This is a genomic window from Calidifontibacter terrae (assembly GCF_054778835.1).
The window spans coordinates 731297-787309 of record NZ_BAAGZF010000002.1; the positions used below are offsets into that span (position 1 = coordinate 731297).

Genomic DNA, 56013 nt, shown 5'->3' on the forward strand with positions numbered 1-56013 from the left:
GCGTTCGTCAACAAGATGGACAAGATGGGCGCCGACTTCTACTTCACCGTGCAGACGGTCAAGGACCGCCTGGGCGCGGAGCCGCTGGTGCTCCAGCTGCCGATCGGCTCCGAGAACGACTTCGTCGGCGTCGTCGACCTGGTCGAGATGCGTGCGCTGGTTTGGCCGGGTGACTCCAAGGGTGACGTCACCATGGGCGCGAAGTACGAAGTCCAGGAGATCCCGGCCGACCTCCAGGCCAAGGCCGACGAATACCGCCAGGCTCTGGTCGAGCGGGTCGCCGAAGCTGACGACGCGCTGATGGAGAAGTACCTCGACGGTGGCGAGCTGACGGTCGCCGAGATCAAGGGCGCGATCCGCAAGCTCACGGTCACCTCCGAGCTCTACCCGATGCTCTGTGGCTCCGCGTTCAAGAACCGCGGTGTGCAGCCGATGCTCGACGCCGTTGTCGACTACCTGCCCAGCCCGCTGGACGTTCCCCCGATGATCGGCCACAAGCCGAACCACGAGGACCAGGAGATCACCCGCGAGCCCAGCAAGGACGCTCCGTTCTCCGCGCTGGCCTTCAAGATCGCCAGCCACCCGTTCTTCGGTTCGCTGACCTTCATCCGCGTCTACTCCGGCCGCATCGCGGCGGGCTCGGCGGTCGTCAACTCGACCAAGGGTCGCAAGGAGCGCGTTGGCAAGCTCTTCCAGATGCACGCCAACAAGGAGAACCCGGTCGAAGAGGCCGTGGCGGGTCACATCTACGCCGCGATCGGTCTGAAGGACACCACCACCGGTGACACGCTCTGCGACCCCAACGACCAGATCGTTCTGGAGTCGATGACGTTCCCGGAGCCGGTCATCCACGTGGCCATCGAGCCGAAGACTAAGAGCGACCAGGAGAAGCTGGGAACAGCCATCCAGAAGCTCGCGCAGGAAGACCCGACGTTCACGGTCAGCCTGAACGAGGAAACTGGCCAGACCGTCATCGGCGGTATGGGCGAGCTCCACCTCGACATCCTGGTTGACCGGATGAAGCGTGAGTTCAAGGTTGAGGCCAACGTGGGCGCGCCCCAGGTTGCCTACCGCGAAACCATTCGCCGCGCGGTCGAGAAGTTCGACTACACCCACAAGAAGCAGACCGGTGGTTCGGGTCAGTTCGCGAAGATCCAGATCGCGCTGGCTCCGCTGGACACTTCCGAGGGCGAGCTCTACGAGTTCGAGAACGCCGTCACCGGTGGTCGCGTCCCGCGCGAATACATCCCGTCGGTCGACCACGGTATCCAGGAAGCGATGCAGCTCGGCATCCTCGCCGGCTACCCGCTGGTCGGCGTGAAGGCCACCCTGCTCGATGGTGCCTACCACGACGTCGACTCCTCGGAGATGGCGTTCAAGATCGCCGGTTCGATGGCATTCAAGGAGGCCGCTCGCAAGGCGGACCCCGCGCTGCTCGAACCGATGATGGCCGTTGAGGTGCGCACGCCCGAGGACTACATGGGCGACGTCATCGGCGACCTCAACAGCCGCCGTGGCCAGATTCAGGCCATGGAGGACATCAGTGGTGCGAAGGTCGTCAAGGCCCTGGTTCCGCTGAGCGAGATGTTCGGGTATGTCGGCGACCTGCGGTCCAAGACCCAGGGTCGTGCGAACTACACGATGCAGTTCGACTCCTACGCCGAGGTTCCCCGGAACGTCGCGGAAGAGATCATCAAGAAGGTCCGGGGCGAGTGATTCAGGGATTTGTTCCCTGATCGGTTGACCCGCTAGTTTCCACCAATAACCAACCGACGCCGCCCCGGCGTCAGCAAATCAAGTCCAACAGGAGGACTCGCAGTGGCTAAGGCCAAGTTTGAGCGGACCAAGCCGCACGTCAACATCGGCACCATTGGTCACATTGACCACGGTAAGACGACGCTGACGGCTGCGATCTCGAAGGTGCTGCACGACAAGTTCCCGGACGTGAACCCCGCTTTCGCGTTCGACGAGATCGACAAGGCTCCCGAAGAAAAGCAGCGCGGTATCACCATCTCGATCGCGCACATCGAGTACCAGACCGAGAAGCGTCACTACGCTCACGTCGACTGCCCCGGTCACGCTGACTACGTGAAGAACATGATCACCGGTGCGGCTCAGATGGACGGTGCGATCCTGGTCGTCGCCGCCACTGACGGCCCGATGCCGCAGACGAAGGAGCACGTCCTCCTGGCCCGCCAGGTCGGCGTTCCCTACATCGTCGTGGCGCTCAACAAGGCCGACATGGTCGACGACGAGGAAATCCTCGAACTCGTCGAGATGGAGGTCCGCGAGCTGCTGTCGGCTTACGAGTTCCCCGGCGACGACCTCCCGGTCGTCAAGGTCTCGGCGCTGAAGGCGCTCGAGGGCGACGAGGAGTGGGGCAAGACCGTTCTCGAGCTCATGGATGCGGTCGACGAGGCCATTCCGGAGCCGGAGCGCGACACCGACAAGCCGTTCCTGATGCCCGTTGAGGACGTCTTCACGATCACCGGTCGTGGAACCGTCGTCACCGGTCGTATCGAGCGCGGCGTCCTGAACATCAACGAAGAGGTCGAGATCGTTGGTCTGAAGCCGGGCGTTGCCCCGAAGACCACCGTGACCTCCATCGAGATGTTCAACAAGATGCTGGACAGCGGCCAGGCCGGCGACAACGCCGCCCTCCTGCTGCGCGGCATCAAGCGTGAGGACGTTGAGCGCGGTCAGGTCATTGCCAAGCCCGGCACGACCACCCCGCACACCAACTTCGAGGCTTCGGTCTACATCCTCTCGAAGGACGAAGGTGGCCGTCACACGCCGTTCTACGACAACTACCGTCCGCAGTTCTACTTCCGTACGACGGACGTCACGGGTGTCGTGAAGCTGCCGGAAGGCACCGAGATGGTCATGCCCGGTGACAACACCGAAATGTCGGTCGAGCTCATTGCTCCGATCGCCATGGACGAGGGTCTGCGTTTCGCGATCCGCGAGGGTGGCCGCACCGTCGGCGCCGGTCGCGTCGTCACCATCACGAAGTGATCGTTGCCCGCTAGGGCACTGAAGTAACCGAAGCCTCCCGCCTGATTTTCAGGTGGGAGGCTTCGTTCGTTCAGGAACTTCCTCTTGAGTTAGGATCCCGTCGACTCAGGGGGTTTTTTTATGCGTGCAATGCAACGGTTGCGTTCGCCTCAGGTTCTGGCCGTTGTGGCGATCGTGGGGACGATCATTCTGGCCAATGCGATCTATCTCTTCGGGATTCGCAGCAACGATCCACTGCTCTACGACTCCGGCCTCGGTTCGCCGGCCCGTGGTGTCACGAACCTGGCCTTCCAATACGGCCACGCACCACACACCATCGACGCCAACGAGGGCTGGACCGCGCAGGCATTGGGCCGCGCCGCCGCGCAGATGTGGGCGCATGGGAACGTTCCGCTCTGGAACCCGTACGAAGGGCTCGGCCAGCCCCTGGCCGGTGAGATGCAGTCGGCGGCGTTCTTCCTGCCGTTCGCGCTCCTGCAACTGCTGCCCAACGGCATCTTCGCGATGCATCTCGCGCTCGAACTGGTCGCCGGCATCGGCACCCTGCTCTTCCTGCGCTCCCTGCGTCTCAGCTGGGCAGCCGCCGCAGCTGGCGGCTGCCTGTTCGCGGTCAACGGCGCGTTCTCGGTGATGACCAACGCCCCGTTCAACCCGATCGCGTTTCTGCCGGTCGCGCTCTGGGGCGTCGAACTGGTGGCGCGCTCAACCCGTTCACGAGCCGGCCTCTGGGTGATCGCGTTGGCCATCGCCGCCATGCTGTTTGCCGGCTTTCCCGAGACTGCCTATCTCGAGGCGCTGTTCGTCGGCGTCTGGAGTTTGGTGCGTCTGGGGATGCTCCGCCGAACGGCTCGACTTCGGTTCGTCCTGCAGGTGGCTGCCGGGGGAGTGGCCGGTGTTCTGATCGCCGCTCCGGTTCTGGTCGCGTTCCTGCACTTCCTGAACTTCGGCGTGGTTTCGTATCACAACACGGCCGTGAACAACCTGTCCTACGACGTCAGGTTCAGCTACACCCTCGGCCTGAAATACATCACCGGCGCGCTCTACCTGAGCCCGATCGGCTCGGGCCAAGCCGGCTACGTGACGCTGTCGGCGTTGCTCGTCGCGTTCGTCGGCGCGCTTTGCGGCCGCCGCCACCGTGCGCTGCGGATCACCGCGGTCGTGGTGTTCTTCGTCTTCGTTCTGAATATGTACGGCTTCGGCCCCATCAAGGTCTTGTTGAACCTCATCCCGGGAATGAGCGGCATCCTCGGTTACAAATACGCGCTCGTCCTGATCGAGTTCAGCGTCGCGGTGCTGGCGGCCTATGGCATCGACGACCTGCGCCGGGCCGACGTACGAGGTCGCCGGGTGGCGCTGGCCGCGCTGGCCGCGGCGGCGTATGTCATCAGCGGTTTGATCTATCTGCACGGCAAGGGCGACCTAAAGCATGTGCACTGGACGATCGTGTTCGTCGCCTGGAGCGTGTTGATCTGCGCGCTGCTGGTTGCGGCGATGCTGCTCGTACGGGCCAAACCAGCGCGCGCCGGCCTGGTCGCAGTCTTTGCGGTCGGGTTGCTGGCCGTGGATGCCGGCGCGACCTACGCCGTCCCGCAGCTGTCGGCCAGCCCGCAGCGACCGGTCGACCTCGCCCCGGTGCACTACCTGCAAACCCACCTCGGCACCTCCCGCTTCTACTCGCTCGGCCCGATCCAGCCCAACTATGGGTCGTACTTCGGCATCGCCCAGATCAACGCCAACGACCTGCCGGTGCCCCGGCGCTACAGCAGTTATCTGCTGAGCCGCCTCAAACCCCACCAGGTGCGGCCGGGGGGCAACGGAGTCGGGCGAGCCTTCATTTCCTACGAACTCGCCCCGCTGAATTTCCCGGTCGCGACCCAGAAACGCCTGCTGGCGGCCTACGGCCAGCAACAGCGCTACTTCCGTGAGGCGTCGGTGCAATATCTGGTGATGTCCCCTGGTGTCGCGCAGCCCACAGACGGCGCGCGCTACGGACTAGTGCGGGTGTTCGCCGACCACAAGGCGGAGATCTGGCGCGACGCGCGGGCGACGCCGTATTACACAACCGCCGGCAATGCCTGCCGGGTCGAGCAGCAGAGCTACACCGCGGTGACCCTCAACTGCACCAAAGCCACTGTCCTGCAGCGCACTTCGCTGTCGACGCCGGGTTGGAGCGCAACGATCAACAACCGGACGGTCAAGATCCCCAGCGGAACTGACTACTTTCAGAGCCTGGTCGTCCCGGCCGGCCACTCGCGGATCAGCTTCGACTACCGGCCGCGGATGTTCGCTGAGGCCGTCGCGGTCTCGGTGGGGGTGCTGTTGCTCATGGTCGCGGACTGTTGCTGGCTGCTGGTGCGTCGTCGCCGGGGAAACCAGGGTTCGCTGTTAGGGTTCCGCTCGTGACTGATGCACCTGTCGGAGCTGCCTTTCCCGGACTGAAAATCGCGGCCATCGTTCCCTGCTACAACGAGGAAGTCGCCGTCGGCACGGTCGTCAAGGACCTGCTCGCAGCAGTGCCCGGAATGGTCGTCTACGTCTACGACAACAACTCCTCCGACAACACCGCGCAGGTCGCCGCTGAGGCGGGCGCGGTGGTGCGTCACGAGCCGCGCAAGGGCAAGGGCAACGTGGTCCGCCGCGCCTTCTCCGACATCGAGGCCGACGTCTATCTGATGATCGACGGCGACGACACCTACGACGCCGCCGCGGCGCCGAAGATGATCGAGACGCTGTTGTCCGGACCGTACGACCACGTCCTCGGCGTTCGCACCGAAGACTCCGACACCTCCGCCTACCGCCCGGGCCACGCGGCCGGCAACCGGATGTTCAACCGGCTGATCGGCAAGCTGTTCGGTGAAGAAGTCAACGACATGCTGTCGGGCTACCGAGTGTTCTCGCACCGCTTCGTGAAGTCGTTCCCCGCTCTGTCGCGCGAGTTCGAGATCGAAACCGAGCTGACCGTTCACGCGGTGAACCTGCGCATCCCGCAGGTCGAAGTCCCCGTCGGATTCAAGGACCGCCCCGCGGGCAGTGAGTCCAAGCTGCGCACCTATCACGACGGATTCCGCATCCTGCGCCTGATCGCTCAGCTGGTGCAGTACGAACGGCCGCTGGCGTTCTTCTCGATCATCGGGGCCTTCTTCTGGCTGATCGCGATCATCCTCGGCTTCCCGCTGTTCCTGACCTACCTCGACACCAATCAGGTGCCGCGATTCCCGACCGCGATTCTGGCCACCGGCCTGGTGCTCATCGGCATGCTGAGCATCATCGTCGGACTGGTGCTGAACGGCATCATGCGGTTGCGGCAGGAGACGGCTCGACTGTCCTACCTGCGCTTACCTTCCGTTACGTGGTCGGGCCGCTCGGCACGATGAGTTCGACGCGCGTCGCGGCCGCCCGGGCGAGGGTCGCGCGAACACCGGCCGGCATTGCCTCGGGCGTGGTGTTCTTGGTGGTTCTGCTGGCCAACGCGAGCTACCTGCTCGGCATCCGCAGCAACGACCCGCTGCTCTACCACTCGGGCCTCGGCTCGCCGGTTCGCGGTGTCTCCGGCGCTGCCATCGGCATCGGCCACGGCCCACACACCCTCGACGCGAACGACGGCTGGACCGCTCAGGCGCTCGGCCACCTCGCGGCCCAGATGTGGAGCCACGGAAACGTGCCGCTCTGGAACGTCTACGAAGGCCTCGGGCAACCACTGGCCGGCGAGATGCAATCGGCCGCGCTCTTCCTGCCGCTGGTCCTGTTGCAGCTGCTGCCCAACGGCATCTTCTGGCTTCACCTCGGCCTCGAACTGATCGCCGGCTTCAGCACCCTCCTGCTGCTGCGCCGCCTGAACATCGGCTGGATCGGCGCCACCACCGGTGCCTGCCTGTTCGCGCTGAACGGGTCGTTCTCGGTGATGACCAACGCGCCGTTCAACCCGATCGCGTTCCTGCCGCTCGCGCTGCTGGGCGTCGAACTGATCTTCACCGCGGGTGGGAAACGTTCGCGGCTCGGCTTCTGGGTCACCGCCTGGGCGATGGCGCTGATGCTCTTCTCCGGCTTCCCGGAGACCGCCTACGTGCAGGGTCTGTTCATCGGCGCCTGGGCGCTGGTCCGCACCTTCATGCTGCCGCAGCGGCGCCGGGCCTTCCTCGGCCACGTGGCGCTGGCCACCCTCGCCGGGGTGCTCATCGCGCTGCCCGTTCTGGTGGCGTTCCTGCACTTCCTCGGCTTCGGCTACGTCGGCTATCACAGCGGCCCGGTCAACAACGCGTCCTATGCAAAGAGCTTCATCCCGACCCTCGCGCTCAAATACATCGCGGCCCCGATGGGTCTGCCGGGGATCGGCGGCACCCAAGCCGGCTACGTCACCCTCCCGGCAGTCATCCTGGCGATCGTCGGGTTGATGGGTGCGCGGCACCGCGCGCTGAAGGTCCTCACCGGGCTCGCGTTCCTGCTCTTCGTTTTGAACATGTACGGCTTCGGCCCCGCCAAGACGGTGCTCAATCACGTTCCCGGGTTCTCCGGGATGCTCGGCCTCAAATACGCGCTGCCCGTGGTGATGTTCGCGGTCGCCCTGCTGGCGGCGTACGGGCTGGATGAGTTGGTCGGCGGGCGCTTGCGCGGCCGATGGGTCGCGCTGGCCACCGCGGTCGGTGGGGTCTATGGCATCGCCGCCGTTGCCTATTGCTATCGCAACGGGCTGTTCACCCACAGCCGTTGGTCGAAGGTCTACCTCACCTGGACTGTGCTGGCCTGCCTGGTGGTCGTCGTGGCCCTGCTGCTGACCCGGTTCGGGGGGCGGCGGATCGCGGCCGTGGGACTGATCGCCGCGGCGTTCGTGGTCGTGGACTCCAGCGGCACCTACGCGGTGCCACAGCTGTCGGCCAGCCCGGAGCGGCCGGTGAACCTGGGCCCGGTGCGCTTCCTGCAGCAGCATCTCGGCACCTCCCGCTTCTACACGCTCGGTCCGATCCAGGCGAATTACGGGTCCTACTTCGGGATCGCCCAACTGAACGCCAATGACCTGCCGGTGCCGAAGAAGTACAGCGATTTCGTCAGCCAGCAGCTGACTCCGAAGAAGGGCACCCCGGGCGCGCAGGGAACGGCTCGCGCGTTCTGGCCGTACGAGATCGTGCCGTTCAACTTCCCGAAGAAGATCCAGCAGACGCTGCTGGTCGCCTACGGCCAACAGCAGCAGCACTTCCGCGACGCGAGCGTCGAATATGTGGTGATGACCCGCGGCGTCGGCGACCCCGCCACGACCTCGAAGCTCGGTCTGTCGCTTGCCTATAGCGACTCGAAGGTCGAGATCTGGAAGGACGCGGCCGCCAAGCCCTACTACAGCAGCGCCGGAGGTCACTGCGCAGTGCAGCAGCAGACCTACTTCGCGGTGACCGTGAACTGCAGCGCCGCCGACACCCTGACCCGCCGCGCGGTGGCGACCCCCGGCTGGACCGCCGACTTCGGCAACCGCTCGGTCACCGTGGGCGACAACTCGGGCCTGTTCCAGACGGTGCCCGTTCCGGCCGGACGGTCCACCATCGAGTTCTCCTACCTGCCGAAGTTCTTCGTGGCAGCGACCGTCGGGTCGTTCCTCGTCATCGCCTGGATGCTCGCCGACATGGTGCTCTTCTGGCGCCGGCGCAAGCGTCCGGCTGCAGCCGGTTCCCGAGATGCGACCAGCGTCGCCGACGACGACGCGGCTCTGCGAAAATAGGCGCGGCAACCGCACCCTTTCCCTCAGGAGCCCACCCGTGTCCATCGCCGACATGCCCGCCGACGAACTTGCTGCTTTCATGCTCACGCAGAAGACCGCGTACGACGAACTCAAGGCGCGCGGGCTGAAGCTGGACGTCACTCGTGGCAAGCCGTCCTCGGCGCAGCTGGATCTGTCCGATGGCCTGCTGGCGTTGCCGACCACCACGAAGGCGGCTGACGGCACCGACACCCGCAATTACGGCGGCCTGATGGGTCTGCTGGAGCTGCGCGAGATCTTCGCCGAACTGCTCGGCGTTGACGTGAAGCAGCTGACGGCGCAAGGCAATTCGAGCCTGACCCTCATGCATCAGGTGCTCGTCGACGCGCTGCTGCACGGCGCTGTCGACAGCGAGCGCCCCTGGAGCCAGGAGGAGACGATCAAGTTCGTCTGCCCCGTTCCCGGCTATGACCGGCACTTCGCCCTGCTGGCGTCTTTCGGCATCGAGATGGTGACCGTTCCGATGCTCGATGACGGTCCCGACGCCGACGCGGTGGCTGCGCTGGTCAAGGACGATGCGTCCATCAAGGGCATCTGGATCGTGCCGACCTATGCCAACCCGAGCGGCCAGACGGTGAGCCAGGAGGTCGCCGCGAAGCTGGTGGCGATGCCGACTGCGGCGCCGGACTTCAAGATCTTCTGGGACAACGCCTACGCGCTGCACCACCTGACCGACGTCGAAACCAAGAGCGTCGACATCATTTCGCTGGCCTCGGCCTCGGGACACCCGAACCGCCCGGTGCTGTTCGCTTCGACGTCGAAGATCACCTATGCCGGCGCGGGCGTTGCCTTCCTGGCGGCCTCCACCGAGAACCTCGACTGGTATCTGAAGCACCTCGCCATCGGATCGATCGGCCCCGACAAGGTCAACCAGCTGCGCCACGCGCAGTTCTTCGGTGACGCCGACGGGGTGCGCGCCCACATGCGCAAGCACGCCGCGATCATCGGCCCCAAGTTCGCTGCGGTCGAGCGCATCCTCACCGGCCGGCTGGCCGAACACGACGTGGCCCACTGGAGCAAGCCGATCGGTGGCTACTTCGTGAACCTCGACGTGTTGCCCGGAACCGCCTCGCGGGTTGTCGAGCTGGCTAAAGAGGCCGGCATTGCGTTGACCCCGGCCGGCGCCAGCTTCCCGCTCGGCAACGACCCGCACGACGAGAACATCCGCCTCGCCCCGACCATGCCGCCGCTGGAAGAGGTCGAGGTCGCGATGGACGGCGTCGCCACCTGTGTGTTGCTGGCGGCGGGGGAGTACCTCTCGAAGCACTGACGACGCTCGGCTGGTGGGCTCGCGGCGGACCGCGACGCGAGCCCACCCAAGCTCCCGAATTGTGACGCTGGGTAAGACATCGCATGTATTGACAAACAGGGTTGGTGACGCGGCTCACCGCGGGTGTGGGATTGTTACGGTCATGACGGACCTGACCGCCGAGGCTGTGCCGGCGTTCTTTTTGGCCGGGGGCACCGGAATTTCCGCTGAAACTCTGGGCAACCTGATCTTGGCCCAGTTTCCCGACGTCGCCGTCGTGCGGCAAAAGGTTCCGTTCATCACCTCCGTCTCCGGGGCCCAGCAGGTTGTCGAGATGCTCGAAGCAGCCAAGACCGACACCATCACCCCGCTGGTCTTCTCGACCGTCGCCGACGAGGCGATCCGCGCCGAGCTGATGAAGACCACCTGCGCCTTCATCGACCTCTTCGGTTCGCAGCTTTCCGAGGTCGAGCAGGTGCTCCACCGCAACGCCGCCCACAGTGCAGTTTCCGCCCACGCCGTCACCGACCAGGTGCGTTACGACTCCCGGATGAAGGCCGTCGAATACGCGCTGGAGCATGACGACGGAGCCAGCCTGCGGGCGATCGACAAGGCCCAGGTGATCCTGCTCGCCCCCTCGCGCTGCGGCAAGACGCCGACCACGATGTATCTAGCGTTGCAACACAGTCTTTTTGTCGCGAACTACCCGCTGGTCGACGAGGACTACGACTCCGGCGACCTCCCCGGGCCCGTACGCGACCATGCCGACAAATGCTTCGGCATCGTCTCCACCCCGAGCAGGCTGAGTCAGGTGCGCGGCGAACGCCGCCCCAACTCGCGCTACTCATCCCAGGCGCAATGCCTCTACGAACTGCGGCGCGCGGAATCCATGTTCCGTACGCACCGGATCCCGTTCATCAACTCCGCCTCGATGTCGATCGAGGAGATGGCCGCGATCATCATGCAGACCCTGAAACTCAACACCGCTCACTGATTCGCATTACGCCCGGAAGGACGCCATGAGCAGCAACATTGAATGGTTCGAGGACCTCGGCATCAACGATGTCGAGAAAGTCGGCGGAAAGAACGCCTCACTGGGCGAGATGGTGCAGCACCTCTCGAAGGCCGGCGTGCGAGTTCCCACCGGCTTCGCCACCACCGCCGACGCCTACCGTCGCTTCTTGATCGAGTCCGGTCTGGCCAAGCGGATCGACGGCATGCTGACCACGCTCGACGTCGACGACGTACGCGAACTGGCGAAGGTCGGCGCCGAGATCCGCCAGGCGGTCGAGGACCAGCCGTTCCCGGCCGACCTCGAGCAGGAGATCCGCGACGCCTACATCAAGTTGGTCGGCGACCACGGCGACGACGTGAGCTGGGCCGTACGCTCCAGCGCCACCGCCGAGGACCTGCCCGACGCCTCGTTCGCCGGGCAGCAGGAGACCTTCCTGAACATCCACGGCATCGAGAACATCCTCCACGCGATCAAGCTCGTGTTCGCCTCGCTCTACAACGACCGCGCGATCGCCTACCGCGTTCACAACAACTTCGACCACGCGGTCGTCGCGCTATCGGCCGGCGTTCAGCGGATGGTCCGTTCCGACATCGGCTCGGCCGGTGTGATGTTCACCATCGACACCGAGTCCGGCTTCAAGGACACCGTCTTCATCACCTCGTCGTACGGCCTGGGCGAAGCAGTCGTGCAGGGCGCGGTCAACCCCGATGAGTTCTACGTCTACAAGCCGGCGCTCGCCGCCGGCAAGCCGGCAATCCTCAAGCGCGGGGTCGGCAGCAAGGCCATCAAGATGGTCTACACCGCCGACAAGTCGGTCGGCCGCACCATCGAGACCGTTGAGGTCGACCCGGCCGATTCGGCGAAGTTCTCGATCACCGACGCCGACGTCGAGGAACTGGCTCGCCACGCGGTCAAGATCGCCGAACACTACGGCCGTCCGATGGACATCGAGTGGGTCAAGGACGGCGACGACGGTCTGATCTACGTCGTTCAGGCTCGCCCCGAGACGGTCAAGTCGCGCGAATCCGGCTCCAAGCTGGAGCGCTACCGGATGAAGGGCAGCGGCCCCGTGGCGATCGAAGGCCGCGCGATCGGACAGAAGATCGGTGCCGGCGCCGTACGCAGCCTGAAGTCGATCGACGACATGGCGCAGTTCAAGGCCGGTGAGGTGCTCGTCGCCGACATGACCGACCCCGACTGGGAACCGATCATGAAGAAGGCCAGCGCGATCGTCACCAACCGTGGCGGCCGCACCTGCCACGCGGCGATCATCGCCCGCGAGCTGGGCATCCCGGCCGTCGTCGGAACCGGCAAGGCCACCTCGGTTCTCGAGGAGGGCCAGGAGGTCACCGTCTCCTGCGCCGAGGGTGACACCGGGTTCGTCTACGACGGCAAGGTCGACTTCGAGGTCAGCACCACCGCGCTCGATGAGATGCCCGAGCTCCCGGTCAAGATCATGATGAACGTCGGCACCCCCGACCAGGCCTTCGAGTTCTCCCGGCTGCCGAACAAGGGCATCGGTCTGGCGCGGCTGGAGTTCATCATCAACCGCCAGATCGGGATCCACCCCAAGGCGCTGCTTCACCTGGAGGACCAGGAGCCGGCCGTCAAGGAGCAGGTCACCGAGCTGATCGCGGCTTATGACAGCCCGCGCGAGTTCTTCGTCAAGCGCGTTGCCGAGGGTGTCTCGATGCTGGCCGCGGCGTTCGCGCCCGAACCGGTGATCGTGCGCATGTCGGACTTCAAGTCCAACGAGTACGCCGGTCTGCTCGGTGGCGAGAAGTACGAGCCGCACGAAGAGAACCCGATGATCGGCTACCGCGGCGCGGCCCGATACCTGTCGGAGGACTTCCGTGAGTGCTTCGAAATGGAGTGCGAGGCGCTGCGCTACGTCCGCGAGGACATGGGTCTGACCAACCTCAAGGTGATGATCCCGTTCGTCCGTACGGTCGAAGAGGCCAAGGGTGTCATCGACCTGCTCGCGGCCAACGGCCTCAAGCGCGGCGAGAACGGCCTGCAGGTCGTGATGATGTGTGAGGTTCCCTCGAACGCCGTCATCGCCGACCAGTTCCTGGAGCACTTCGACGGGTTCTCGATCGGCTCGAACGACATGACCCAGCTGACCCTCGGCCTCGACCGCGACTCCTCGCTGGTCGCCGGCTCTTTCGACGAGCGTGATCCCGCGGTCAAGGCGATGCTGTCGATGGCGATCAAGGCCTGCCGCGACGCGGGCAAATACGTCGGCATCTGTGGCCAGGGCCCCTCGGACCACCCGGATCTGGCGCAGTGGTTGCTCGACCAGGGCATCGAGTCGATGTCGCTGAACCCCGACACGGTCGTGGAGACCTGGTTGGCGTTGGCGAAGAAGGACTGACCTCCGTACGAAATTCGCGCGGGTTATCGACATCTGCTCGTCTTATAGGGCGCGCAAATGTAGATAACCCGCGCGGATCCTTTTCCACAGATGTCCGTACGCCGGTCCACGCCCCCCGCGGCGCCGCCATGGTGGGCGGATGGAACCGATCACCCGTCGCCAGGCCGAGCTGCGTGGCCTGAGCGAGCGAGACATCGAACGACTGGTCGCCGATGAGTCGTGGGTGCGGCTGCGTCGCGGCTGGTTCCTGACCCGGCCAGTCGCCGGCGAGCAGGACCGACACCTCCGACTGCTCGACACCTTCCTGGCTGACTACGACGGTCGAGCGGTGGCCGGCTACGGCTCCGCTGCGCTGCGCCACGGGTTGGCGCTGCACAACGAGGATCTCTCCACGGTCCACCTCTGCCGGCTCGGGAGGGGTCGATCGAAACGGGCCCTGGGCTTCCATCTGCACGCCGCGGCGAGGCGACTAGATCCGGTCGATGGCGTCGAACACCTCGCAACGACCGTGGTGCAGCTGGCGTCCGGTGACCTCGAGGCCGGGTTGGTGGCCGGCGATGACGCCTTGCACCGCCAGCTCATCAACCGGGAGCAGTTGGAGCGGGCCGCTCTGGCAAGTCGGTCCGCCACCGGCGCAGCCAAGGTCGCGCAACTTCTTCAGCGGGCCGACGGGCGCCACGAATCAGCGGGGGAGACCCTCGCAGCGATGCGCCTGCGCGAAGCCGGGATTGATCTCGAGGCGCAGTTCGCAGTACCCGGCAGCGCCAAGTGGACGCAGAGCGGGCAGGGCTATCGCACCGACTTCCGGGTGAGCGGCAGCCGACTGTTGATCGAGTTCGACGGCAAGCTCAAATACGCCAAACCCGAGGCTCTGTGGGAGGAGAAGAAACGGGAGGACCGTATCCGCTCGCTGGGCTGGATGGTCGTACGCCTGACTTGGGCTGACCTGTTCAATGGCCGGGCAGCGGCGAAGGTTCGGGCCGCGTTGGCGATGGCCGCATAAATCCGCGCGGGTTATCGACATCTGCTCGGCCTATAGGACGGGCGGATGTGGCCGAGGGGCGCAGATTCCCCCGGGCGTCAGCGCCAGGTGTCCTCGAGCATCTGCGGCCGGCTCACTCGCAAACCGGCCACCAACACCACCACGACGGTCACGGCGAGGAAGCCGAAGGGCACACCCCAGCCACCCGTACGGTCGTGCAGGACCCCGAAGACCACCGGGCCCGCGCAAGCCAGCAGATAGCCGAGTCCTTGCACGAAACCGGAGAGCGCGGAGGAGCCGGCCGCGGTCCGGGTACGCAGGTTGATCAAGGTGAGTGCCAGCGGGAAAGTGGTCGGGCCGAGCCCGGCCGCGATGACCCAGAGCAGAGTTGCCGATCCGGGCGCCCAGAACAGACCGCTGTAGCCGACCGTGAAGGCCACCACCGAACCGATCACGATCGGCGCGGGGCTGGAGAGCCGGGCCGCGAGCTGCGGCGCGAACAGCGACGACACCAGACCCATGCCCGCGAAGAGCGAAAGCATGGTTCCGCCGTACGCCGCGTTGTGTCCCGCCTCGGTGAGGATCTTCGGCAGCCAGGTGAACATCGCGTACGTGTTCAAGGAGGTCGCGCCGAACATGAGCGCGAGGGCCCACGCGACGGGGGAGCGGGAGACGCGGCCGCCGCCGTGGCTCGGGGCGAGCACCACGCGGGGGTCACTTTCGCGCTGACGCAGGATGACGATCAACCACGGAGCCAGCGCGGCCGCGGCCGCAATTGCCCAGATCCCCAACGAGACTCGCCATCCGTGGGCGTTCGCCAGCGGGACCGCGACAAGCGGCGGAATGAGGGTGCCGAGTTGCAAGACGGTGATGTAGGCAGTGCTCAGCGCCGCGACCCGCTCGGGGAAGAAGCGCTGGATGACCGGCGGGATGACCACGTTGCCGATGCCCATGCCGGCCAGCGCGCAGGCGGAGGTCAGCAGCAACGCCGGCACGTTCGTCGAGAAGCTGCGGGTCAGCAGGCCGAGGCCGGCCAGAACCATCGAGGCCAGCGCGACGTGTTCCAGGCCGAATCGGCGAATGAGCCGCGGGGTGAGGATGCCGGCGGCGCTGAACATCAAGGTCGGCACCATCCCGAGCACCCCGGCGACGGTGCTGCCGAAACGAACGTCGGCGGACACCTCGTCGAGCAACGGAGTAATAGAGGTGACCGCGGTGCGCAGCGAGAACGCGCTCAGCACCACTGCGACCAGCAGCACCAGCAGGGTCGAGTCACGGGTCGGGCGCACAGTCGTCGTCACCGGTGAATCATAGGATCATGGGATGAATTTAGAAAGCCGCGTAAGCTGGGCCTGTGACTCAACTGCGCCGCGCCGGCCTGCTCGACCAGGTCATCGCCGTCCTGCGCGCGAAGATCACCGGCGGAGTCTGGCCGGTCGGTTCCCGCATCCCGACCGAGCCTCGGCTGGTCGAGGAACTCGGCGCCTCACGCAACACCATCCGTGAGGCCGTGGGCGCGTTGGTTCAGGTCGGCCTGCTGGAGCGGCGGCAGGGGTCGGGCACCTACGTCATCTCCGACAGCGAAGTTGGCGAGGCCATCAACTCCCGGCTCACCGCGGCCGACCACCGCAACTGCCTCGAGCTGCGGCTCGCCATCGACGTGGTCGCGGCCGACCTGGCCGCCCGACGCCGTACGGACGAGGCCGCCGTCGAGCTGACGGAAGCGGTGCGGCTGCGCCAGACGGTCGCCGACGACCCGCCCGCGCTCGCCGCGGCGGACCTCGCACTGCACCGGGCCGTCGTACGAGCTAGCGGAAACCCGCTGCTGGTGTCGGTCTACGACTCCCTCGCCGGGATGCTCGAGTCGGCGATCACCGAGAACGTCACCGAACTGCCCAGCACGTACGACGATCAGCATGAAGCGCTCGTCGAGGCGATCGTTGGTCGAGACCCCGAGGGTGCGAGCAACGCGGCTCGAGCGTTCTTGGGCGCCATCCTGCAGGAGCGTTCGTAGCGCCACTCGCTTCGATTTGGTGCGTCCGCCGGGGTCATGGCACTATAGACAAGTTGCTTGCTGCGCGATGACGCATCAGTTCGACCGGTCCAACCCGGGAGAAATGCGGAATCGAGTTGAAACCACGGCGTTCTCGTCCGGTCGAAACAGCACAAGCCCCGGTCCTTCCGGACCGGCTCACACCCGCGACTCGGTGAAAACCAGTGCGCTGTGCTGCGAAGCACAGGCGACACACCCGACCGCGGGGGTCGGAGCCGGATCCCGTAAGGGGCGGCCAATTGACAGATATAGAAGAGTACGGCGAGAGGGACGCGACAGATGGCGGGACAGAAGATCCGCATCCGGCTGAAGTCGTATGACCACGAGGTCATCGACAGCTCGGCGCGCAAGATTGTCGACACAGTGACTCGTGCCGGCGCAACGGTGGTTGGCCCTGTGCCGCTCCCGACGGAGAAGAATGTCTTCTGCGTCATCCGTTCGCCGCACAAGTACAAGGACAGCCGCGAGCACTTCGAGATGCGCACACACAAGCGCCTCATCGACATTGTTGACCCGACGCCGAAGGCGGTGGACTCGCTCATGCGACTCGACCTCCCGGCTGACGTCAACATCGAAATCAAGCTCTGAAAGGCGGAGTGACTCACCATGACTGCAACAACTGAGCGCTCCGTCACGGGCGTGCTCGGCGAAAAGCTGGGCATGACGCAGGTCTGGGACGAGAACAACAAGCTCGTTCCGGTCACCGTCATCCAGGCCGGCCCCTGCGTGGTGTCGCAGGTCCGTGGCGACCAGGACGGCTACCACGCCGTTCAGATCGCTTACGGCGCCATCGACCCGCGCAAGGTCAACAAGCCGCTGACCGGTCACTTCGAGAAGGCCGGCGTTACGCCGCGCCGTCACCTCGTCGAGATCCGCACCAGCGACGCGGCGAGCTACGAGCTCGGCCAGGAGATCACCGTGGAGGCCTTTGAGGCCGGACAGGTGATCGACGTTGTCGGCCGCACCAAGGGCAAGGGTTTCGCGGGTGTGATGAAGCGTCACGGCTTCCACGGCGTGAGCTCCAGCCACGGTTCCCACAAGAACCACCGCAAGCCGGGCTCGATCGGTGGCTGCGCCACCCCGGGCCGTGTCTTCAAGGGCATGCGCATGGCCGGCCGTATGGGCGGCGATCGCCAGACCACCCAGAACCTCACGATCCACGCAGTGGACGCCGAGAAGGGCCTGCTGCTCGTCAAGGGCGCCGTCCCCGGCGCTCGCGGCCGCATCGTTCTGGTTCGCACCGCTGCGAAGGGAGCCTGACTCCAATGACTTCCGTTGATGTGTTGACTCCGTCCGGCTCGACGTCGGGCTCTGTTGAGCTCCCCGCCGAGATCTTCGACGTTGTTACCAACGTTCCGCTGATCCACCAGGTCGTTGTGGCCCAGCTGGCGGCTGCCCGCCAGGGGACCCACTCGACCAAGACCCGCGGCGAAGTCCGCGGTGGTGGTCGCAAGCCTTACCGTCAGAAGGGAACCGGCCGCGCCCGTCAGGGTTCGACCCGCGCCCCGCAGTTCGCTGGTGGTGGCGTTGTCCACGGCCCGCAGCCGCGTGACTACAGCCAGCGCACCCCCAAGAAGATGAAGGCAGCCGCCCTGCGCGGTGCCCTGTCTGACCGGGCGCGTCACGGCCGCATCCACGTGCTGTCCAGCCTGGTCGAGGGTGCAACCCCGTCGACCAAGGCGGCCGGCCAGCTGCTGAGCGGTCTGTCCGAGCGCAAGAACCTGCTCGTGGTGATGAGCCGCGACGACAGCGTTGGCAACCTCTCGGTGCGCAACCTGGCCGACGTGCACTCGTTGTTCGCCGACCAGCTGAACACCTACGACGTGCTCTGCGCCGACGACATCGTCTTCACCCAGGCTGCTCTGGAGAGCTTCCTGGCCGGTCCGACCCAGGCTGCCAAGCTCGACAAGGCTGCCGCTTCGGTCAAGACCGAGACTGTGAAGACCGAGACCGTCAAGACCGAGACCGTCAAGGCTGAAGCCCCCAAGGCTGACTCCAAGGCGACGCTGGTCGACGGTGGCTTCGGCGCCGACTCGGCCGCTCCGCTGGAGGATGGCTCGAGCCCCGACGCCGACACGTTCGTCGTCAAGGGCAACAAGGACTCGATGAAGTACCACGTGCCGGGTTCGCGTTGGTTTGACGCGACCGTCGCTGAGGTCTGGTTCACCACCGGCGAGGCTGCTGCCGCGGCCGGCTTCGAACCGGCCGGTGGCGCGAAGGCCCAGCAGGCGAAGGAGGACGACAAGTGAGCACTACTTCGTTCCAGGTTGGCAAGGACCCGCACGACGTCATCGTCGCGCCGGTGCTGACCGAGAAGTCGTACACGCTGCTGGACGAGGGCAAGTACACGTTCATCGTGGACCCCCGCTCCAACAAGAGCGAGATCAAGCTCGCCATCGAGCAGATCTTCGATGTGAAGGTCGCCTCGGTCCACACGCTGAACCGTCAGGGCAAGACACGCCGCACCCGTCTCGGGTTGGGCAAGCGCAAGAACACCAAGCGCGCCATCGTCTCCCTGCGTGAAGGCTCCATCGACATCTTCGGCTCGGCGAGCTGAACGACGGCGAGGACAGGTAACTGACATGGGTATTCGTAAGTACAAGCCGACGACGCCGGGACGTCGTGGCTCGAGCGTGGCCGACTTTGTCGAAATCACGCGCTCGACGCCGGAGAAGTCCCTGGTTCGTCCGCTCTCCAAGACCGGTGGCCGCAACGCCTCGGGTCGTATCACGACTCGCCACATCGGTGGCGGTCACAAGCGCGCCTACCGCGTGATCGACTTCCGTCGTCACGACAAGGACGGCATCCCGGCGAAGGTCGCTCACATCGAGTACGACCCGAACCGCACCGCCCGCATCGCGTTGCTGCACTACGCCGATGGCGAGAAGCGCTACATCATTGCGCCGAACCGCTTGTCGCAGGGTGACAGCATCGAGAACGGCCCGGGCGCCGACATCAAGCCGGGCAACAACCTGCCGCTGCGCAACATCCCGACCGGTACGGTCATCCACTGCATCGAGCTTCGGCCCGGTGGCGGTGCGAAGATCGCCCGCTCGGCTGGTGCCCGCGTGCAGCTGGTTGCCAAGGATGGCCCGTACGCGCAGTTGCGTATGCCGTCCGGTGAAATCCGCAACGTCGACGTCCGCTGCCGCGCGACTGTCGGCGAGGTGGGTAACGCCGAGCAGAGCAACATCAACTGGGGCAAGGCCGGCCGTATGCGTTGGAAGGGCAAGCGCCCGACCGTCCGCGGTGTCGCCATGAACCCGGTCGATCACCCGCACGGTGGTGGTGAAGGCAAGACCTCTGGTGGCCGTCACCCTGTGTCGCCGTGGGGCCAGAAGGAAGGCCGCACCCGCCGCCCGAACAAGAGCAGCGACAAGATGATCGTTCGCCGCCGTCGTACTGGAAAGAAGCGCTAAGAGATGCCTCGTAGCCTGAAGAAGGGTCCCTTCGTCGACGACCACCTCGCCAAGAAGGTCGAGGCCCAGAACGAAGCCGGCACCAAGAACGTCATCAAGACCTGGTCGCGTCGCTCGATGATCACCCCGGACATGCTCGGCCACACGCTGGCCGTGCACGACGGCCGCAAGCACGTCCCGGTGTTCGTCACCGAGTCGATGGTTGGCCACAAGTTGGGTGAGTTCGCCCCGACTCGGACCTTCAAGGGTCACGAGAAGGACGACAAGAAGGGTCGCCGCCGCTGACGCGGCGGCACCTGGTGAGAGTCGATATGACTGCAACTACCGAAAGCAAAGGGACAGCGATGGAAGCCAAGGCGCAGGCGCGGTATGTCCGTGTGACGCCGATGAAGGCCCGCCGCGTCGTGGACCTGATTCGTGGCAAGGACACCCAAGAGGCGATCCGCGTGCTCACCTTCGCGCCGCAAAGCGCGAGCGAGCCGGTGCTGAAGGTGCTGAACAGCGCCATCGCCAACGCTCGTGTGTTGGCTGACAAGCACTCCGTCGCCTTCGACGAGCGCAACCTCGTGGTCACTGCCGCATATGTGGACGAAGGTCCGACGATGAAGCGGTTCCGCCCGCGGGCTCAGGGCCGCGCGAGCCGCATCAACAAGCGCAGCAGCCACATCACCGTGTTCGTCGACAGCAAGGACGGAGGCCGCTAATCATGGGTCAGAAAATCCACCCGAACGGGTTCCGTCTCGGTATCACGACCGAGCACAAGAGCCGCTGGTTCGCAGACAGCACCAAGGCGGGTCAGCGTTACAGCGACTACGTCAAGGAAGACGTCGCGATCCGCAAGCTGATGGCCAAGGGCATGGAGCGCGCCGGTATCTCCCACGTGGAGATCGAGCGCACCCGTGACCGCGTACGCGTTGACATCCACACCGCGCGCCCGGGCATCGTCATCGGTCGCCGCGGCGCCGAGGCCGACCGCCTGCGCAGCTCGCTGGAGAAGTTGACCGGCAAGCAGGTCCAGCTGAACATCCTCGAGGTCAAGAACCCCGAGGCCAACGCTCAGCTGGTCGCCCAGGGTGTCGCCGAGCAGCTCGCTGCTCGTGTGAACTTCCGTCGTGCGACCCGCAAGAGCATCCAGTCCGCGCAGCGGGCCGGTGTCAAGGGCATCAAGGTGATGGTCGCCGGTCGTCTGAATGGCGCCGAGATGAGCCGCACCGAGTTCTACCGTGAAGGTCGTGTGCCGCTGCACACCCTGCGCGCCAACATCGACTACGGCTTCTACGAGGCTCGTACGACGTTCGGCCGCATCGGTGTCAAGGTCTGGATCTACAACGGTGACCTCACCGCCAAGGAGCTCGCTCGCGAGCAGGCCTCCGCGCCGTCCCGTCCGAACCGTCGTCGTGACGACCGTCCGGTGCGTGGCGACCGCGGTGGTGACCGTGGCGCCCGTGGTGGTCGTCGCGACCAGGCCCCCGCCGACGGTGCAGCTGAGGCCGCACCGCAGACCGCGCCGGCCGCTGTCGAAGCCGCTCCTGCTACCACTGAGGGAGGCGACGCCTGATGTTGATTCCGCGTCGAGTTAAGCACCGCAAGCAGCACCACCCGGGTCGCAGCGGAGCCGCCAAGGGCGGCACCGCGGTCTCGTTCGGTGACTTCGGCATCCAGGCTCTCGAGCCCGCCTACGTCACCAACCGGCAGATCGAGTCCGCTCGTATCGCCATGACCCGCTACATGAAGCGTGGCGGAAAGGTGTGGATCAACATCTACCCCGACCGTCCGCTGACGAAGAAGCCGGCCGAAACCCGCATGGGTTCCGGTAAGGGTTCGCCGGAGTGGTGGGTTGCCAATGTCAAGCCGGGTCGCGTCATGTTCGAGCTGTCCGGTGTATCCGAAGAGACCGCTCGCGAGGCCCTGCGCCTGGCGATGCACAAGTTGCCGATGAAGTGCCGCTTCGTCGCACGTGAAGGTGGTGACTTCTGATGGCTCTGGGTTCCCAGGACCTCGCCACGACCAAGCTGCGCGAGCTCGATAACGACGCTCTCGTCGCGTCGCTGGCCACATCGAAGCAGGAACTGTTCAACCTGCGATTCCAGTCGGCCACCGGCCAACTGGAGAACAACGCCCGGTTGCGCGCAGTCCGCAAGGACATCGCCCGCATCTACACCGAAATGCGTGAGCGCGAGCTCGGCATCGGTCGGGCGCCGTCCGCAAGCGATGAGAAGGTGAGCTGAACATGTCGCAGCAGACCGCACCCGAGTCCAACGAGCGCAACGACCGCAAGGCCCGCCAGGGCTTCGTCGTCAGCGACAAGATGGACAAGACCGTGGTGGTCGAGGTTGAGGACCGCGTCAAGCACGCCCTCTACGGCAAGGTCTTGAAGAAGGCCAGCCGTGTGAAGGCGCACGACGAGGACAACTCGGCCGGCGTTGGTGACCTCGTTCTGATCATGGAGACCCGACCGCTGTCGGCGCAGAAGCGCTGGCGTGTTGTCGAGATCCTCGAAAAGGCGAAGTAACAGCTCCACGGCTTTGCAATCGTTTCCGTGGTCGCGTCTTCGCGACGCGACCACGGATTTGGAGCCGTACGACGTCGGCCCGTAGACTGGACCGTCGCCGTATGGCGCCCACCACCTCGACATCCGAACGGATGTGCCAGCTCCGTGACAAATCACGGAGCTTCGGCATGACTAGCAATGGTCAGCCGTCGGACGTCGGGACGTACATGTATCCGTTCCGCAAGGCTCGGGCCCCCCGGGGCCGCGAGAACCAGTGAGACGACAGGAGAAGAACTGTGATCCAGCAGGAGTCGCGACTGCGCGTCGCCGACAACACCGGTGCGAAGGAAATCCTTTGCATCCGTGTTCTCGGTGGCTCTGGTCGTCGCTACGCCAGCATCGGTGACACCATCGTGGCCACCGTCAAGGACGCCATCCCCGGTGGCAACGTCAAGAAGGGCGACGTTGTCAAGGCGGTAATCGTCCGTACCCGTAAAGAGCGTCGTCGTCCCGACGGCAGCTACATCCGCTTCGACGAAAACGCCGCGGTGATCCTCAAGAACGACGGTGACCCTCGTGGCACCCGCATCTTCGGCCCCGTGGGTCGTGAGCTGCGTGAGAAGAAGTTCATGAAGATCATTTCGCTGGCTCCGGAGGTGCTCTGACCTCATGGCGAAGATCAAGATCAAGAAGAACGACCTGGTTCAGGTCATCAGCGGCCCCGACAAGGGCAAGCAGGGCAAGGTCATCTCGGTTAACCGGGAGACCGAGCGTGTGCTGGTCGAGGGCATCAACCGCGTGACCAAGCACCTGCGCGCCGGCCGGCCCGGCCAGGCCAGCGGTGGCATCCAGGTCGTCGAGGCGCCGATCCACGTTTCCAACGTGATGTTCGTCGACCCCGAGACCAAGAAGCCGACGCGCATCAAGACCCGCGTCGAGTCCGTCGAGCGTGACGGCAAGACCAAGACCGTACGGACCCGCGTGTCCGTTCGCTCGGGCAAGGACCTCTGATGAGCATCGAAACCACTGAAGGCACCGAGGCCACCGAGACCGCTGGTACAACCAGCGCTTCGGTCACCCCGCGGCTGAAGGCTCGCTACCACGCCGAGATCAAGCCGGCGTTGATGGAGGAGTTCTCCTTCGCCAACGTCATGCAGGTCCCGGGTGTCACCAAGGTCGTTGTGAACATGGGTGTCGGCGACGCTGCCCGCGACAGCAAGCTGATTGACGGCGCGGTCAAGGACTTGTCCCTGATCACCGGTCAGAAGCCGACCGTCACCAAGGCCCGCAAGTCGATCGCGCAGTTCAAGCTGCGCGAAGGCATGCCGATCGGTGCGCACACCACGCTGCGCGGCGACCGCATGTGGGAGTTCCTGGACCGTCTGGTCTCGGTTGCGCTGCCGCGTATCCGTGACTTCCGCGGTCTGTCGCCGAAGCAGTTCGACGGCAACGGCAACTACACCTTCGGTCTGAACGAGCAGTCGATGTTCCACGAGATCGACCAGGACAAGATCGACCGCGTGCGTGGCATGGACATCACCGTCGTGACCACTGCCGCCACCGACGATGAGGGTCGCGCGCTGCTTCGCCAGCTGGGCTTCCCGTTCAAGGAGAAGTGACATGGCGAAGAAAGCCCTGATCAACAAGGCGAACAAGAAGCCCAAGTTCGAGGTTCGTGCCTACACGCGCTGCCAGCGCTGCGGTCGCCCGCACTCGGTCTACCGCAAGTTCGGCCTGTGCCGTATTTGCTTGCGCGAGATGGCACACCGCGGCGAGCTGCCCGGCGTCACCAAGTCCAGCTGGTAGTCGCTGCGTCGCGACGCTCGTTCTCCGGAGCGTTGTCGCGACGGGCTTTACCCAGCACACCAGCTATTCATTCGTTAGTTCAGATCTACACCGCAGGTCGGCCACGAAACCTCGTGACTGAAACCGCGGTGAGGGAGGGCGGGACAGCCCAATGACCATGACCGACCCGATTGCGGACATGCTGACCCGAGTCCGGAACGCCAACTCGGCGCACCACGACTCGACGTCAATGCCGTATTCGAAGCTCAAGTCCCACATCGCCGAGATTCTGAAGTCCGAGGGTTACATCTCGGGTTTCCGCGTCGAAGACGCCACGGTGGGCAAGACCCTGATCGTTGACCTGAAGTACGGCCCGAACCGGGAGCGCTCCATTGCTGGAGTGCGCCGCGTCTCGAAGCCGGGCCTTCGGGTTTACGCCAAGTCCACGAACCTTCCGCGGGTTCTTGGTGGCTTGGGCGTTGCGATCCTTTCCACGTCTTCCGGTCTGTTGACCGACCGGCAGGCCGCGTCCAAGGGTGTAGGTGGGGAAGTCCTCGCCTACGTCTGGTAATCCGGGAACAAAGGAGGAATAGACAATGTCTCGTATCGGACGTCTTCCGGTTCCCGTGCCGAACGGTGTTGACATCACCATCGACGGCCAGAGCGTCGCTGTGAAGGGCCCCAAGGGTTCCCTCGCGCTGACCGTTCCGTCGCCGATCTCCGTCGCCAAGAGCGACGACGGCACCGTCGCGGTCACCCGCCCGAACGACGATCGTGAGGCGCGTTCGCGTCACGGTCTGACTCGCAGCCTGATCCACAACATGGTGATCGGGGTGACCGAGGGTTACACCAAGAAGTTGGAAATCCACGGCACCGGTTACCGCGTGACCGCCAAGGGCTCCGACCTGGAGTTCGCGCTCGGCTACAGCCACACCATTGTGGTCAAGGCTCCCGAGGGCATTTCGTTCACCGTCGAGAACCCGACCCGGTTCTCGGTGAGCGGCATCGACAAGCAGTTGGTCGGCGAGGTCTCTGCGAACATCCGCAAGTTGCGTCGCCCGGACCCGTACAAGGCCAAGGGCGTGCGCTACGAGGGTGAGCACATCCGCCGCAAGGTCGGAAAGGCCGGTAAGTAAGCCATGGCAAACGCACGTATCGTCAAGCGCTCGTCGAGCAAGTCGGCAGCCCGCGTACGCCGTCACACCCGTCTGCGCAAGCGCATCACCGGCACTGCCGAGCGCCCGCGTCTGGTTGTTTCGCGTAGCTCGCGTCACTTGTTCGTTCAGGTTGTCGACGACACCGTCGGCAAGACCGTTGTCTGCGTCTCCACGATGGAAGCGGACCTGCGCGCCCTGGACGGCGACAAGACCGCCAAGGCCAAGAAGGTCGGCGAGCTCGTGGCCGCCCGCGCGAAGGACCTCGGCATCGAGGCCGTCGTGTTCGACCGTGGTGGTAACCGCTACGCCGGTCGGGTTGCGGCCATTGCCGATGGCGCCCGTGAGGGTGGACTGACGCTGTGACCTACACCTACAACACTGTCGAGATGAGGAACCACTGATGGCTGGACCCCAGCGTCGAGGTGCTGCTGGCTCCACCCAGGGCCCCGAGAACACCGGCGACAACAACAACGACCGTCGCAACAACGGCCGCGGTGGCCGTGACGGCGGTCGCGACAACCGTCGCAACAACGCCAACGAGGACCGCAACCAGTTCCTGGAGCGCGTCGTCACCATCAACCGTGTCGCCAAGGTCGTCAAGGGTGGTCGTCGCTTCAGCTTCACCGCTCTGGTCGTCGTCGGCGATGGCGCAGGCACCGTCGGTGTCGGCTACGGCAAGGCGAAGGAAGTTCCGCTCGCTATCGCCAAGGCCGTCGAGGAGGCGAAGAAGAACTTCTTCCGCGTCCCGATGATCGGTGGCACCATTCCGCACCCGGTTCAGGGTGAGGCTGCTGCTGGTGTAGTGCTGCTGCGTCCGGCTGCTGCCGGTACCGGTGTCATCGCCGGTGGTCCGGTGCGCGCCGTCCTGGAGTGCGCCGGCGTCCACGACGTGCTGAGCAAGTCGCTCGGTTCGTCGAACGCGATCAACATCGTGCACGCCACCGTTGCCGCCCTGCAGGGGCTGGAGCGTCCGGAGGCCGTTGCGGCTCGTCGTGGCCTCCCGCTCGATGCGGTTGCCCCGGTTGCGATGCAGCGCGCTATGGCTGCGGCTACGGCCGAGAAGGCTGGTGCATGATGGCGACGTTCAAGGTGACCCAGATCCGTTCCGAGATCGGTGAGAAGCCGAAGGCTCGCGAGACCCTGCGTTCGCTCGGTCTCAAGCGCATCGGCCACACCGTCGAGAAGCAGGACCGCCCGGAACTTCGTGGCATGGTCCAGACGGTGCGCCACTTGGTGACCGTTGAGGAGATTGACTGATGGCTGAAAACACGCAGACCGAGAGCGGCGCTAAGACGCACGCTCTGAAGGTCCACCACCTGCGTCCTGCCCCCGGAGCTAAGACCGCCAAGACCCGTGTGGGTCGCGGTGAAGGCTCCAAGGGCAAGACCGCGGGCCGCGGTACCAAGGGCACCAAGGCTCGTTACCAGGTGCCGGCAGGTTTCGAGGGTGGTCAGACGCCGCTGCACATGCGTCTGCCCAAGCTGAAGGGGTTCAAGAACCCGTTCAAGGTGACCTTCCAGGTCGTCAACCTCGACAAGATCTCCTCCCTCTTCCCCGAGGGCGGCACCGTGACCGTCGAAGACCTCCTCGCCAAGGGCGCGGTCCGCAAGGGCCAGCCGGTGAAGGTCCTCGGCACCGGTGAGATCACCGTCAAGGTTGATCTCACCGTGCAGAAGTTCTCGGCCTCCGCCAAGGAGAAGATCGAAGCCGCTGGCGGCTCGATCACCGAGGCGTGAGCCTGCGACGCAACTGACGTTCGCCCCGGGGTGACCGGCTTCCTACGGGAACCGGTCGCCTCGGGGCGAAGTTGTTGCAGGTAGAGTTTTGATTCCGTGCCACCCGCTGTGTGGTGGCAGCCCTGACCTTTTCGGCCGTGTGGTCGAACGCCGCCCTGAGCGGCGTCCGTAGGAGGATCCGTTGCTGTCTTCATTTGGCCGGGCGTTCACCACGCCTGACCTGCGCAAGAAGATGCTGTTCACGCTGGCGATGATGGCGGTGTTCCGTCTCGGTTCCCACGTCCCGACGCCGGGGATCAGCTACACCGCGCTGACGCAGTGTCAGAAGAACGCCTCGGGTCAGCAGAGTCTGCTCGGTTTGGCGAACCTGTTCAGCGGTGGCGCCCTCCTGCAGTTCTCGATCTTCGCGCTGGGGATCATGCCCTACATCACGGCGAGCATCATCATTCAGCTGCTGACTGTGGTCATCCCGCGCTTCGAGCAGCTGAAGAAGGAGGGGCAGTCCGGTCAGACCAAGATGACGCAGTACACGCGTTATCTGACCATCGGCCTTGCCCTGCTGCAGTCCTCGACGCTGGTTGCCGGAGCCTCCGCCGCGCCTTCGCGCCTCATCGGTGGAACGGCCGCAACCTGCCCGACGATCACCACTGACGACAACATCCCGACGCTGGTGATCATGGTTCTGGTGTTGACCGCTGGAACCGGCTTGATCATGTGGCTCGGTGAGCAGGTGACCGAACGCGGCGTCGGCAACGGTATGTCGCTGCTGATCCTGACCGCCATCGCGGCGCAGGTTCCGGCCTCGATCTGGGCCATCCACGACCAGGGCTGGGGCAAGTTCGCCATGGTCTGCGTGATGGGCATCGTGATCACCATCGCCGTTGTGTTCGTCGAGAACACGATCCGACGGATCCCGGTTCAATACGCCAAGCGGATGATCGGCCGACGGATGTACGGCGGCACCTCCACCTACATCCCGCTGAAGCTCAACATGGCCAACGTGATCCCGATCATCTTCGCCTCGTCGCTGCTGTCGCTGCCGGTCATGGTGTCTACCTTCCTGGATCAGAGCGGCGGCTTCGCCCAGTTCGTCAACACGTATCTGGCCCGCGGTGACCACTGGACGTACATGGCGATCTACACCTTGTTGGTGCTGTTCTTCACCTTCTTCTACGTCTCGATCACCTACCAGCCGGACGAGGTGGCCGACAACCTGAAGCAGGGTGGCTCGTTCATCCCGGGTGTGCGCGCCGGTTCGGCGACCGCCAAATACATCGGCTACGTGTTGAACCGGATCACCGTGGTGGGCGCGCTCTACCTCGCGGTGTTGGCGCTGATCCCGTTGATCATGCTGGCGCTGGTGGGCGCAGGCTCGAACTTCCCGTTCGGCGGTGCCTCGATCCTGATCCTGGTCGGTGTCGGTCTGGAGACCGTCAAGCAGATCGACTCCAAGCTGCAGCAACACTCGTACGAAGGCTTCCTGAAGTAGTCGTCCCACCACGCAAACGCTGCATTTACGCACGCCCGCTGCAGGGATACCTGCTGGGTCCGTGGGCAAGTGCGGCGTTTGACGTAGTGGGTCGGTAGCCTGTGTCCAGTTTTCCTACCCTTGGAGGTTTCGCGCGATGCGACTGATCATTCTCGGCCCGCCCGGCGCGGGCAAAGGCACGCAGGCCGAGGGCCTGTGCGAGCGTCACGGCATCCCGCATATCTCCACGGGCGACATCTTCCGCGCGAACATCAAGAACGAGACCGAGCTCGGCAAGCAGGTGAAGTCGATCCTGGACGCCGGTGGCTACGTTCCCGATGAGGTCACCAACGCGATCGTTGCCGATCGCCTCCAGCAGGACGACGCGAAGGCCGGCTTCTTGCTTGACGGCTACCCGCGCACCCTGAACCAGGTGGCTGCCCTCGATGAGGTGCTCACCGCGCAGGGAACCGCGCTCGATGCGATCCTCGAGCTCGTGGTCGACAGCGAAGAGCTGATCCAGCGACTGCTGAAGCGCGCCGAGACCAGTGGCCGCACCGACGACACAGAAGAGATCATCCGCGACCGCCAGGAGATCTACATCAAGGAGACCGCGCCGCTGTCCGAGACCTACCGTTCGCGTGGCCTGCTGGTCGACGTCGACGGGTTGGGCTCGATCGCCGAGGTCACCGACCGGATCGAGGCAGCCCTGTCCGAAGCGGTCAGCCGCTGACGTGATGCTCGGCTTGGGCAAGGAACGTCTTCCGGTCAAGTCGGCGCCGGAGTTGCTCGCGATGCGGCGCGCCGGCTTGGTGGTCGGCCGCTGCCTGCAGGAGCTTTCTGCCGCCGCCGCCGAAGGCGTCACCACCGGCGACCTCGACCAACTGGCGGAGTCGTTCATCCGGACCAATGGGGCAACCCCGTCGTTCTTGGGCTACCAGGGCTTCCCCGGATCGATCTGCACCTCGGTCAACGACGAGGTTGTTCACGGAATCCCGGGTTCGCGCGAACTGCACAACGGCGACCTGCTCTCCATCGACTGCGGCGCGATCGTCGACGGGTGGCATGGCGACTCTGCGCTGACCCTGGTGGTCGGGGGAGACCTGCATGCTCGCCCCGAAGACGTCGCGCTCTCGGCGGCGACTCGGCGGTCGATGTGGGCCGGCATCGGCGGCTTCCGCGAGGGCCGCGGAGTTTACGAACTGGGTGGTGATGTCCAGGACTCGATCGAGGCGTCCGGCGAGGCCGACCGTCGCGCCGGTCTCGATGTCGCCTACGAGATCGTCGACGGCTACACCGGCCACGGCATCGGCCGCGAGATGCACATGGAGCCGACGGTCTACAACGAACGCGTACGAGACAAGGGCCCCCGTATTCGCATCGGCGCCACCGTGGCGATCGAGCCGATGGTGACCTTGGGAACGTACGAAACCCACGACCTGGCCGATGACTGGACGGTCGTGACGGACGACGGGTCGCGGGCCGCGCATTGGGAACACACCGTCGCGCTGACCGAGAACGGTCTGTGGGTGCTCACCGCGCTCGACGGCGGGCAGGCTGAGCTGGAAGCGATCGGCGCTCCGTACGGTCCGTTGGCCTGATCGGTGGGCCGCGCCGCGCTGCTCCTTCGGCCCGGGGTTGAGCGCGGAGTCCCGAGTATCGGGGACGTGCCGTTGCCGGGGTAGTACCAGCACCCTGGAGCCATGTTCTGCAACAGATGTGGCGCCCAGGTCGCGCCGGAGGCCAAGTTCTGTAACGGGTGTGGCGCACCGCGTGTCGGATTGCAATCACGAGGGCCGGACATCCGGCTGCCGAGCGGGCGAGTGCCTGAGAAATCCCCGCAGAAGCGGTCGATCGGCGCTCTGGCCAGGATGGCCGCGGCGGTGGTCGCCGTATGTTTGCTGGTGGGTGTCGGGTGGTTCAGCTACACGTGGCTGAAATCCGAGGGGGTGCAGGGAGCGAGCTCGCCGCAACAGGCAGCCGACAACTTTCTTGCCGCGCTGAAAGCCAAGGACCCCGTCGCGTTTGCTGATGCTCTCGAACCGGACGAGACCATTGGGTTCGGAGCCTTGGTCAAAAAGGCGCGCGCGGTGAGCGCCGGCCACGGATCCACCCAGCAGGGGCACGAGTTCGACGGGGTTACTTTCCAGCTCAACGACGTTCATTCGCAGGTGCTTCCGCGCAGCCAGCGGGTGCAACAAGTCGTTTACACGGCCGGTTCGGCCAACGTGGAGATTCAGCGCGGGCAACTGTCAACGCTGCTGCGCGCGCTGATCCCGTCGGACTACACAGCCGGCAACTATTCGGTAGCACAGTTCCAGACGTCGACCCACTTCCAGTTGGCGCTCACGGCCGTGAATGATGGACACGGGTGGTTCGTCAGTCCGCTCTACACGGCTCTGGACTATGCAGCGAAGGCTCGGAATCTCGAGCCCACCTATGCCGACAAGCTTCCGGCTGCGACGGTTGAAAAGACCCCGCAGTCCGCCGTTACCGCGTTCCTGAACTCGGTTGCGCTCGGAACCGGGAACCGGGACGCGACGCTCAGCCGGATCGCACCAGCAGAGCAAGCGGTGGTGCGCGACTTCGCGTTCCTGCTTGGCTGGTCGCAATGGAACTCCGATGCGCAAGCGAGCGTGGTGGTGTCTTCGTCCAAGCTGGTGGACCTGGGCGGCGGAATCAAGGGGGTGGAGATCGATGCTGCATCCGGCACGTGGAGCGGCATTGGGCACCACGGTTCGTACGCCCTGTCGGGACTCGAGGCGCAGGCGTCCAGTGACGAGGCTGGGAATTGGAGCGGATCGCTGCTGAGCCTGATGGACGGTCGATCGGTGACAGGCGCGCAGACCGAGCGCTTGGTTATCGCGACAGTGCCTAGCGGTGACGGCTACGCGGTGAGCCTTGTTGGCACTCTTATGGCCACCGCCTCAACTGCAGCCGACTGGGCGATTCCGACGTTGCTGGACCAAGCAGCCGCCAAGTCCCGATGAACACTCTCCGACGGTCGCTGTTGTGGACCGGACTGCTCTCCGGCACTGCCGCTGCCGTCGCGGCCGAGACCCTTCCGCTAACGTGGGAAGGAGTTGGAGCCGCGCTGTCCGGCCAGCAGTTTGCCCGACATCTGCTGCAAGGCGGGTTGTTTGGCCTGCTGCCTCGCTGGGTCGGACTGCTCTTGTTAGCGCCGGTGGTGGCCGTTGCGCTGGCCTGGGTTGCCGTCGCCACGCAAACCAGATGGTGGTGGTGGGTGGCTGTCGTGCTTGCGGTCATCGGCGTTGTCCCGGTGGTGCTCGTCGGCCGTATCTATCCGGTCGGATCCGGCGGTCGGAGCGCGGAAGCACTACCGATGTTGTTGCTCGTTGCCATGATCGCTCATCGCGCTCTGTCCCCAACTTGCGGGACAAGCGCCCGCCACAGCGGGAGTCCTACCGTTGCCTCGCCGCCTGCAGCGCGGCGAGACGAGGAGGGGTCATGAACTGTCAGACGTGTGGGGCGCCGTTGAATCGGGGGGCGAAGTTCTGCGGCTCCTGCGGAGCCACGGTGGGAGCGACAGCCGCCGATCACACCGCGCCGTTGCCTCAGGCCGTTGCGTTGCCCGGGCCCGATCGTGGCCCGGGACCAGACTCCTATGGCGCTCGGCAATTTCAGGAGCAGAGCCCAGGGCGTCGCAAGGGCATGGTCCTCGCGGTCGCAGCGGCTCTGCTCGTCGTGGCAATCGTGGTCGCGAGCGGGATGTTCCTGCTGCGTGGAGGCGGATCCGATGCGGCTGCGAACGCAAGCTCCAGCAGGTCCACGTCGAAATCCACTGCGGGTTCAACGGACTCAACGGCCGCGGGGAAATCGCCAGTGTCGACTGACGCATCGGCGAGTGATTCGAGCAGCACCGAGCCGACCAGCACTGAGCCGAGCAGCACCGAGCCGACCAGCACCACCGCTTCGCCGACGGCTCCCGCGATGATGCCCAACCTGACTGGTAAGTCCGTGGCGGATGCCCAGACGCTGTTGCCGGGAGTCACGATCACGACCGTTCCGCAGTTGGTCGAGGACGGAAACGTCGGGCAGATCGTCGCGCAGACCCCGAAGGTCGGGGACCCAACGGGCGGTTCTGTATCGGTCACAGTGACGCAACAGGCCGTGACCACCTATCTGGACGACCTGCAGTCCGTGAGCGGTGATATCGGATCTGGGGTGCAGACGATGAAAGGCACGAAGTATCCGCACGCGTTGAGCTGGTCTCTGGATTGGGGAACCGATCAGGGAAGCGTGGCCTACGACCTCGGCACTCACTACCGCCGGTTCCGGGCCACGGTTGGCCAAGACGACCAGTCGCCGCAGACGACGACCACCGGGCTGGTCGAGGTCTTCGGCGACGGCAAGAAGCTGTGGTCGAAGACCATCGCCTTCGGTGCGCCGATCGTTCTCGATCTCGATGTCACCAAGGTACTGCGCCTGGAGCTCCGGGTCAGCAAGTCGAGTTTTGGCCAGGACGACCAAGCGACCTACGTTCTCGGCACCCCGCGCCTGCTCGGCCTCGACTCCGAGGTCCCGAGCCCGACCAGCACCGAATGATGGCAGGGAGGCCACCCATGTTCTGTAGTGACTGCGGCGCGCGAGCCGACGCAGGTTCCCGGTTCTGCGGCGAGTGTGGCCACGCGCTGCCGGCCGCTCCTGCCAACAGCGGCGGATTCGATCCCAATATGACGGTGGTCGCTCCGTTGCGACCGCGGCCAACTCCGGGTCCGGCGGCCCTGCCGCGTACGCAGTCGTGGAGCCAGCCGGGTCCCGCAGCCAGCTACACGCCAGCAGCCGATGCCGTTCCAGCGGCGCCGCGGACAGCCGCGAAGGGAGGCAACGGCCGTCTGTGGGGCGTCGCCGGAGCGGTCGCCGTGGTGGCCGCGGGGTCCCTGGCTGCGTACGCATTCTGGCCGCGCGGCGCTGCCGCGGCGGACCCGGGTGCGGCAGCCGGGGCGGTCACGCTGTCGGCTCAGCCCGCATTGAAATGGCAGCGCACCATGGCGCAGATCGCGCCATCCCTCGGCTGCCCGGCAACCACCTCCAGCGATTCGAGTTCGTCCGGCTCGGAGCCGACCTGCTCGGTGAGCGCTGTCCAGGACGGCGACCTCACGCTGGCGAGCGTCTCCAAGTCGGTCTACGACAGCGGCACCGGCAGTTCCACCTCGACGCAAGTGTTCGCCGGCGTCGACAGCTCCGGCGGGACCAAGTGGACGATCGCTGTCCCGCAGGGCCGCTCCTTCCAATGCGTCGCGGGAACGGATCGCCTGTGGTGCCTGTCGACGGCCGACACCTCGTCGGCGGACTCCGGATCTTCCGGTTCGTCCACGGACTCCTCGTCCAGCGGTGGGTCGGATGCACCGCCGGCGCAACTGATCACGTACGGGCTTTCCGACGGAAAGCAGGTCGCCACCATCCCGGTGACCGGGGGCAGCCAGGCCGTGGCATTTGCCGGTATGAGCCCCACCGCGGTCTATGTGAGTGCGACACCTGACTCGGGGTCGAACACCTACACACTGAGCAAGATCTCGCAGGAGGGAAAGACGTCCTGGTCGCGCATCGTGGCGGTGAGTCCGGACAGCGCCCTGTCGGCCCAGTTGCGATCGGGGCGGCTCTACCTGGTGGGGGCAGATTCGGGTGGTCGGCAGGTGATCCTGGATGACGCCACCGGTGCGCCGACGGCTGATGCGGGCGCGGGCCAGGTCGTTGGTCTCGTGGGTGACACGGTTGTTTCGCGCCCGGTGAGTGGCGGCTCGCTCAGCGTCGGGAAGAACCCAGTCGGTCAAAGCGAGTTCGCAGCGGTCTGGATCCACGACGCGACAGCCCCGCTGATCCTGGGCAGCCGGAGCGGAGACACCACGAGTTGGCAGGTCGTCGACCCAGCGAAGCCCGCTGTCGTGAAATATCAGCTGCAGGGGTCACCCGTGGCCTACTGCGGCGGCCGCTTGGTCACCTCGATGTCCGACACCTACTACGGCCTTGATCCCGAGGACGGGTCGATCAAATGGACGCAGCCGGGCAAGGACGTCAGCGGTCTGTGGTGTTCGGGTGGCTCGGTGGTGCTGCGCCGCGGGGCGCTGCTGGTCGGGATTGATCGTGACAAGGGCACCGAGAAGTTCCAGTCCGCGTTGCCCAGCGGCCAGGACTCGAGCGGTGGCGACGGGCGGGCCGCCTGGCTGACGGTCGCTCCCGAGATCACTGCCGATGGGATCGTGGTCTCCGACGGGAAGGTCGTCACCTACGTCCGATGAAGGCGTCGTCAATGAGAGACTGCCGGTATGGCCGGGGGACTCACCATCGATTTTGCGGGCGAACTGTTCGATATCTCTGATGATCGAACGTTCACCGTCGGGCGGCAGGGTGATCTCGCGCTTGATGACAACGGCTATCTGCATCGCAACTTCCTGGAGTTCCGTTGCCATGAAGGCCTGTGGTGGCTGCACAACGTCGGCTCCCGGTTGCCGGCGACGATCACCGGTGGCAACGGGCTGATGCGCTCGACAGTCGCGCCGGGCGCCGGGGTGCCGATCGTTTTCTCGCCGTCCGTGGTCACCTTCTCTGCCGGCGCGACGACCTATGAGCTCGAACTGCGCTCTGAACTCGACGTTTTCGAATCGACGCCGCACGTCAGCGATCCGACCCGTGGCAAGACCACGATTGCGCCGACGACCTTCACCGTCTCCCAGTTGCAGGCGATCGTCGCGCTGGCCGAGCCGATGCTGAAACACTCCGGCTCGGGCGCCTGGGAGATCCCGACCTCGGGGGAGGCCGCGCGCCGACTGAACTGGACCCAAACCAAGTTCAACCGCAAGCTCGACAACGTCTGCGACAAGCTCAGCCGCGCCGGCGTACGAGGTTTGCGTGGTTCGGAGACGGACCTCGCGGTGAACCGGCGGATGGTGCTGGTCGAATACGCCGTCGCGACGCTACTGATCACCCCCGACGATCTCCCGCTGCTGGATGCCGACGATGGGGTTGCTGACCGCATCGTGCGGTGATCTTGCAGGGATCGCGTGATCTTGCAATAAAGGGCTCGACCTCCGCCTGCGATGTCAGTCTCTGCGTTATGGGTGGGTTTGCTCCAGCGGTGACCGGGGGTGGAATGGTCTCCGCATTCGGTCGGAACCTGCGGTCGCTCTACACCGCAGGTTCCCTGATCGTGGTGCTCTCGGTCGCCGTCCAGTTGGGCAACGGCGTCGGATCCCCGGGGACTGCGATCTGGTGTGTGTCCCTGAGCGCCTTGTCCGTTGTCGCGGTCTGGCGTGACGGGTTCGGGCCGGGACTGTCGACGGTCGCGATCGTGGCCACCGCGGTGACGACCGCCGTCGTTCCGGTCAAGGATCCGGCTCTGCTCAACTCCCTGCCGCTGTGGTGCTCCTTGGTGGTGCTCGGTCTCCCGCGCATCGCCGGACTCGCCTGGTTCCTCGCCGCAGATGTGCTCTTCGTCGGGATCACCCTCGTCCGTTCCCCGGGCGGGGACCCGCTGAGTTCGATCGTCGACTCGTTCGCGCGGACCGCGACGGTGGTCGCGGTGGTCCTCGTCGTACGCAGTGGTTTGCGCGCCGCGCAAACCTGGGAGGAACAGGCGCAGCGGTCGCGCGCACGGGTGCGGGCCGACGCGGAACTGCTGGCAACCGAGATCCATTCGCGATGGGTCGACCACTTCCTGCACGACCGTGTCGTGCACGCGTTGAAGGCGGTCACCCTCGCCGAGCAACTCAGCCGTCGAGAGATCGTCGCTGCGGCGCAGGAGACCGTCCGCGCGATGGATGTGCTGGCGGGCACGGAGTTGGGGTCGCCGTTTTCCACCAGGTTGCGTGATGTCGGCGCAGCGATCGACCTCCGGATCCGATGGCGTACGGAGGATGTCGCGTTGCCCGAGGACGTCGCGACCGCGCTCATCGAGGCGGCGCGAGAGGCGCTGCGCAATGTGCGTCAGCACGCCGACACCGACCATGCGGAGGTGGAACTGCGGCGCTGGGGGAAAGGCGTCCGCCTCACCGTCCGCGACCGGGGCCGTGGTTTCGACCCCACCGTTGTTCCGCGGGGCCATTTCGGTCTCAACCAAGGAATGCACCAAAGACTGGCGGCGGTTGGTGGCGAGGTGTCGGTCAGTTCCGACAGCAGGGGCACCGCCGTCGTCCTCACCTGGGGTGATCGGGCTGGGAGCCGTGACTGGACGGACGCGTTCGGCTTTCGCGCGCTGACGATCGAAGCTGGGGCCCCGTTCGTGCTGCTGAACGTGGTCCAGGCGATCGCGATGGCAGGCCACGTGCAGCATCCACAGGTCGCACTCGGAGCGACCGGCATCGTGACCGTTGCCTGGATCGTCGCCGCGACTGTGCTCCGTCGCCGGGCCGCAACCACGCTCGAGGCGACCGCGTTGATCGCCACGGCGCTCGCGGCGACGGCCAGCGGTCTGTTCTCGGTGTCGCCGCAATCCGGTCCCACGACCTACTGGTTGGCCGGTGGCACAACGCCATTGTTGCTGTTCGCGATCGCCTCATTGCCAGTGATCCGCACCCTGCCGTGGGCCGTGTTGCTGGCCTGCTTGCCCACCATCGGACTGGTGAGCCGGGGGATCGACGGGTCTCAACTGCGCGACTTCGCGCCCGCACTCGTGTCTCCGGTCGGCGGGATTCTGTTGGCGTACGTCGCCCTCTTCGCGGTCCAGCGCGTGGTGCAGGACGCCTCGGCCCGGGCTCAAGCCGACGACCTGAGCATTGAGCGAACGATCCGTGCCGGCGCCCGGCAGGTGGTGCTCGGCAACCGGTTGAGCGATCTGCGCGATCGCATCCAACCGTTCCTGGTCGACATCGCGACCACTCGGATGGATCCAACCGATCCGCAGGTGCAACGAGTCGCTCGCGTCTACGAAGCGCGGGTGCGCGATGTGCTCGGCGGCGCCGAGGCGCAGTGGCCCACCGAGCTGAGGGCTGCCGTCGATGCGCTGCGAGAACGTGGGGCGAGCGTGACCCTCGCCAATCATGTGCCGCCAGAACCAGCACAGATCGGGTCCGTACGGCGAGTGCTCCGCACGCTGGAAGCCGTCGACATCGCCGGTGCCTGTATTCGCGTGACTACTACACCCCGACCGGTGGGCAGCCTGGCCGCGGTGACGGTCACGCCTTACCTGCCGCTGTTGCGTGAGCGGCTTGCGGATCTGGCGTCACCCGCGCAGCTGCGCACCGACCACAGCAGCTACTTGATCGTGCGGCACCCGTACGGCGACACGAGTCCCGAGAAGGCGGGACATGCGCGTGTAGCCGCGCTCGCCGAGAGTGGTTCGTGAGCTCGATGAGTCACCCGGGAAGGACACCCATGCCAACGCCGCTGCGGATCGGCGCCATTGACGATCACCCCATCGTGTTGCGGGGGTTGATGGCGGCCATCGGGGCCGCCGGCGCGGACTTCACCGTGGATTTCCTGGTCACCAGTCTGCGTGACCTCGATTGGAACCGGGCCGCTCCGCCGGACGTGCTGCTGCTCGACATCGACCTCAACGACGGCAGTGAGGCCGACGAGAACGTCGCCACGCTGGTGGCGATGGGACTGCGAGTCCTCTTGTTCACCGCGGAGCGTCGGCCGGCGCAGCTACGACGCCTCATCGCTGCGGGCGCCGCGGGCCTTGCGCTCAAGTCCGACTCCGAGGACCTCATCATCGAGGCGATCCGACAGGTCGCCGCCGGTGAGTTCGCGACCTCGAGTCACCTGGCCGCGGCGTTGCTCACCGAACCCGAACTGATGGCCACCCTCGCGCCGCGCGAAATGGAAGTGCTGGAGCAGTTGGCAGCGGGTGTTCCGAAGAAGGCGATTGGTGGGCTGCTCGATCCGCCGGTCTCGGCGAGCACAGTGGAGACCTACTTTCAGCGGATCGCCGCTCGCTACGCGGCCCTCGGTCGACCGGTTGCCAACATCTACGGCTCGCTGCGCGAGGCGACCAGGGACGGCCACCTTGACCTCTGATCTGCCGGTTCGCGCAGGGGGAGGGCAACGATGACCTCCTGTAGGTCGGGTGGAACCGACTTCGACCGCGAACCGACGGTCTCCGCGCCGCGCAGAAATCTCTGCCCTCGGGCCACGAAATCTGGATCACGCTCGTACGGATCGGCGCGATATCTCGCGCGTCGCCGTACTCGTGATGCTGAGCCTGAGCGGTCCGCGGCCGTGTCCCGAGTTCTCGGGACACTGAGTAGTAGAGCGGAAAACGGAAAGTAGGGGTGGCTGTCGGTGGCCCGGAGTAGTCTTCAAAAGTCGTCGAGAGGTGGGTCGAAGTCGGCTCGATCTCAGGGGATCGACGAGGGGTCAGGCGCGGCGGCAGACGGTTGCCACCACGTCAGTGCAGACGTATCGGGGAACTCGCTTCTTGAGCCATTGATTCGTCCAACAGGCCGGCCGTTGGCCGGTGCGAGGCGTTATGGCGCGTGGGCGCTGGGGGAAATCGTTCGGAGGGAACGATGAGAGTGTGTGGGGATTGCGGGGCTCAACTGTGGGCCAAAGCCCGGTTCTGCGGACAATGCGGTGAACCGGTGGCTCAGATCGACCCGGGTCGTTCGGCGAACGATGCGGCGCCGTTGACGCCGATGGCCTCGTGGCGAGTGCCGTCAGCGCGAGCCGGCGGGGTCGCCCCCGCCATCGCGCCTGTGTGGTTCGCCGACCAGGGCGGTGACCAGCCGCGATTTGGGTGAACTACCGCGCCGGGCGTAGGCTAGTGCGTCGGCTCAGTGTGCCTGTTGGTGCGCTGGTCCGAACCAGGGCCCACCCAACCGGGGTGAGGCCCGTCAGCCAGTAGGTATGTGGAGGATATGGCCAAAAAGGACGGTGTCATCGAGATCGAGGGCACGATCGTGGAAGCTCTCCCGAACGCAATGTTCCGGGTTGAGTTGACGAACGGTCACAAGGTGCTCGCACACATCTCAGGAAAGATGCGTCAGCACTACATCCGGATCCTCCCCGAGGACCGCGTAGTGGTGGAACTTTCCCCGTATGACCTGACCCGCGGCCGCATCGTCTTCCGCTACCGCTGACTTTTCGCATGCTGCGCGGATTTCCGTGCGGCCCGACTTCAAGACAGTAGGCAGATGAAGGTTCAGCCGAGCGTCAAGAGGATCTGCGACAAGTGCAAGGTGATCCGCCGTAATGGTCGGGTCATGGTGATCTGCGAGAACGCGCGCCACAAGCAGCGTCAGGGCTGATCCACCGGATCGCACGAGTCGTGTCTTCGAGCAAGACGCAGACGAACAACTGAATAGTTTCCGTGTCGAACCAACCGGATGACAACGCGTCAGCGATGTCGACCGGAGCAGCAGACACAGAACACGACACAACAGCAGCGCCCGACCCCGACTCACGTCGGACGTCACCTTCGGCTCGGAGGCCGAAGACCCGCACCGCCCACTCCGGGCGACCACGGGACTGGCGACTGCACCAGACCTCCGGACGTAAACACAGGAGAAAGCCGATATGGCACGACTCATTGGTGTCGACCTGCCGCGCGACAAGCGCGTCGAGGTCGGCCTCACCTACATCTACGGCGTGGGCAAGACCCGCGCCCACGAGGCGCTGGCTGCAACCGGCGTCAGCCCGGACACCCGTGTCCGCGACCTCAGCGAGGAGGAGCTGGTCCAGCTCCGCGATCACTTCGAGCAGTACCGCCTCGAAGGTGACCTCCGCCGTGAGGTGGCTGCCGACATTCGCCGCAAGGTGGAAATCGGCTCTTACCAGGGTCTGCGGCACCGCCGCGGCCTGCCCGTCCACGGACAGCGCACCAAGACCAACGCGCGCACCCGCAAGGGCCCCAAGAAGACGGTCGCCGGTAAGAAGAAGGCCAAGTAACACCTCCCGGTGCTTCGCGCACCAACCTCATCGCTGTAGTTCGCAACCCGTAGGAGAAAACCCCTATGCCTCCCAAGAGCCGAGTGGCTTCAGGCGCCAAAAAAGTGCGCCGCAAGGAGAAGAAAAACGTCGCTGCAGGCAACGCCTACATTCGCAGCACGTTCAACAACACCATCGTTTCGATCACGGACCCGACCGGTGCGGTCATCGCGTGGGCCTCTGCCGGCCAGGTCGGCTTCAAGGGCTCGCGTAAGTCCACCCCGTACGCCGCGCAGATGGCCGCCGAGGCTGCTGCCCGTCGTGCCATGGACCACGGCATGCGCAAGGTTGACGTCTTCGTGAAGGGCCCGGGTTCGGGCCGCGAGACCGCCATCCGTTCGTTGGCTGCTGCCGGCCTTGAGGTCGGAGCAATCTCCGACGTCACGCCCCAGCCGCACAACGGTGTGCGCCAGCCCAAGCGTCGTAGCTGAACCGACGAGACTGAGGAGATAAGAACATGGCCCGTTACACCGGACCCATCACCAAGAAGTCGCGCCGGCTCAAGACCGACCTGGTCGGCGGCGACAAGAACTTCGAATCGCGTCCCTTCCCGCCCGGCCAGCACGGCCGCGGTCGCGTGCAGGAGAAGGAATACCTGTCGCAGCTGCAGGAGAAGCAGAAGGCTCGCTTCTCGTACGGCGTGATGGAAAAGCAGTTCGTGCGTTACTACAAGGAAGCCGCGCGTCGTCCCGGCAAGACCGGTGAGAACCTGCTCACCATTCTTGAGTCCCGTCTGGACAACGTCGTCTACCGCGCCGGTCTGGCCCGCACCCGTCGTGCGTCGCGCCAGCTGGTGACCCACGGTCACTTCGAGGTCAACGGCGTCCGCGTCGACGTCCCGAGCTACCGCGTGTCGCAGTACGACATCATCACCATTCGTGAGAAGTCCCGCGAGATCTTCCCGATCCAGCTGGCTCGCGAAACCTTCGGTGACCGTCCGATCCCGGCCTGGCTGCACGTCGTTCCGGCGACCCTGCAGATCCTGGTCCACTCGCTGCCCACTCGTGCGCAGATCGAGATCCCGGTCAACGAGCAGCTGATCGTCGAGCTCTACTCGAAGAACTGATTGCTTCATCCGTGTCCGTACGGGCCGGAACTGCGCGCTGCGTGGTTCCGGCCCGTACGGGGCGGAACCCGTGACCGGCGTACGGAGCCCGGACACGCTCATGTCAGGCGTCAAATAGTGGTCGCCTGTGGAAAGGAAACAAAGTGCTCATCGCACAGCGCCCCGCCCTCTCGGAGGAAGTTGTCTCCGAGTTCCGTTCCCGGTTCGTCATCGAACCGCTGGAGCCGGGCTTCGGCTACACCCTCGGTAACTCCCTGCGTCGCACCCTGCTCTCGAGCATCCCGGGCGCCGCGGTCACCAGCTTGCGCATCGATGGTGTGCAGCACGAATTCTCCACGATCCCCGGGGTCAAGGAGGATGTCACCGAGATCATCCTGAACATCAAGGGCCTCGTCGTCTCCTCGGAGCACGACGAGCCGGTCGTCATGTACCTGCGCAAGCAGGGCCCCGGTGTTGTCACCGCCGCCGACATCGCGCCGCCGGCCGGTGTCGAGGTGCACAACCCCGACCTGGTCATCGCGACCCTGAACGACAAGGGCAAGATCGAGGTCGAGCTGACCGTCGAGCGCGGCCGGGGCTATGTCTCCGCCGCCCTCAACAAGTCCGCTGACCAGGAGATCGGCCGGATCCCGGTCGACTCGATCTACAGCCCGGTGCTGGCCGTGACCTACAAGGTCGAGGCCACCCGTGTCGAGCAGCGCACCGACTTCGACAAGCTGATCGTCGACGTCGAGACCAAGACCTCGATGTTGCCGCGTGACGCCATGGCGTCGGCCGGCAAGACCCTGGTCGAGCTGTTCGGTCTGGCGCGTGAGCTCAACGTCGAAGCCGAGGGCATCGACATGGGCCCGTCGGCCACCGACGCTGCGCTGGCTGCCGACATGGCCCTGCCGATCGAGGACCTCGACCTCACGGTCCGGTCCTACAACTGCCTCAAGCGCGAGGGCATCCACACCGTGGGTGAGCTCGTCGGGCGCAGCGAGGCCGACCTGCTGGACATCCGCAACTTCGGCACCAAGTCGATCGTCGAGGTCAAGGAGAAGCTCCAGGAGATGGGCCTCCAGCTCAAGGACAGCCCTCCCGGGTTTGACGCGAGCGCTATCGCCGATCGCTACGACGACGACGTTGACGAGGTCAGCTTCGCCGAGGACGAGCAGTACTGAGCCGCCCTTCGCGTTAACGCGCGAGAGCAAAAAGACCTTTAGGAGAAACAATGCCTACCCCTACCAAGGGCCCCCGTCTCGGTGGCGGTCCCGCGCACGAGCGGCTCATCCTGGCCAACTTGGCGCAGGCGCTCTTCGAGCACGACCGGATCACCACCACCGAGGCCAAGGCCAAGCGCCTTCGTCCGTTGGCTGAGCGTCTGGTCACCTTCGCCAAGCGCGGAGACCTGCACGCCCGTCGTCGCGTCATGACCGTTGTGAAGGACAAGGGCGTCGTGCACCGTCTCTTCACCGAGATCGCGCCCGACATGGCCGAGCGCCAGGGTGGTTACACCCGCATCACCAAGATTGCCCCCCGCAAGGGCGACAACGCTCCGATGGCAGTCATCGAGCTCGTTCGCGAGCCCGTGAACGCCAAGCCGAAGCGCGCTGTCGTCGCTGAGGCCGAGGCCGCTACCAAGCGCGCCGCCAAGGACGCCGACACCGAGGCTGCGGCGGCTGACGCCAACGTTGCCGAGATGGACGACGCTCCCGACAACGCGACCGCTTCGGCCGCGCTGGTCGACGGTGGCTACGGCGCCGACTCCGCTGCTCCGCTCGAGGATGGCGCTTCGCCCGACGAAGCCAAGTTCTCGGTCAAGGGCAACAAGGACTCGATGAAGTACCACGTTCCCGGCTCCCGTTGGTTCGACGCGACCGTGGCCGAGGTCTGGTTCACCACTGGCGAGGCTGCTGCCGCTGCTGGTTTTGCACCGGCCGGTGGCGAGGCTGCGCAGCAGGTCGACGAAGCCTGAGTTCAGCTCGTTCGAAAGCGGCGTCACCCTTCGCGGGTGGCGCCGCTTTCGGTTGCCCGGCTCGCCACTTGTCCGCCACTTCGCTGGGGACACGCCGCCGCGATGGCGGACAAGTGTTAGCGGAAGGACTTCGCGAGGGGAAAAATCAGCAGGATCAACACCATCGGGATCGCGAACCCGAACCGGAGGTTCTTGTCGCCCACCGCCCCAGTGAGGACCGCGCCGAGCAAGCCGCCGACGTAGTTGAACTGGTTGAAGCGGGCGATGATGGCGTCGATCTTTGCTCGTACGGCGATGGGGTCGTCGTGCTTGACCGACTCCCGCGCGATCGCCGCGGCGGCCGAATACGACAGCGGGGCGATGACCGCGATCCCTGCGCCGAGCAGCAGGAAGCCGCCCATTGCGGCGGCGGACGAGGGCGCGAAGACAATGATCGCGAGGGAGGCTGCTCCGACGACTGCAGCCGCGCGGACCAGTGGCGGGTTGCCGTATTTTCCGGCGAGGAAGTCACCCGCGCCGCGGCCGGCGAGCGAAGCCACCAGGTAGGGCAGCGTCGCGATCGACACGACCCAGGCGGAAGCGGCGAAGACGTGGTCGACGTAGGTCGGTCCCCACGTCGTGATGGCCGTGTCGACCATGTAGAAGAGCACCATCGCTGCCCCGACGGGCAGGATCCGGCGCCAGGGAACGGGCTCACCGTCGTCGCCGATCGGGGTGATCGGACCACCCGCATTGAGGTACGGCGCGAAGAGCAGGACCAGCGGCACGATCGCCAACACCAACGCGGAGACCTCGAACGAGAGACCGTGGGTGGTCAGGGCGCCCAGCGTTCCCAGGATGCCCCCGAGAGTCCACGAGGCGTGGAAGGTCGGCATGATCGGCCGGCCGTAGTCGTGTTCGACCGCCACGCCCTGCATGTTGGTGCCGGCATCGACCAGCCCCAGCGCTAGACCGTACGCCGCCATGCCGAGGGCAAGCTGCCAGACCGCATTCGCGGATCCCATCAGGGGGAGGGCACCAGCCATCACCGCGAAGCCGACCCGCAGCGAACTCGCGCTGCCGCGGGTCGGGGCCAGTTTTTCCCCGACCAGCGAGCCGACGCCGGCGCAGAGCACCAGCGCGAGCATGAGGATCGAGAACGTCCCGGGGGAGAGCCCGAATCGGTGCTGCAGGTCGGGCAGCCGCGTCGTCAGCGAGATGAAGACAAGGCCTTGGCCACAGAACGCGGCGGCCGCGGCCACACGTGTGGTGCGGCGGCCCTCAGTGGCAACGGTCATGCCGAAATGTTGCCACCGAAGGACCTCCGCCAACGGCTTATCGGGTCAATCGTCCAACTTTTGAGGCGATCGGGACTCAGGGAGTCGGGGGCGCCGTGGTGCTGGCTGCAGCAGAGCTGCTCGAGGAGCTGCTGGCTGCGGACGTTGCGGCCGGAGCCTCGGTCGTGGACGGCACCGGGGCGCTGGAGGGCGCCGCCTTGCTGGTGCTGGCCGGTGCAGAGGTGCTGCTCGACGAGGTGCTCGAGGTGGTGCTGCTCGATGTGGTGCTGCTCGGCGAACTCGTCGAGGACGAAGTGGTGGCACTCATGCGTGCGGGAGAGGCCGCAGTCGACGGCGTCGCCGAGCACGGGCAGTCGGGGGAGGTGCCGGTAACGGCGATCGGGACCACGATGTTGGGGTGCGGGTAAGGGTCGCCACCGGGGTTCGGGGTATGGCCCCACGTCAGCGTCATCGTGGCAGTGAAGACCGCATTCGCCGAGTTGCTGGAATTGGCCCGATAAACAACGACCGTGCACCCACCGGACGGGATGGCGGCCGGCAGGGCCGGCAGCGCCTGGGTCAGGGAGAGATTCGAACCGACCACGTCGGAGTAGATCACCGTGTAGATGTAGGCCGTGACTCCGGTGTTGTTGCAGACGTTGAACCGGAAGTCATAGCCCTTCGGGAACACGGTGCAACTGTTTCCGGGGCTCTTGCAAGCGGTCAGGAAGGTGAAGGTCGGCGGGCCTGCGGACAACGCCATCGCCGGAACAGCCGCCCCCGCGGTGATCACCGGCACGGCCCACGCAAGGCCCTTCGCAACGCTACGACGGCTCGGCTGCGCGGATGCACTGCGGGCGTCGCTCAAAACTTGATCCATGTCAAACCCCCCAGGTCTGGTTGAGCCTGAGCGTACTGCCCACCAAGGGGCCCGCGCTAGAGGATGGCGAAGATCCCCTGACCTGCGCCAATGGTTACCCTCCCTGTGTGCGCATCAGGATCGATTTCGGCTACGACGGCTCCGATTTCCGTGGCTGGGCGGTCCAGCCCGGACGGCGGACCGTCGAACAGGAGCTCACCAACGCGTGGGCGACCGTCTTGCGGGTCGATCCACCAAAGATCGTCATCGCCGGACGAACGGACGCCGGGGTGCACGCCCGCGGCGCGGTCTGCCACCTGGAGGTCGACGAAGCCGCCTGGGCGGCACTGCCCGGCCGTTCTCGTCACCGGTCCGAAATCTCGGTCGTCGCCCGGCTCAACGGGGTCCTGCCGGCCGACGTCGTCGTGCATACCGTCGCCGTCGCGCCGGCCGGTTTCGACGCCCGCTTCTCGGCCATCAACCGTCGCTACAGCTACCGGATCTGCGACGACCCCGCCGCGCTCGACCCGCTGCGCCGCCACGACACGGCCGTCCTCCGCCACCAGCTCGACCTCGATCGGATGAACGAGGCGTCGAGTTTGCTCCTTGGACTCAACGACTTCGCTGCCTTCTGCAAGAAGCGGGTCGGCGCGACCACCGTACGAACCCTGCTCGACTACACCTGGTCGCGCGGGGCGGACGGGATTGTCGAGGGGCGGGTCATCGCCGATGCGTTCTGCCACTCGATGGTGCGTGCGCTGGTCGGGGTGGTGGTGCCGGTTGGAACCGGGCAGCACGAACCGGAATGGGCGGCGGAGGTTTTGGCCGGGCGCGCCCGTCATCCGCGAGTGACCGTGATGCCCGCTCGCGGGCTCTGTCTGGAGGAGGTCGCCTACCCGCCCCTGGCGGAGTTGGCGCGTCGTGCACAGGAGTCCCGGGCCGTACGATCCCTGCCGGAGTGATTGCACAAATAGTGTGCAATCTTGCTCGCGAGGCATCGTCGAGTGACTTGTCGGAGGGTGAAAGCCGTTGCAGGTCAACGGATTTGATTGATTTGGTGACCCCCCGACAGGCCCGTATCATTGAACGAGTGCCTGGCTGACCAGCCGGGCGAGACGCTCGGTGTGAGAACACGCGATGCGTCGCCCAACGACTGACCAGAAGGAAAGACGAGTGCGTACCTACACGCCCACCACGGTGTCGGCTCAGGACGACCGCAAGTGGCACGTCATCGACGCCAGCGACGTCGTCCTCGGCCGCCTCGCGTCGCAGGCTGCTGTGCTCCTGCGCGGCAAGCACAAGCCGACGTTCGCGCCGCACATCGACACCGGTGACTTCGTGATCATCATCAACGCCGACAAGGTGGCCCTCACCGGCGCGAAGCTCGAGAAGAAGCGCGCCTACCGCCACTCCGGCTTCCCCGGTGGTTTGAAGTCGGTGTCCTACACCGAGCTCATGGCCAAGGACCCGGCGAAGGCTGTCGAGAAGGCCATCCGCGGCATGCTGCCCAAGACCCGTCTTGGCGCCGCTCAGATCGCGAAGCTCAAGGTCTACGCGGGCACCGAGCACCCGCATGCTGCCCAGCAGCCCGTCCCGTTCGAAATCACCCAGGTCGCGCAGTAAGCGCCCCCGGTCACATAGTTTCCAAGGAGAATCGTGGCTGACCAGCAGTTTGACAACGAGGCCCTCGAGGCCGAAGAGCCGGCAGTGAGCTCGTACACCAGCGAGTCCACCGAAGCGCCGGCCGGCGAGCCGACGCGCCGCCCGACCGCATCCGCACCGAGCTCGGCTACCGGCCGTCGCAAGCAGGCTATTGCCCGCGTGCGCATCGTCCCCGGCACCGGCGAGTGGAAGGTAAACGGTCGCACCCTCGAGGCCTACTTCCCGAACAAGGTGCACCAGCAGATCGTCAACGAGCCGCTGACGCTGCTCGAGCTTGATGGCGCCTACGACGTGCTCGTGCGCGTTCACGGTGGTGGCCCCTCGGGCCAGGCCGGTGCCGTCCGCTTGGGTGTCGCGCGTTCGCTGAACGCGGTCGACGAAGAGCTGAACCGTCCGGCCCTGAAGAAGGCTGGCTTCCTGACCCGTGACGCTCGCGTCCCGGAGCGCAAGAAGGCCGGTCTCAAGAAGGCCCGCAAGGCTCCGCAGTACAGCAAGCGCTGATCTTTCGCGCTTCTTCGAACGCCTCGTCACCCTCGGGTGGCGGGGCGTTCGTGCGTTTGCTCAGGTCGGCGGATCGACCGGCAGGGGAGCGAGGAACACCGCGACCCGCCGAGCGCCCGGGCTGCCCGCTCCGATCCGCCGGTATCGCTGATTCAGCTCGTCCAACTCGGCGAGGTAGGCGACGAACTGCTCCTCGGTCGCCAGCACCCCGACATCGCGCAGGCCACACGACTCCTGCCAGATGGAGGGGTAGTTCTCCTGCTCGTCGATCCAGCGATGAGCGCGAGCGGTGAAGTGGTCGACGTAGTCGTGATCCAGCCACCGGTCCGTGGCCAGGTCGTCGGCATCTGCCGGTGGCAGGTCGTCATCGTCCTCGTGGTCGTCGACCACGGCCCACAAGCGCGTCTTGGCGTTGCCGAGCCCCGTGTCCTCCACCAACCCAACCGATTCGAGCACCCTCAGGTGATAGCTGGTGACGCCCGAGTTCGTCTCGAGGGCGCGCGCCAGGTCTGCCGAAGTCGCGGCACCGTCGATGCGCAAATGGGCGACGATGCGCGATCGGAGCGGGTGGGCGAGCGCTCGACGCGGTTGGTTCACGAGCCCGATCGTATGCGGCGTCACGGGTCGCCGACACGTGCGAATCGGGTCCGCGGGCGTAGACTCACCGGGCTGCGCTCACAAGGCCGGCATTCTGCGACCGTGCTGCAGCCGACGCGCGCGGTCCTCGACTCAAAGGGGTGAGTGCGTGGAGCGCTTGTTCGGCACCGATGGGGTGCGTGGCCTGGCCAATGGCCCAGTAATTAATGCGGACTTCGCCCTCCGACTGTCGGAAGCGGCGGCCAGGGTCTTCGGCCGTACGGTGACTGGCGGCAGCGCCCGCATGCTCGCAGTAGTCGGACGCGATCCACGCGCCTCGGGGGAGTTCCTTTCCGCCGCAGTGATCGCGGGCCTGGCGTCCAGTGGAGTCGACGTCCACGACGTGGGTGTCTTGCCGACGCCCGCGGTGGCGTTCCTCACCGCCGACCTCGAGGCGAACTTCGGCGTCATGCTGTCGGCGAGCCACAACCCGATGCCGGACAACGGGATCAAGTTCTTCGCCCTCGGTGGCCACAAGCTGCCCGACGCGGTCGAAGACCGGATTCAAGAGGCCATGGACGCTCCGGCCGACCGCCCCACCGGGGCCGATGTGGGCCGGGTGACCACGAACGGCCACCTCGGCAACAGCTACGTCAAGCACCTCCTCGCAGCGCTCCCGCACCGCCTCGATGGCCTGCACATCGTCGTCGACGCCGCCCATGGCGCGGCGAGTCTGGTTGGACCGCAGGCGTTCCGGGAGGCGGGGGCGAAGGTCACCGTCATCGGCGCGGATCCTGATGGTCTTAACATCAACGACGGCTTTGGCTCCACCCACCTCGGCCCGTTGAAGGCGAAGGTGCCCGAGGTCGGCGCCGACCTCGGGGTCGCGTTCGACGGCGACGCCGACCGCTGCCTGGCGGTCGACGCCGACGGCAACGAGGTCGACGGCGACCAGATCATGGCGATCCTCGCGGTCGGAATGAAGCAACGCGGCGCGCTGAAGGACAACACCCTGGTCGCCACCGTGATGAGCAATCTTGGCCTGGTTCAGGCGATGGAAAGCAATGGCATCGCGATGAAGCAGACCAACGTCGGCGACCGCTACGTGCTCGAAGCGATGCGCGCCAGCGGGTTCAACCTTGGTGGCGAGCAGTCCGGCCACGTCATCCTGAGCGATGTGGGCACCACCGGTGACGGGGTCCTGACCGGGCTGATGCTGGCCGCGGAGGTCGCCTCGACCGGCTGCACCATGGCGCAGCTGGCGACCGTCATGACCCGGCTGCCGCAGCACATGGTCAATGTGCAGGGCGTCGACAAGGCAGCAGCTGGCACCCACCCCGCGGTGCTCAGCGCGGTCGAGGCAGCGCAGGCCGAACTCGGTGGCAACGGGCGGGTGCTGTTGCGTTCGAGCGGCACCGAGCCGGTCGTACGCGTCATGGCCGAAGCGCCGACGCTGGAGCAGGCGCAAGCCGTCACCGCCAAGCTGGCTGATGTGGTGCAGCAGGAGCTCGCCCTCTAGGTCTTTAGTCGGCGGCGAAGTCAGCCCGCCGGCAGCACCTCGTCGCCGACCGCGATCTCGCCTTCGCCGTCGGGGATGAGGTGGACCGCCATCCAGGTCTTGCCCTCCCAGCGCCGAAAGCCGGCGAGCGTACGGATGGGTTCCTTGCTTTTGGCAAACGTTGCCGGGTCGATCGTGGTCATCACGCAGCGATCGATCGAGGCGGCGACGCGAAACGGCACCGACCCGATTCGTACGCGCTCCCAGCCGTCTTCGGCGAACGCCTCGGCCCCGTCGATGAGCACGTTCGCCCGGAACCGTTCGTGGCCGACGGGCTCGTCCATCCGCTCCTGTAATGCTCGAACAGATGCAGTTCCGAGAAGGCTGACCGGTGACCCGTCCTGCAAGGCCGCATGGTCGCCGGGCTTGCCGTATGCCGGATTGAGGCTGCGGGCAGTGGGGTCAGAACACCAGACGAGGTGCAGGCCTTGGGTGCCCAAGGCACGGTCAAGCCAAGCATCTGCCGCATCCCCGGCCGAACGCACCGTCATCGGTGGCCGGGTGAACATCCGCACCGACACCTGCGGACCGTCGACCGGCCGATCAAGGCGCAACGGCTCGACGGTCGGCGCGCTGAGTTGCAGGTCGCCGTCGGTGAGTCCGGTCGTTGCGCAATCGGCGGCGATCGAGAACAGCGGCGGGAACTCGCGCGCCGTCACCATCTCGCCGAAATCGTTGACGATCATCCACTCCCGGTCACCGGCGAGCCCGGCGAAACTGACCCGGGCGCGCTGAACCGACCGGATCGCGGTGGATTTCACCGGGTGGATCGCCAGCGCGACGACCCGGATCACGACGTCTTCCGCGTGCCCGGCAGGAAGCCGCTGTCGATCACAGCCTTCACGAAGGGACGAGCGAGCGCGATGACCTGCTCGGCGTCGGGCACTCCCGCCCAGAAACCGGCAGCCGCAGCATCGGTCTGCTGCTCCAACTGGTCGTAGAAGTCGCCACCGTCGGCCGTCATCGCACCATCGCCGTCGAGCAGCCCGCGTCCGCGCAGCGATTCCTCCGCCGCGTCCCAGTCCTGCTCGGTCCAACCTCGGGTCAGCAGGGCCGACTTCTTGCCCAGACTGCGCCGGCGCACCGCGCGCGGGTGGGGCGCCTCATGCAACACCAACGCCTCGACCGGACCGAGCCCGGCAAGGGTGAGGGCCGCGAGGTGCCCGTCGCCGCGATGTTCGCGGGCGATCGACAGGGCGTGCCACAGCTGAAGGTGTGGTGTGTCGGGCCACGGCGCGTAGGCCCACGCGGCGGCCAGCGGCCGACCGACGTACGACGCCTGCTCGATTCCGGCCCGGAGCGCGGCAACGATCCGCGGGAGTTCGGGGGAGTCGACAGCGTCGCCAAGGGCTTCGCGCAGTGAGGCGTCGACCGCGCCTTCGCGCGCCTGGACCACGGTGTCGAGTCCGACGCCGAGCGCCTCGGTCCAGCCGTGGTTGACGTAGGCCGGGTTGAAGTTGAAGAACGTCGCGGTGATGACCGGCGCAGGGCAGCGACCCAGCGGCGCACCCCGGCCACCGAAGTAGAGCCCGAGGGCAGAGATGCCCAGGGACTCAGCCGCCGCCTTGTTGTGTGGGTTGAAGTAGGACAGAACGTGGTAAGGCTCAAGGCCTTCGTACGCCGCTCGCGCCAGTTCGGTGCTCATGCCAGCCACCCTAACCACCCAGGACCTGGCGGCTCAGACCACCGGTTCCAGCAGCCCGGAGTCCACGTCGTAGACGAACCCGCCGACCTGGACGTGATCGGGGATCAGCGGGTGGGAGCGCACCCTCGCGACGTCGCCCATCACCGCGCGGCGCTGGTCGTCGATCACGTGGAAGCGCTGCCAGGCGATGTCGTTCCCGGACAACTCGCTGATCTTCGTGTGCAACTCGTCTTCTGTGCTGCTGGCCATCGCACAACGGGTGTGGGGGACGACCAGGATGCGCTGCACGTTCAACAGCCACACCCCGAGCACCAGCGCCTCCAAGGCGCTGGCGTCAACGCGACCACCGGGGTTGCGGAAGATCTTCGCGTCACCGGGCCGGAGGCCGATCATCCCGAGCGGGTCGATCCGGCTGTCCATGCAGGTCACCATCGCCACGCCGGCCTTCGCGACACCGTCGAATCCGCTGAGCGTGAAGTTCTCGGCGAAGGTGCGGTTCGCGGCGAGCAGATCGTCGAACGGCATCAGAGACCCGGCCGAGTGGTGATGGTGAACGCGGTCGGTTTCGCCGTCGAGGTGAAGAAATCGTTGCCCTTGTCGTCGACCACGATGAAGGCGGGGAAATCCTCGACCTCGATCTTCCAAACCGCTTCCATGCCCAGCTCCTCGTATTCGACGACCTCAACGGATTTGATGCAGTCCTTGGCCAGTCGCGCGGCCGGGCCGCCGATCGAGCCGAGGTAGAAACCACCGTGAGCCTCGCAGGCATCGGTGACCTGCTTGCTGCGGTTGCCCTTGGCAAGCATCACCATCGACCCGCCGGCGGCCTGGAACTGATCCACGTAGGAGTCCATCCGACCGGCAGTGGTCGGGCCGAAGGACCCCGATGCGTAGCCCTGCGGCGTCTTGGCCGGGCCGGCGTAATAGACCGGGTGGTCCTTGAGATATTGCGGCATCTCCTCGCCCGCGTCGAGTCGTTCCTTGATCTTCGCGTGGGCGATATCGCGGGCAACGACCAGCGGGCCAGTCAGGGACAGCCGCGTCTTGACCGGGTGCTTAGCAAGTTCGGCCAGAATGTCGGCCATCGGCCGGTTCAGATCGATCTGAACGACGTCTTCGCCGGCGCCCTTGTCTTCGAGCTCGCCGTGTGTGGTGTCCGGTAGGAACCGCGCCGGGTCGGTCTCGAGTTGCTCGATGAACACGCCCTCAGGGGTGATCTTGCCCAGGCACTGCCGGTCGGCCGAACAACTGACCGCGATGGCGATCGGCAGCGACGCACCGTGGCGCGGCAGTCGCACCACTCGTACGTCGTGGCAGAAGTATTTCCCGCCGAATTGCGCGCCGATCCCGAAGTTGCGGGTCAGCTCCAGAACCTGCGCCTCGAGGTCGGTGTCGCGGAAGCCGTGGGCGGTGATCGAACCGGTGGTCGGCAGGTCATCGAGGTACTTCGCGGACGCGTATTTGGCTGTCTTCAAAGCGAATTCAGCGCTCGTTCCGCCGATGACGATCGCCAAGTGGTAGGGCGGGCAGGCGGCTGTTCCGAGCGCGCGCAGCTTCTCGTCGAGGAACTTGAGCATCGCGTCGGGGTTCAAGACGGCCTTGGTCTCCTGGAAGAGGAACGACTTGTTCGCCGAGCCGCCCCCCTTGGCCATGAACAAGAATTTGTACGTCGTCTCGTGGCCGCTCTGACTGTCGGCGTAGATCTCGATCTGGGCGGGCAGGTTCGACCCGGTGTTCTTCTCCTCCCAGGTCGTCAGCGGCGCCATCTGCGAATAACGCAGGTTCAGGCGGGTGTACGCGTCGTAGACGCCCTTCGCCAGCGCGGACTCGTCGGGCCCCTCGCCGTCGACCAGCACCTGCGAGCCCTTCTTGCCCATGACGATCGCGGTGCCGGTGTCTTGACACATCGGGAGGACCCCGGCTGCGGCGATGTTGGCGTTCTTCAGCAGGTCCAGCGCGACGAACTTGTCGTTGTTGCTCGCCTCGGGGTCATCCAGGATCGACCGCAGCTGGGTGAGGTGCGCCGGGCGCAGATAGTGGGCGATGTCGTGCATCGCGGTGTCGGCCAGCAGTTCCAGCGCCGACGGGTCGACCTCCAAGAAGGTGCGACCACCGGGACCCTCGACGCTGCGGACGCCAGCGTCGGTGAGCTTGCGATAGGTCGTGGTGTCGGGACCGATCGGAAGCAGATCCTCGTATGCGAATTCAGTCACTGGCGCTCCTTGGACTCAGCCGTTCATCGCAGGTTATCGCCACCGTGGTCCCGCCCCAACGGCAGGCTGGGCCGCCAATCGTGTCCGTTCCGAGACACAACTGGAGGAACCGAGTCTTGTGCGGGACGGACATGACACCACTAGGGTGCAAATGTCGTGACATTCGTCACATCACGGTGTCGTCGCGATGCCGGGACGACCGACGGGAGCTCATATGAATGGCCGATTCCCACGTCGACGCGGAACAGCGTTTGTCGCTGTGTCTGCGCTCGTGGCCAGCATGGGGCTGGCTGCCTGTGGCAGTGACAGCTCGGGTGGCACACCGACCCTGACCTGGTACATCAACCCCGACGTCGGCAATGCCGATGCCACCAAGGGCGGACAGGCGACGCTTGCCAAGCAATGCGCCGACGCGTCCCAGGGGAAATACAAGATCAACATCCAGCTGTTGCCGAACAGCGCGAGCGATCAGCGGCTCCAACTGCTGCGCCGACTCGCCGCCGGTGACAGTTCGATGGACTTGATGAGCGTCGACCCGGCGTTCACCACCGAGTTCGCTGCCGCCGGTTATTACGCTCCGGTGCCCAGTGACATGGTGGCGACCTTCAAGGACGACCGGGTGCAGTCCTCGATCGACGCCTCGACCTATAAGGACAAGCTGGTATCGGTGCCGTTCTGGAGCAACACGCAGTTGCTTTGGTACAAGAAGAGCGTCGCCAGCAAGGCCGGTCTCGACATGACCAAACCGGTCACCTGGGATCAACTCGTCGCGGCCGCGCAGAAGACCAAGACTCAGATCGGTGTTCAGGCCAAGCTCTACGAGGGCTACGCCGTGTGGATCAACGCGCTGATCGCTGGAGCCGGTGGCCAGATCGTCGCGAATCCGGGGGCGACCTACGAAAGCCTGAAGCTCGGGATCGACACCGACGCCGGTCGCACCGCTGCCTCGATCATCCACAAGGTGGCCAGCAGCGGCGTTGCCGGACCGGCCGTAGGCTCCTCGACCGAGACCGAGTCGCTCGGGTTGTTCGGCGGAAAGACCGGTGGCTTCCTGGTGAACTGGCCGTATACCTATGGCGCGCTGACCGGCAAGGGTGGCGCGATGGAGACGAGCAAGGACGACGTCGCCGCGGCGTTCTATCCACAGTCGGTGGCCGGCAAGGACGCCAAACCCCCGTACGGCGGTATTCAGATCGCGGTCGGCAAGAGCTCCAGCCACACGGCGTTGGCTTATCAGGCCGCGGCGTGCATCACCGATGTGAAGCACCAGACCGAATACATGGTGAACTCCGGCAACCCGGCCAGCCGCAAGGCGGCCTTCGATGACCCCGCGGTCAAGAAGGCGTTCCCGAACCGCATCGCCGCCCTGATCCGCACCTCGTTGGACAACGCCGCGCCGCGGCCGTTGACGCAGTACTGGGGTGACATCTCCACCGCTCTGCAGCAGCAGTTCAGCCCGCCGCAGGGTGTGACGACCAAGACGCCCGCCACATCGTCGAAGTTCATCCTCGACGTCCTGAACGGGAAGGCACTGCTGTGAGCACCTCTACCCAAGCGCTCAAGGGCGAGGGCGGCCGGAAGAAGGTCGCCCTGTCGGAGCGGGCCAAGGGCGAACGGTCGCTGGGTTGGCGACTGGCCGGACCTGCTTTCATCGTGATGCTGTTGGTCACGCTGTATCCGATCGCCTACGCGATCTACCTGTCGCTGTTCAACTACCGCCTCACCGACCCCGCGGCACGCAAGTTCGTCGGGTTGCAGAACTACATCACCGCATTGGGTGACCCGTTGTTCCACCAGGCGTTCATCACCACCTTCATCATCGTCATCGTCACCCTGGTGTTCGAGCTGATCCTCGGGTTCGGGTTGGCAATGCTGATGAACAAGGTCGTGCTCCCACGCAAGACGCTGCGCACGATCGTGCTGATCCCGTACGCGATCATCACCGTCGTCTCAGCGTTCTCCTGGTTGTACGCCGCGCAGCCCGACTCTGGATTCATCAACCACTGGCTGCACACCCTGACCTTCGGCGGGTGGGACACGAACTACAACTGGTTCGGTGGTCGCTGGTCGTCATTGACGATCATCTGTCTGTCGGAGATCTGGAAGACGACCCCGTTCATGTCGCTGCTGTTGCTGGCCGGGCTTGCCCAGGTCGACAGCGCGCAGGAGGAGGCGGCAAAGGTCGACGGCGCCACCTGGTGGCAGACGTTGGTCAAGGTGATCCTGCCGAACATGAAGGCGGCGATCATGGTGGCCACGTTGTTCCGAACGCTGGACGCCGTACGAATTTATGACAACCCGTTCGTGATGACCGGCGGTGCGAACAAGACCAACACGCTCTCAATGCTGG

Annotated in this window: 61 protein-coding genes and 1 pseudogene (2 of these 62 only partly in view); 54 read left to right on the forward strand and 8 right to left on the reverse strand. The window is 65.6% G+C overall.

Annotation, left to right across the window (positions count from 1 at the left end):
* The 9 genes from fusA to ACYU98_RS06260 all read left to right on the forward strand — a co-directional run.
* Positions 1–1716, forward strand: the 3' portion of a protein-coding gene (fusA, locus tag ACYU98_RS06220; RefSeq protein WP_460467319.1) for an elongation factor G. 399 nt of this gene lie to the left of the window's left edge; 1716 of the gene's 2115 nt are visible here — the last part of the coding sequence; its start codon lies beyond the left edge, outside the window; its stop codon occupies positions 1714–1716.
* A 102-nt stretch (positions 1717–1818) separates the two neighbouring features.
* Complete coding sequence (gene tuf / locus ACYU98_RS06225; protein WP_460467320.1) at positions 1819–3015, forward strand: elongation factor Tu; 1197 nt, start codon at positions 1819–1821, stop codon at positions 3013–3015.
* A 120-nt stretch (positions 3016–3135) separates the two neighbouring features.
* Positions 3136–5418, forward strand: a complete 2283-nt coding sequence (locus ACYU98_RS06230; RefSeq protein ID WP_460467321.1) for a hypothetical protein — start codon at positions 3136–3138, stop codon at positions 5416–5418.
* Positions 5415–6389, forward strand: a complete 975-nt coding sequence (locus ACYU98_RS06235; RefSeq protein WP_460467322.1) for a glycosyltransferase — start codon at positions 5415–5417, stop codon at positions 6387–6389. The genes ACYU98_RS06230 and ACYU98_RS06235 overlap by 4 nt, the downstream gene beginning before the upstream one ends.
* A complete protein-coding gene (locus ACYU98_RS06240; RefSeq protein WP_460467323.1) occupies positions 6386–8719 on the forward strand; it encodes a hypothetical protein in 2334 nt (777 codons plus the stop codon). Before ACYU98_RS06235 ends, ACYU98_RS06240 begins: the two co-directional genes overlap by 4 nt.
* Before the next feature lie 52 nt (positions 8720–8771).
* A complete protein-coding gene (locus tag ACYU98_RS06245; RefSeq protein ID WP_460467419.1) occupies positions 8772–10028 on the forward strand; it encodes an aminotransferase class I/II-fold pyridoxal phosphate-dependent enzyme in 1257 nt (418 codons plus the stop codon).
* Positions 10029–10170: 142 nt separating this feature from the next.
* Entirely contained in the window at positions 10171–11001 is an 831-nt protein-coding gene (locus tag ACYU98_RS06250) for a pyruvate, water dikinase regulatory protein (RefSeq protein WP_460467324.1), read from the forward strand.
* Between the two features lie 25 nt (positions 11002–11026).
* On the forward strand, positions 11027–13396 hold the full coding sequence (gene ppsA / locus ACYU98_RS06255; RefSeq protein ID WP_460467325.1) for a phosphoenolpyruvate synthase: 2370 nt from the start codon (positions 11027–11029) through the stop codon (positions 13394–13396).
* 139 nt (positions 13397–13535) lie between these two features.
* A complete protein-coding gene (locus ACYU98_RS06260; protein ID WP_460467326.1) occupies positions 13536–14399 on the forward strand; it encodes a hypothetical protein in 864 nt (287 codons plus the stop codon).
* Between the two features lie 77 nt (positions 14400–14476).
* Here ACYU98_RS06260 and ACYU98_RS06265 read toward each other — a convergent pair whose 3' ends face one another.
* Positions 14477–15679, reverse strand: coding sequence for an MFS transporter (locus ACYU98_RS06265; RefSeq protein WP_460467327.1), 1203 nt, complete (start codon positions 15677–15679; stop codon positions 14477–14479).
* A gap of 53 nt (positions 15680–15732) precedes the next feature.
* Between ACYU98_RS06265 and ACYU98_RS06270 the strand changes: the two genes are divergently transcribed.
* From ACYU98_RS06270 to rplQ, 39 genes and pseudogenes are all read left to right on the forward strand, one after another.
* Entirely contained in the window at positions 15733–16392 is a 660-nt protein-coding gene (locus ACYU98_RS06270; RefSeq protein WP_460467328.1) for a FadR/GntR family transcriptional regulator, read from the forward strand.
* Between the two features lie 318 nt (positions 16393–16710).
* Complete coding sequence (rpsJ, locus tag ACYU98_RS06275) at positions 16711–17019, forward strand: 30S ribosomal protein S10 (RefSeq protein ID WP_006946210.1); 309 nt, start codon at positions 16711–16713, stop codon at positions 17017–17019.
* Between the two features lie 18 nt (positions 17020–17037).
* The gene (rplC, locus tag ACYU98_RS06280; protein WP_460467329.1) at positions 17038–17691 is read left to right on the forward strand and encodes a 50S ribosomal protein L3; all 654 of its coding nucleotides are present in this window, start codon (positions 17038–17040) and stop codon (positions 17689–17691) included.
* A gap of 5 nt (positions 17692–17696) precedes the next feature.
* Positions 17697–18680: a 50S ribosomal protein L4, sunset domain variant gene (rplD, locus tag ACYU98_RS06285; protein WP_460467330.1), complete on the forward strand. Its 984-nt coding sequence runs from the start codon at positions 17697–17699 to the stop codon at positions 18678–18680.
* On the forward strand, positions 18677–18988 hold the full coding sequence (gene rplW, locus ACYU98_RS06290; RefSeq protein WP_460467331.1) for a 50S ribosomal protein L23: 312 nt from the start codon (positions 18677–18679) through the stop codon (positions 18986–18988). The genes rplD and rplW overlap by 4 nt, the downstream gene beginning before the upstream one ends.
* A 25-nt stretch (positions 18989–19013) precedes the next feature.
* Entirely contained in the window at positions 19014–19850 is an 837-nt protein-coding gene (gene rplB / locus ACYU98_RS06295) for a 50S ribosomal protein L2 (protein WP_460467332.1), read from the forward strand.
* Between the two features lie 3 nt (positions 19851–19853).
* On the forward strand, positions 19854–20135 hold the full coding sequence (gene rpsS, locus ACYU98_RS06300) for a 30S ribosomal protein S19 (RefSeq protein WP_115923848.1): 282 nt from the start codon (positions 19854–19856) through the stop codon (positions 20133–20135).
* A gap of 59 nt (positions 20136–20194) precedes the next feature.
* Positions 20195–20554 carry a 50S ribosomal protein L22 gene (gene rplV / locus ACYU98_RS06305; protein WP_460467420.1) on the forward strand — a complete coding sequence of 120 codons (360 nt, stop codon included), beginning with the start codon at positions 20195–20197 and terminating at the stop codon, positions 20552–20554.
* A gap of 2 nt (positions 20555–20556) precedes the next feature.
* Positions 20557–21408: a 30S ribosomal protein S3 gene (gene rpsC / locus ACYU98_RS06310; RefSeq protein WP_460467333.1), complete on the forward strand. Its 852-nt coding sequence runs from the start codon at positions 20557–20559 to the stop codon at positions 21406–21408.
* Entirely contained in the window at positions 21408–21827 is a 420-nt protein-coding gene (rplP, locus tag ACYU98_RS06315; protein ID WP_460467334.1) for a 50S ribosomal protein L16, read from the forward strand. The genes rpsC and rplP overlap by 1 nt, the downstream gene beginning before the upstream one ends.
* Complete coding sequence (gene rpmC / locus ACYU98_RS06320) at positions 21827–22078, forward strand: 50S ribosomal protein L29 (protein WP_460467335.1); 252 nt, start codon at positions 21827–21829, stop codon at positions 22076–22078. Before rplP ends, rpmC begins: the two co-directional genes overlap by 1 nt.
* Before the next feature lie 2 nt (positions 22079–22080).
* Positions 22081–22362, forward strand: a complete 282-nt coding sequence (rpsQ, locus tag ACYU98_RS06325) for a 30S ribosomal protein S17 (RefSeq protein ID WP_460467336.1) — start codon at positions 22081–22083, stop codon at positions 22360–22362.
* A gap of 275 nt (positions 22363–22637) precedes the next feature.
* Positions 22638–23006, forward strand: coding sequence for a 50S ribosomal protein L14 (gene rplN, locus ACYU98_RS06330; protein WP_460467337.1), 369 nt, complete (start codon positions 22638–22640; stop codon positions 23004–23006).
* Positions 23007–23010: 4 nt separating this feature from the next.
* Positions 23011–23352: a 50S ribosomal protein L24 gene (gene rplX / locus ACYU98_RS06335; RefSeq protein ID WP_460467338.1), complete on the forward strand. Its 342-nt coding sequence runs from the start codon at positions 23011–23013 to the stop codon at positions 23350–23352.
* Entirely contained in the window at positions 23352–23960 is a 609-nt protein-coding gene (gene rplE, locus ACYU98_RS06340; protein WP_460467339.1) for a 50S ribosomal protein L5, read from the forward strand. The genes rplX and rplE overlap by 1 nt, the downstream gene beginning before the upstream one ends.
* A gap of 1 nt (position 23961) precedes the next feature.
* Positions 23962–24147 (forward strand): type Z 30S ribosomal protein S14, encoded by a 186-nt coding sequence (locus ACYU98_RS06345; protein WP_460467340.1) that lies wholly within the window; start codon positions 23962–23964, stop codon positions 24145–24147.
* Between the two features lie 151 nt (positions 24148–24298).
* Positions 24299–24697 (forward strand): 30S ribosomal protein S8, encoded by a 399-nt coding sequence (gene rpsH, locus ACYU98_RS06350; RefSeq protein WP_460467341.1) that lies wholly within the window; start codon positions 24299–24301, stop codon positions 24695–24697.
* 25 nt (positions 24698–24722) lie between these two features.
* Positions 24723–25262: a 50S ribosomal protein L6 gene (gene rplF, locus ACYU98_RS06355; RefSeq protein WP_460467342.1), complete on the forward strand. Its 540-nt coding sequence runs from the start codon at positions 24723–24725 to the stop codon at positions 25260–25262.
* 3 nt (positions 25263–25265) lie between these two features.
* Positions 25266–25646, forward strand: coding sequence for a 50S ribosomal protein L18 (gene rplR, locus ACYU98_RS06360; RefSeq protein ID WP_460467343.1), 381 nt, complete (start codon positions 25266–25268; stop codon positions 25644–25646).
* A 37-nt stretch (positions 25647–25683) separates the two neighbouring features.
* Complete coding sequence (gene rpsE / locus ACYU98_RS06365; RefSeq protein WP_460467344.1) at positions 25684–26358, forward strand: 30S ribosomal protein S5; 675 nt, start codon at positions 25684–25686, stop codon at positions 26356–26358.
* Positions 26358–26540 carry a 50S ribosomal protein L30 gene (gene rpmD, locus ACYU98_RS06370; protein WP_460467421.1) on the forward strand — a complete coding sequence of 61 codons (183 nt, stop codon included), beginning with the start codon at positions 26358–26360 and terminating at the stop codon, positions 26538–26540. The genes rpsE and rpmD overlap by 1 nt, the downstream gene beginning before the upstream one ends.
* A complete protein-coding gene (gene rplO, locus ACYU98_RS06375) occupies positions 26540–27019 on the forward strand; it encodes a 50S ribosomal protein L15 (RefSeq protein ID WP_460467345.1) in 480 nt (159 codons plus the stop codon). The genes rpmD and rplO overlap by 1 nt, the downstream gene beginning before the upstream one ends.
* Positions 27020–27200: 181 nt before the next feature.
* Positions 27201–28508, forward strand: coding sequence for a preprotein translocase subunit SecY (gene secY, locus ACYU98_RS06380; RefSeq protein WP_460467346.1), 1308 nt, complete (start codon positions 27201–27203; stop codon positions 28506–28508).
* A 136-nt stretch (positions 28509–28644) separates the two neighbouring features.
* Positions 28645–29220, forward strand: coding sequence for an adenylate kinase (locus ACYU98_RS06385; protein WP_460467347.1), 576 nt, complete (start codon positions 28645–28647; stop codon positions 29218–29220).
* 4 nt (positions 29221–29224) lie between these two features.
* Entirely contained in the window at positions 29225–30088 is an 864-nt protein-coding gene (gene map, locus ACYU98_RS06390; protein ID WP_460467422.1) for a type I methionyl aminopeptidase, read from the forward strand.
* Between the two features lie 102 nt (positions 30089–30190).
* Positions 30191–30253: pseudogene (locus tag ACYU98_RS06395) on the forward strand (zinc-ribbon domain-containing protein); the annotation flags it as partial.
* Between the two features lie 57 nt (positions 30254–30310).
* Entirely contained in the window at positions 30311–31477 is a 1167-nt protein-coding gene (locus ACYU98_RS06400) for a hypothetical protein (protein WP_460467425.1), read from the forward strand.
* A gap of 547 nt (positions 31478–32024) precedes the next feature.
* Positions 32025–33053, forward strand: a complete 1029-nt coding sequence (locus ACYU98_RS06405) for an NPCBM/NEW2 domain-containing protein (protein WP_460467348.1) — start codon at positions 32025–32027, stop codon at positions 33051–33053.
* A gap of 17 nt (positions 33054–33070) precedes the next feature.
* On the forward strand, positions 33071–34747 hold the full coding sequence (locus ACYU98_RS06410; RefSeq protein ID WP_460467349.1) for a hypothetical protein: 1677 nt from the start codon (positions 33071–33073) through the stop codon (positions 34745–34747).
* Between the two features lie 27 nt (positions 34748–34774).
* Entirely contained in the window at positions 34775–35494 is a 720-nt protein-coding gene (locus tag ACYU98_RS06415; RefSeq protein ID WP_460467350.1) for a hypothetical protein, read from the forward strand.
* Between the two features lie 89 nt (positions 35495–35583).
* Positions 35584–37788, forward strand: coding sequence for a sensor histidine kinase (locus tag ACYU98_RS06420; protein ID WP_460467351.1), 2205 nt, complete (start codon positions 35584–35586; stop codon positions 37786–37788).
* Between the two features lie 29 nt (positions 37789–37817).
* Entirely contained in the window at positions 37818–38462 is a 645-nt protein-coding gene (locus ACYU98_RS06425) for a response regulator (RefSeq protein WP_460467352.1), read from the forward strand.
* Between the two features lie 839 nt (positions 38463–39301).
* Positions 39302–39523, forward strand: coding sequence for a translation initiation factor IF-1 (gene infA, locus ACYU98_RS06430; RefSeq protein ID WP_006946284.1), 222 nt, complete (start codon positions 39302–39304; stop codon positions 39521–39523).
* Positions 39524–39577: 54 nt separating this feature from the next.
* Entirely contained in the window at positions 39578–39691 is a 114-nt protein-coding gene (rpmJ, locus tag ACYU98_RS06435) for a 50S ribosomal protein L36 (RefSeq protein ID WP_460467353.1), read from the forward strand.
* A gap of 268 nt (positions 39692–39959) precedes the next feature.
* A complete protein-coding gene (gene rpsM, locus ACYU98_RS06440) occupies positions 39960–40331 on the forward strand; it encodes a 30S ribosomal protein S13 (RefSeq protein WP_460467354.1) in 372 nt (123 codons plus the stop codon).
* Between the two features lie 65 nt (positions 40332–40396).
* Positions 40397–40801, forward strand: coding sequence for a 30S ribosomal protein S11 (gene rpsK / locus ACYU98_RS06445; protein WP_460467355.1), 405 nt, complete (start codon positions 40397–40399; stop codon positions 40799–40801).
* Positions 40802–40827: 26 nt separating this feature from the next.
* Positions 40828–41436 carry a 30S ribosomal protein S4 gene (gene rpsD / locus ACYU98_RS06450; RefSeq protein ID WP_460467356.1) on the forward strand — a complete coding sequence of 203 codons (609 nt, stop codon included), beginning with the start codon at positions 40828–40830 and terminating at the stop codon, positions 41434–41436.
* A 143-nt stretch (positions 41437–41579) separates the two neighbouring features.
* Positions 41580–42599, forward strand: a complete 1020-nt coding sequence (locus ACYU98_RS06455) for a DNA-directed RNA polymerase subunit alpha (protein ID WP_460467357.1) — start codon at positions 41580–41582, stop codon at positions 42597–42599.
* A gap of 50 nt (positions 42600–42649) precedes the next feature.
* Positions 42650–43393 (forward strand): 50S ribosomal protein L17, sunset domain variant, encoded by a 744-nt coding sequence (gene rplQ / locus ACYU98_RS06460; protein WP_460467358.1) that lies wholly within the window; start codon positions 42650–42652, stop codon positions 43391–43393.
* 116 nt (positions 43394–43509) lie between these two features.
* Here rplQ and ACYU98_RS06465 read toward each other — a convergent pair whose 3' ends face one another.
* Both ACYU98_RS06465 and ACYU98_RS06470 read right to left on the reverse strand, forming a co-directional pair.
* Positions 43510–44670 carry an MFS transporter gene (locus tag ACYU98_RS06465; RefSeq protein WP_460467359.1) on the reverse strand — a complete coding sequence of 387 codons (1161 nt, stop codon included), beginning with the start codon at positions 44668–44670 and terminating at the stop codon, positions 43510–43512.
* Positions 44671–44746: 76 nt separating this feature from the next.
* Positions 44747–45529 carry a hypothetical protein gene (locus ACYU98_RS06470; protein WP_460467360.1) on the reverse strand — a complete coding sequence of 261 codons (783 nt, stop codon included), beginning with the start codon at positions 45527–45529 and terminating at the stop codon, positions 44747–44749.
* A gap of 107 nt (positions 45530–45636) precedes the next feature.
* On the opposite strand from ACYU98_RS06470, the gene truA reads away from it, so the two are divergent.
* The 3 genes from truA (at position 45637) to rpsI (ending at position 47671) form a co-directional block, all read left to right on the forward strand.
* Positions 45637–46470 carry a tRNA pseudouridine(38-40) synthase TruA gene (truA, locus tag ACYU98_RS06475; protein ID WP_460467361.1) on the forward strand — a complete coding sequence of 278 codons (834 nt, stop codon included), beginning with the start codon at positions 45637–45639 and terminating at the stop codon, positions 46468–46470.
* A 211-nt stretch (positions 46471–46681) separates the two neighbouring features.
* The gene (gene rplM / locus ACYU98_RS06480; protein ID WP_460467362.1) at positions 46682–47131 is read left to right on the forward strand and encodes a 50S ribosomal protein L13; all 450 of its coding nucleotides are present in this window, start codon (positions 46682–46684) and stop codon (positions 47129–47131) included.
* 33 nt (positions 47132–47164) lie between these two features.
* On the forward strand, positions 47165–47671 hold the full coding sequence (rpsI, locus tag ACYU98_RS06485) for a 30S ribosomal protein S9 (RefSeq protein WP_460467363.1): 507 nt from the start codon (positions 47165–47167) through the stop codon (positions 47669–47671).
* Positions 47672–47731: 60 nt separating this feature from the next.
* Here the strand turns inward: rpsI and ACYU98_RS06490 are convergent, their stop codons facing one another.
* Positions 47732–48268, reverse strand: coding sequence for a winged helix-turn-helix domain-containing protein (locus ACYU98_RS06490; RefSeq protein ID WP_460467364.1), 537 nt, complete (start codon positions 48266–48268; stop codon positions 47732–47734).
* A 148-nt stretch (positions 48269–48416) separates the two neighbouring features.
* Between ACYU98_RS06490 and glmM the strand changes: the two genes are divergently transcribed.
* Complete coding sequence (glmM, locus tag ACYU98_RS06495) at positions 48417–49766, forward strand: phosphoglucosamine mutase (protein WP_460467365.1); 1350 nt, start codon at positions 48417–48419, stop codon at positions 49764–49766.
* A 20-nt stretch (positions 49767–49786) separates the two neighbouring features.
* Here the strand turns inward: glmM and ACYU98_RS06500 are convergent, their stop codons facing one another.
* From ACYU98_RS06500 to ACYU98_RS06515, 4 genes are read right to left on the reverse strand one after another with little or no spacing between them, the layout of a single operon-like run.
* Positions 49787–50599 carry an MOSC domain-containing protein gene (locus ACYU98_RS06500; protein ID WP_460467366.1) on the reverse strand — a complete coding sequence of 271 codons (813 nt, stop codon included), beginning with the start codon at positions 50597–50599 and terminating at the stop codon, positions 49787–49789.
* Positions 50596–51450, reverse strand: coding sequence for an SCO6745 family protein (locus ACYU98_RS06505; RefSeq protein ID WP_460467367.1), 855 nt, complete (start codon positions 51448–51450; stop codon positions 50596–50598). The genes ACYU98_RS06500 and ACYU98_RS06505 overlap by 4 nt, the downstream gene beginning before the upstream one ends.
* A gap of 33 nt (positions 51451–51483) precedes the next feature.
* Complete coding sequence (locus ACYU98_RS06510) at positions 51484–51975, reverse strand: beta-class carbonic anhydrase (protein ID WP_460467368.1); 492 nt, start codon at positions 51973–51975, stop codon at positions 51484–51486.
* Positions 51975–53663: a fumarate hydratase gene (locus ACYU98_RS06515; RefSeq protein ID WP_460467369.1), complete on the reverse strand. Its 1689-nt coding sequence runs from the start codon at positions 53661–53663 to the stop codon at positions 51975–51977. Before ACYU98_RS06515 ends, ACYU98_RS06510 begins: the two co-directional genes overlap by 1 nt.
* A gap of 259 nt (positions 53664–53922) precedes the next feature.
* Here ACYU98_RS06515 and ACYU98_RS06520 point away from each other — a divergent pair, with 259 nt between their 5' ends.
* Together ACYU98_RS06520 and ACYU98_RS06525 are read left to right on the forward strand one after the other, a co-directional pair.
* Positions 53923–55203 carry an extracellular solute-binding protein gene (locus ACYU98_RS06520; RefSeq protein ID WP_460467370.1) on the forward strand — a complete coding sequence of 427 codons (1281 nt, stop codon included), beginning with the start codon at positions 53923–53925 and terminating at the stop codon, positions 55201–55203.
* Positions 55200–56013, forward strand: partial view of a carbohydrate ABC transporter permease gene (locus tag ACYU98_RS06525; protein ID WP_460467371.1) — the 5' portion only. The gene runs 140 nt beyond the window's last position; only the first 814 of its 954 coding nucleotides appear in the window; it begins with the start codon at positions 55200–55202; its stop codon lies off the right edge, out of view. Before ACYU98_RS06520 ends, ACYU98_RS06525 begins: the two co-directional genes overlap by 4 nt.

Coding starts and splice junctions, on each gene's coding strand:
- ACYU98_RS06230 (WP_460467321.1), top strand. CDS start 3,136: ATGCGTGCAATGCAACGGTTGCGTTCGCCTCAGGTTCTGGCCGTTGTG.
- ACYU98_RS06240 (WP_460467323.1), top strand. CDS start 6,386: ATGAGTTCGACGCGCGTCGCGGCCGCCCGGGCGAGGGTCGCGCGAACA.
- ACYU98_RS06245 (WP_460467419.1), top strand. CDS start 8,772: ATGCCCGCCGACGAACTTGCTGCTTTCATGCTCACGCAGAAGACCGCG.
- ACYU98_RS06250 (WP_460467324.1), top strand. CDS start 10,171: ATGACGGACCTGACCGCCGAGGCTGTGCCGGCGTTCTTTTTGGCCGGG.
- ppsA (WP_460467325.1), top strand. CDS start 11,027: ATGAGCAGCAACATTGAATGGTTCGAGGACCTCGGCATCAACGATGTC.
- ACYU98_RS06260 (WP_460467326.1), top strand. CDS start 13,536: ATGGAACCGATCACCCGTCGCCAGGCCGAGCTGCGTGGCCTGAGCGAG.
- rpsJ (WP_006946210.1), top strand. CDS start 16,711: ATGGCGGGACAGAAGATCCGCATCCGGCTGAAGTCGTATGACCACGAG.
- rplC (WP_460467329.1), top strand. CDS start 17,038: ATGACTGCAACAACTGAGCGCTCCGTCACGGGCGTGCTCGGCGAAAAG.
- rplD (WP_460467330.1), top strand. CDS start 17,697: ATGACTTCCGTTGATGTGTTGACTCCGTCCGGCTCGACGTCGGGCTCT.
- rplB (WP_460467332.1), top strand. CDS start 19,014: ATGGGTATTCGTAAGTACAAGCCGACGACGCCGGGACGTCGTGGCTCG.
- rpsS (WP_115923848.1), top strand. CDS start 19,854: ATGCCTCGTAGCCTGAAGAAGGGTCCCTTCGTCGACGACCACCTCGCC.
- rplV (WP_460467420.1), top strand. CDS start 20,195: ATGGAAGCCAAGGCGCAGGCGCGGTATGTCCGTGTGACGCCGATGAAG.
- rpsC (WP_460467333.1), top strand. CDS start 20,557: ATGGGTCAGAAAATCCACCCGAACGGGTTCCGTCTCGGTATCACGACC.
- rplP (WP_460467334.1), top strand. CDS start 21,408: ATGTTGATTCCGCGTCGAGTTAAGCACCGCAAGCAGCACCACCCGGGT.
- rpmC (WP_460467335.1), top strand. CDS start 21,827: ATGGCTCTGGGTTCCCAGGACCTCGCCACGACCAAGCTGCGCGAGCTC.
- rpsQ (WP_460467336.1), top strand. CDS start 22,081: ATGTCGCAGCAGACCGCACCCGAGTCCAACGAGCGCAACGACCGCAAG.
- rplX (WP_460467338.1), top strand. CDS start 23,011: ATGGCGAAGATCAAGATCAAGAAGAACGACCTGGTTCAGGTCATCAGC.
- rplE (WP_460467339.1), top strand. CDS start 23,352: ATGAGCATCGAAACCACTGAAGGCACCGAGGCCACCGAGACCGCTGGT.
- ACYU98_RS06345 (WP_460467340.1), top strand. CDS start 23,962: ATGGCGAAGAAAGCCCTGATCAACAAGGCGAACAAGAAGCCCAAGTTC.
- rpsH (WP_460467341.1), top strand. CDS start 24,299: ATGACCATGACCGACCCGATTGCGGACATGCTGACCCGAGTCCGGAAC.
- rplF (WP_460467342.1), top strand. CDS start 24,723: ATGTCTCGTATCGGACGTCTTCCGGTTCCCGTGCCGAACGGTGTTGAC.
- rplR (WP_460467343.1), top strand. CDS start 25,266: ATGGCAAACGCACGTATCGTCAAGCGCTCGTCGAGCAAGTCGGCAGCC.
- rpsE (WP_460467344.1), top strand. CDS start 25,684: ATGGCTGGACCCCAGCGTCGAGGTGCTGCTGGCTCCACCCAGGGCCCC.
- rpmD (WP_460467421.1), top strand. CDS start 26,358: ATGGCGACGTTCAAGGTGACCCAGATCCGTTCCGAGATCGGTGAGAAG.
- rplO (WP_460467345.1), top strand. CDS start 26,540: ATGGCTGAAAACACGCAGACCGAGAGCGGCGCTAAGACGCACGCTCTG.
- ACYU98_RS06385 (WP_460467347.1), top strand. CDS start 28,645: ATGCGACTGATCATTCTCGGCCCGCCCGGCGCGGGCAAAGGCACGCAG.
- map (WP_460467422.1), top strand. CDS start 29,225: ATGCTCGGCTTGGGCAAGGAACGTCTTCCGGTCAAGTCGGCGCCGGAG.
- ACYU98_RS06410 (WP_460467349.1), top strand. CDS start 33,071: ATGTTCTGTAGTGACTGCGGCGCGCGAGCCGACGCAGGTTCCCGGTTC.
- ACYU98_RS06415 (WP_460467350.1), top strand. CDS start 34,775: ATGGCCGGGGGACTCACCATCGATTTTGCGGGCGAACTGTTCGATATC.
- ACYU98_RS06425 (WP_460467352.1), top strand. CDS start 37,818: ATGCCAACGCCGCTGCGGATCGGCGCCATTGACGATCACCCCATCGTG.
- infA (WP_006946284.1), top strand. CDS start 39,302: ATGGCCAAAAAGGACGGTGTCATCGAGATCGAGGGCACGATCGTGGAA.
- rpmJ (WP_460467353.1), top strand. CDS start 39,578: ATGAAGGTTCAGCCGAGCGTCAAGAGGATCTGCGACAAGTGCAAGGTG.
- rpsM (WP_460467354.1), top strand. CDS start 39,960: ATGGCACGACTCATTGGTGTCGACCTGCCGCGCGACAAGCGCGTCGAG.
- rpsK (WP_460467355.1), top strand. CDS start 40,397: ATGCCTCCCAAGAGCCGAGTGGCTTCAGGCGCCAAAAAAGTGCGCCGC.
- rpsD (WP_460467356.1), top strand. CDS start 40,828: ATGGCCCGTTACACCGGACCCATCACCAAGAAGTCGCGCCGGCTCAAG.
- rplQ (WP_460467358.1), top strand. CDS start 42,650: ATGCCTACCCCTACCAAGGGCCCCCGTCTCGGTGGCGGTCCCGCGCAC.
- ACYU98_RS06465 (WP_460467359.1), bottom strand. CDS start 44,670: ATGACCGTTGCCACTGAGGGCCGCCGCACCACACGTGTGGCCGCGGCC.
- ACYU98_RS06470 (WP_460467360.1), bottom strand. CDS start 45,529: ATGGATCAAGTTTTGAGCGACGCCCGCAGTGCATCCGCGCAGCCGAGC.
- ACYU98_RS06505 (WP_460467367.1), bottom strand. CDS start 51,450: ATGAGCACCGAACTGGCGCGAGCGGCGTACGAAGGCCTTGAGCCTTAC.
- ACYU98_RS06510 (WP_460467368.1), bottom strand. CDS start 51,975: ATGCCGTTCGACGATCTGCTCGCCGCGAACCGCACCTTCGCCGAGAAC.